45 protein-coding genes and 7 pseudogenes (2 of these 52 cut by a window edge) are annotated in these 56,446 nt (G+C 74.1%); 33 read left to right on the forward strand and 19 right to left on the reverse strand.

Features of this window, described 5'->3' with window-relative positions; translation table 11 throughout:
• Positions 1-105: the 5' end (the start) of a DUF302 domain-containing protein gene (locus tag ACGRHY_RS24555; protein ID WP_394637479.1), read on the reverse strand. 282 nt of this gene lie to the left of the window's left edge; only the first 105 of its 387 coding nucleotides appear in the window; the start codon lies at positions 103-105; its stop codon lies beyond the left edge, outside the window.
• Positions 106-300: 195 nt separating this feature from the next.
• Here ACGRHY_RS24555 and ACGRHY_RS24560 point away from each other — a divergent pair, with 195 nt between their 5' ends.
• Complete coding sequence (locus ACGRHY_RS24560) at positions 301-1,665, forward strand: rhodanese-like domain-containing protein (RefSeq protein WP_394637480.1); 1,365 nt, start codon at positions 301-303, stop codon at positions 1,663-1,665.
• Positions 1,666-1,771: 106 nt separating this feature from the next.
• Entirely contained in the window at positions 1,772-2,131 is a 360-nt protein-coding gene (locus ACGRHY_RS24565) for a rhodanese-like domain-containing protein (RefSeq protein WP_394637481.1), read from the forward strand.
• Between the two features lie 272 nt (positions 2,132-2,403).
• Here the strand turns inward: ACGRHY_RS24565 and ACGRHY_RS24570 are convergent, their stop codons facing one another.
• Positions 2,404-2,694, reverse strand: a complete 291-nt coding sequence (locus ACGRHY_RS24570) for a metal-sensitive transcriptional regulator (protein ID WP_394637482.1) — start codon at positions 2,692-2,694, stop codon at positions 2,404-2,406.
• Between the two features lie 81 nt (positions 2,695-2,775).
• Between ACGRHY_RS24570 and ACGRHY_RS24575 the strand changes: the two genes are divergently transcribed.
• The 4 genes from ACGRHY_RS24575 (at position 2,776) to ACGRHY_RS24590 (ending at position 6,035) form a co-directional block, all read left to right on the forward strand.
• Entirely contained in the window at positions 2,776-3,342 is a 567-nt protein-coding gene (locus ACGRHY_RS24575) for a rhodanese-like domain-containing protein (RefSeq protein ID WP_394637483.1), read from the forward strand.
• Between the two features lie 132 nt (positions 3,343-3,474).
• Positions 3,475-4,527 (forward strand): NAD(P)-dependent alcohol dehydrogenase, encoded by a 1,053-nt coding sequence (locus tag ACGRHY_RS24580; protein ID WP_394638190.1) that lies wholly within the window; start codon positions 3,475-3,477, stop codon positions 4,525-4,527.
• Positions 4,528-4,677: 150 nt separating this feature from the next.
• Positions 4,678-5,343, forward strand: a complete 666-nt coding sequence (locus ACGRHY_RS24585) for a helix-turn-helix domain-containing protein (RefSeq protein WP_394637484.1) — start codon at positions 4,678-4,680, stop codon at positions 5,341-5,343.
• Positions 5,344-5,453: 110 nt separating this feature from the next.
• The gene (locus ACGRHY_RS24590) at positions 5,454-6,035 is read left to right on the forward strand and encodes a tyrosine-type recombinase/integrase (RefSeq protein WP_394637485.1); all 582 of its coding nucleotides are present in this window, start codon (positions 5,454-5,456) and stop codon (positions 6,033-6,035) included.
• Between the two features lie 93 nt (positions 6,036-6,128).
• Here ACGRHY_RS24590 and ACGRHY_RS24595 read toward each other — a convergent pair whose 3' ends face one another.
• The 4 genes from ACGRHY_RS24595 to ACGRHY_RS24610 all read right to left on the reverse strand — a co-directional run bounded on the left by ACGRHY_RS24595 (position 6,129) and on the right by ACGRHY_RS24610 (position 8,946).
• Positions 6,129-7,016: a cytochrome c biogenesis CcdA family protein gene (locus ACGRHY_RS24595; protein ID WP_394637486.1), complete on the reverse strand. Its 888-nt coding sequence runs from the start codon at positions 7,014-7,016 to the stop codon at positions 6,129-6,131.
• Entirely contained in the window at positions 7,013-7,753 is a 741-nt protein-coding gene (locus ACGRHY_RS24600) for a DsbA family protein (RefSeq protein ID WP_394637487.1), read from the reverse strand. Before ACGRHY_RS24600 ends, ACGRHY_RS24595 begins: the two co-directional genes overlap by 4 nt.
• Positions 7,754-7,855: 102 nt before the next feature.
• On the reverse strand, positions 7,856-8,350 hold the full coding sequence (locus tag ACGRHY_RS24605) for a hypothetical protein (protein WP_394637488.1): 495 nt from the start codon (positions 8,348-8,350) through the stop codon (positions 7,856-7,858).
• A gap of 113 nt (positions 8,351-8,463) precedes the next feature.
• Positions 8,464-8,946: a hypothetical protein gene (locus ACGRHY_RS24610; protein WP_394637489.1), complete on the reverse strand. Its 483-nt coding sequence runs from the start codon at positions 8,944-8,946 to the stop codon at positions 8,464-8,466.
• Between the two features lie 138 nt (positions 8,947-9,084).
• On the opposite strand from ACGRHY_RS24610, the gene ACGRHY_RS24615 reads away from it, so the two are divergent.
• Positions 9,085-9,810 (forward strand): class I SAM-dependent methyltransferase, encoded by a 726-nt coding sequence (locus ACGRHY_RS24615; RefSeq protein WP_394637490.1) that lies wholly within the window; start codon positions 9,085-9,087, stop codon positions 9,808-9,810.
• A gap of 36 nt (positions 9,811-9,846) precedes the next feature.
• Here the strand turns inward: ACGRHY_RS24615 and ACGRHY_RS24620 are convergent, their stop codons facing one another.
• Complete coding sequence (locus ACGRHY_RS24620) at positions 9,847-10,323, reverse strand: VOC family protein (RefSeq protein ID WP_394637491.1); 477 nt, start codon at positions 10,321-10,323, stop codon at positions 9,847-9,849.
• A 720-nt stretch (positions 10,324-11,043) separates the two neighbouring features.
• Here ACGRHY_RS24620 and ACGRHY_RS24625 point away from each other — a divergent pair.
• Both ACGRHY_RS24625 and ACGRHY_RS24630 read left to right on the forward strand, forming a co-directional pair.
• Complete coding sequence (locus ACGRHY_RS24625) at positions 11,044-11,499, forward strand: tellurite resistance TerB family protein (RefSeq protein WP_394637492.1); 456 nt, start codon at positions 11,044-11,046, stop codon at positions 11,497-11,499.
• A 170-nt stretch (positions 11,500-11,669) separates the two neighbouring features.
• Positions 11,670-12,647 carry a TIGR03557 family F420-dependent LLM class oxidoreductase gene (locus ACGRHY_RS24630; protein ID WP_394637493.1) on the forward strand — a complete coding sequence of 326 codons (978 nt, stop codon included), beginning with the start codon at positions 11,670-11,672 and terminating at the stop codon, positions 12,645-12,647.
• A 100-nt stretch (positions 12,648-12,747) separates the two neighbouring features.
• On the opposite strand, the gene ACGRHY_RS24635 is transcribed toward ACGRHY_RS24630, so the two are convergent.
• Positions 12,748-14,238 (reverse strand): MFS transporter, encoded by a 1,491-nt coding sequence (locus ACGRHY_RS24635; protein ID WP_394637494.1) that lies wholly within the window; start codon positions 14,236-14,238, stop codon positions 12,748-12,750.
• A gap of 159 nt (positions 14,239-14,397) precedes the next feature.
• Here ACGRHY_RS24635 and tnpA point away from each other — a divergent pair.
• Positions 14,398-14,700: pseudogene (gene tnpA, locus ACGRHY_RS30280) on the forward strand (IS200/IS605 family transposase); the annotation flags it as partial.
• An 18-nt stretch (positions 14,701-14,718) separates the two neighbouring features.
• A pseudogene (locus ACGRHY_RS30285) lies at positions 14,719-14,790 on the forward strand (hypothetical protein); the annotation flags it as partial.
• A 265-nt stretch (positions 14,791-15,055) separates the two neighbouring features.
• On the opposite strand, the gene ACGRHY_RS24645 reads toward ACGRHY_RS30285, so the two are convergent.
• Positions 15,056-15,286, reverse strand: coding sequence for a hypothetical protein (locus tag ACGRHY_RS24645; protein WP_394638222.1), 231 nt, complete (start codon positions 15,284-15,286; stop codon positions 15,056-15,058).
• 177 nt (positions 15,287-15,463) lie between these two features.
• On the opposite strand from ACGRHY_RS24645, the gene ACGRHY_RS24650 reads away from it, so the two are divergent.
• A complete protein-coding gene (locus tag ACGRHY_RS24650; RefSeq protein ID WP_394638191.1) occupies positions 15,464-16,204 on the forward strand; it encodes an SDR family NAD(P)-dependent oxidoreductase in 741 nt (246 codons plus the stop codon).
• Between the two features lie 142 nt (positions 16,205-16,346).
• On the opposite strand, the gene ACGRHY_RS24655 is transcribed toward ACGRHY_RS24650, so the two are convergent.
• From ACGRHY_RS24655 to ACGRHY_RS24665, 3 genes are all read right to left on the reverse strand, one after another.
• Complete coding sequence (locus ACGRHY_RS24655; RefSeq protein WP_394637495.1) at positions 16,347-16,610, reverse strand: Thoeris anti-defense Tad2 family protein; 264 nt, start codon at positions 16,608-16,610, stop codon at positions 16,347-16,349.
• 71 nt (positions 16,611-16,681) lie between these two features.
• Positions 16,682-18,337 (reverse strand): DUF4139 domain-containing protein, encoded by a 1,656-nt coding sequence (locus ACGRHY_RS24660; protein WP_394637496.1) that lies wholly within the window; start codon positions 18,335-18,337, stop codon positions 16,682-16,684.
• Positions 18,334-20,478 carry a DUF4139 domain-containing protein gene (locus ACGRHY_RS24665; RefSeq protein ID WP_394637497.1) on the reverse strand — a complete coding sequence of 715 codons (2,145 nt, stop codon included), beginning with the start codon at positions 20,476-20,478 and terminating at the stop codon, positions 18,334-18,336. The genes ACGRHY_RS24660 and ACGRHY_RS24665 overlap by 4 nt, the downstream gene beginning before the upstream one ends.
• Before the next feature lie 387 nt (positions 20,479-20,865).
• Between ACGRHY_RS24665 and ACGRHY_RS24670 the strand changes: the two genes are divergently transcribed.
• On the forward strand, positions 20,866-21,747 hold the full coding sequence (locus ACGRHY_RS24670) for an extensin family protein (RefSeq protein ID WP_394637498.1): 882 nt from the start codon (positions 20,866-20,868) through the stop codon (positions 21,745-21,747).
• A 150-nt stretch (positions 21,748-21,897) separates the two neighbouring features.
• Here the strand turns inward: ACGRHY_RS24670 and ACGRHY_RS24675 are convergent, their stop codons facing one another.
• Positions 21,898-25,056, reverse strand: a complete 3,159-nt coding sequence (locus ACGRHY_RS24675) for an AfsR/SARP family transcriptional regulator (protein ID WP_394637499.1) — start codon at positions 25,054-25,056, stop codon at positions 21,898-21,900.
• Between the two features lie 316 nt (positions 25,057-25,372).
• Between ACGRHY_RS24675 and ACGRHY_RS24680 the strand changes: the two are divergent.
• Together ACGRHY_RS24680 and ACGRHY_RS24685 are read left to right on the forward strand one after the other, a co-directional pair.
• Positions 25,373-25,765: pseudogene (locus ACGRHY_RS24680) on the forward strand (erythromycin esterase family protein); the annotation flags it as partial.
• 48 nt (positions 25,766-25,813) lie between these two features.
• Positions 25,814-26,758, forward strand: a pseudogene (locus tag ACGRHY_RS24685) (DUF6807 domain-containing protein).
• Between the two features lie 40 nt (positions 26,759-26,798).
• Here ACGRHY_RS24685 and ACGRHY_RS24690 read toward each other — a convergent pair.
• A complete protein-coding gene (locus tag ACGRHY_RS24690) occupies positions 26,799-27,605 on the reverse strand; it encodes a peptidoglycan-binding domain-containing protein (protein ID WP_394637500.1) in 807 nt (268 codons plus the stop codon).
• 245 nt (positions 27,606-27,850) lie between these two features.
• Positions 27,851-28,294 carry a YchJ family protein gene (locus tag ACGRHY_RS24695; RefSeq protein WP_394637501.1) on the reverse strand — a complete coding sequence of 148 codons (444 nt, stop codon included), beginning with the start codon at positions 28,292-28,294 and terminating at the stop codon, positions 27,851-27,853.
• A gap of 167 nt (positions 28,295-28,461) precedes the next feature.
• Here ACGRHY_RS24695 and ppk2 point away from each other — a divergent pair, with 167 nt between their 5' ends.
• The 4 genes from ppk2 (at position 28,462) to ACGRHY_RS24715 (ending at position 33,084) form a co-directional block, all read left to right on the forward strand.
• Positions 28,462-29,331, forward strand: coding sequence for a polyphosphate kinase 2 (gene ppk2 / locus ACGRHY_RS24700; protein WP_394637502.1), 870 nt, complete (start codon positions 28,462-28,464; stop codon positions 29,329-29,331).
• Between the two features lie 258 nt (positions 29,332-29,589).
• A complete protein-coding gene (locus ACGRHY_RS24705; RefSeq protein WP_394637503.1) occupies positions 29,590-30,696 on the forward strand; it encodes a CapA family protein in 1,107 nt (368 codons plus the stop codon).
• A gap of 439 nt (positions 30,697-31,135) precedes the next feature.
• Positions 31,136-32,323: an extracellular catalytic domain type 1 short-chain-length polyhydroxyalkanoate depolymerase gene (locus ACGRHY_RS24710; protein WP_394637504.1), complete on the forward strand. Its 1,188-nt coding sequence runs from the start codon at positions 31,136-31,138 to the stop codon at positions 32,321-32,323.
• A 197-nt stretch (positions 32,324-32,520) separates the two neighbouring features.
• Entirely contained in the window at positions 32,521-33,084 is a 564-nt protein-coding gene (locus tag ACGRHY_RS24715) for a hypothetical protein (RefSeq protein WP_394637505.1), read from the forward strand.
• A gap of 26 nt (positions 33,085-33,110) precedes the next feature.
• Here the strand turns inward: ACGRHY_RS24715 and ACGRHY_RS24720 are convergent.
• Positions 33,111-33,446 (reverse strand): annotated as a pseudogene (locus ACGRHY_RS24720) (helix-turn-helix transcriptional regulator); the annotation flags it as partial.
• A gap of 35 nt (positions 33,447-33,481) precedes the next feature.
• On the opposite strand from ACGRHY_RS24720, the pseudogene ACGRHY_RS24725 reads away from it, so the two are divergent.
• From ACGRHY_RS24725 to ACGRHY_RS24775, 11 genes and pseudogenes are all read left to right on the forward strand, one after another.
• Positions 33,482-33,872 (forward strand): annotated as a pseudogene (locus ACGRHY_RS24725) (nSTAND1 domain-containing NTPase); the annotation flags it as partial.
• A gap of 60 nt (positions 33,873-33,932) precedes the next feature.
• Positions 33,933-34,133, forward strand: coding sequence for a hypothetical protein (locus tag ACGRHY_RS24730; RefSeq protein WP_394638223.1), 201 nt, complete (start codon positions 33,933-33,935; stop codon positions 34,131-34,133).
• Positions 34,134-34,408: 275 nt separating this feature from the next.
• Positions 34,409-37,408 (forward strand): carbohydrate binding domain-containing protein, encoded by a 3,000-nt coding sequence (locus ACGRHY_RS24735; RefSeq protein WP_394637506.1) that lies wholly within the window; start codon positions 34,409-34,411, stop codon positions 37,406-37,408.
• A 153-nt stretch (positions 37,409-37,561) separates the two neighbouring features.
• The gene (locus ACGRHY_RS24740; RefSeq protein WP_394637507.1) at positions 37,562-40,684 is read left to right on the forward strand and encodes an ATP-binding protein; all 3,123 of its coding nucleotides are present in this window, start codon (positions 37,562-37,564) and stop codon (positions 40,682-40,684) included.
• A gap of 59 nt (positions 40,685-40,743) precedes the next feature.
• A complete protein-coding gene (locus ACGRHY_RS24745) occupies positions 40,744-41,877 on the forward strand; it encodes a class I SAM-dependent methyltransferase (RefSeq protein WP_394637508.1) in 1,134 nt (377 codons plus the stop codon).
• A gap of 53 nt (positions 41,878-41,930) precedes the next feature.
• The gene (locus tag ACGRHY_RS24750; protein WP_394637509.1) at positions 41,931-42,740 is read left to right on the forward strand and encodes a hypothetical protein; all 810 of its coding nucleotides are present in this window, start codon (positions 41,931-41,933) and stop codon (positions 42,738-42,740) included.
• A gap of 104 nt (positions 42,741-42,844) precedes the next feature.
• Positions 42,845-45,076, forward strand: coding sequence for an alpha/beta hydrolase (locus tag ACGRHY_RS24755; protein WP_394637510.1), 2,232 nt, complete (start codon positions 42,845-42,847; stop codon positions 45,074-45,076).
• Positions 45,077-45,200: 124 nt separating this feature from the next.
• Positions 45,201-45,452 (forward strand): hypothetical protein, encoded by a 252-nt coding sequence (locus ACGRHY_RS24760; protein ID WP_394637511.1) that lies wholly within the window; start codon positions 45,201-45,203, stop codon positions 45,450-45,452.
• 631 nt (positions 45,453-46,083) lie between these two features.
• Positions 46,084-47,865 carry a group II intron reverse transcriptase/maturase gene (gene ltrA / locus ACGRHY_RS24765; RefSeq protein WP_394637512.1) on the forward strand — a complete coding sequence of 594 codons (1,782 nt, stop codon included), beginning with the start codon at positions 46,084-46,086 and terminating at the stop codon, positions 47,863-47,865.
• 28 nt (positions 47,866-47,893) lie between these two features.
• Positions 47,894-48,439 carry a class I SAM-dependent methyltransferase gene (locus tag ACGRHY_RS24770; RefSeq protein ID WP_394637513.1) on the forward strand — a complete coding sequence of 182 codons (546 nt, stop codon included), beginning with the start codon at positions 47,894-47,896 and terminating at the stop codon, positions 48,437-48,439.
• Between the two features lie 239 nt (positions 48,440-48,678).
• Positions 48,679-49,494 (forward strand): endonuclease I family protein, encoded by an 816-nt coding sequence (locus ACGRHY_RS24775; RefSeq protein WP_394637514.1) that lies wholly within the window; start codon positions 48,679-48,681, stop codon positions 49,492-49,494.
• Positions 49,495-49,577: 83 nt separating this feature from the next.
• Here ACGRHY_RS24775 and ACGRHY_RS24780 read toward each other — a convergent pair whose 3' ends face one another.
• On the reverse strand, positions 49,578-50,108 hold the full coding sequence (locus tag ACGRHY_RS24780) for a VanZ family protein (protein ID WP_394637515.1): 531 nt from the start codon (positions 50,106-50,108) through the stop codon (positions 49,578-49,580).
• 684 nt (positions 50,109-50,792) lie between these two features.
• On the opposite strand from ACGRHY_RS24780, the gene ACGRHY_RS24785 reads away from it, so the two are divergent.
• The gene (locus tag ACGRHY_RS24785; protein ID WP_394637516.1) at positions 50,793-52,022 is read left to right on the forward strand and encodes an NAD(P)/FAD-dependent oxidoreductase; all 1,230 of its coding nucleotides are present in this window, start codon (positions 50,793-50,795) and stop codon (positions 52,020-52,022) included.
• 132 nt (positions 52,023-52,154) lie between these two features.
• Positions 52,155-52,316: pseudogene (locus tag ACGRHY_RS24790) on the forward strand (MBL fold metallo-hydrolase); the annotation flags it as partial.
• Between the two features lie 316 nt (positions 52,317-52,632).
• Here ACGRHY_RS24790 and ACGRHY_RS24795 read toward each other — a convergent pair.
• Both ACGRHY_RS24795 and ACGRHY_RS24800 read right to left on the reverse strand, forming a co-directional pair.
• Positions 52,633-52,962 (reverse strand): hypothetical protein, encoded by a 330-nt coding sequence (locus ACGRHY_RS24795; RefSeq protein ID WP_394637517.1) that lies wholly within the window; start codon positions 52,960-52,962, stop codon positions 52,633-52,635.
• A 125-nt stretch (positions 52,963-53,087) separates the two neighbouring features.
• Positions 53,088-54,290: a globin domain-containing protein gene (locus tag ACGRHY_RS24800; protein WP_394637518.1), complete on the reverse strand. Its 1,203-nt coding sequence runs from the start codon at positions 54,288-54,290 to the stop codon at positions 53,088-53,090.
• Positions 54,291-54,848: 558 nt separating this feature from the next.
• Between ACGRHY_RS24800 and ACGRHY_RS24805 the strand changes: the two genes are divergently transcribed.
• Positions 54,849-56,446, forward strand: partial view of a SpoIIE family protein phosphatase gene (locus tag ACGRHY_RS24805; RefSeq protein ID WP_394637519.1) — the 5' portion only. 58 nt of this gene lie beyond the right edge of the window; the window shows 1,598 of its 1,656 coding nt (coding positions 1-1,598); the start codon lies at positions 54,849-54,851; its stop codon lies off the right edge, out of view.

Raw genomic sequence — 56,446 nt, forward strand, 5'->3', positions numbered from 1 at the left:
GATCTCGGTGAGGACGCCGAAGCCCTGCTCGGCCAGCGCGTCGCGCACGGCGGCCACGGTGGTGTCGAAGTCGGTGCTCACCCGGACGGTGCGGTCGTAGCTCACGTCGTGACTCTCCTGTGCTCGTCGGTGCCCGCCGGTGTCACGGGCCGGTGTGCGGCGTCCGTTTCCGCTCGCCCCGGCGGGTACCCGCCGGAGGAGGGGCTACGCGGCGCCCTGCTTCCCAAAATACCCCCACGGGTATGTGTTACGGTGGTGATCACATCCCCCGGGGCAGAGCGATCCGGAAGGAGCAGCACTGTGTTCTTCGTCGACACCGTGGAGATCCGGGGACTGGGCAATCGCGGCTACCTGGCCGGGGGGCGGTCGGCGGCAGTCGTGGTGGACCCGCCGCGGGACATCGACCGGATTCTCGCGCCGGCGGCGCGGCGGGAGGTGCGGATCGCCCTCGTCGCCGAGACCCACGTGCACAACGACTACGTCACCGGCGGTCTGGAGCTGGCCCGTGTGACGGGCGCGCAGTACCTGGTGCCCGCCGGCGCCCGTGTGTCCTACCCCCGGACGCCGGTGGCCGACGGCGACACCGCCGGCGTCGGGGAGGGGTTGTCGCTGCGCGCGCTGGCCACCCCCGGCCACACCCCGCACCACACCTCCTATGTGCTGGAGGAGGACGGGCGCGCGGTCGCCGTCTTCACCGGCGGCTCGCTGCTGATCGGAGCCGTCGGGCGGCCGGACCTGGTCGAGCCGCGCATGACGCGCGAACTGGCCCGCGCCCAGCACGCCTCCGCCCGCCGGCTGGCCGACGAGCTGGACGACGACGTGCCCGTGATGCCGACCCACGGCTTCGGCAGCTTCTGCTCCTCCACCCAGGCCGAGGGCGGCTCCACCACCATCGGCAAGGAGCGCGCGGCCAACGACGCGCTGGTCAAGGATGTCGAGGAGTTCGTCGCCGACCTGCTCGCCGGCCTGGACGACATCCCCGCGTACTACACCCACATGGGACCGGTGAACTCCGCCGGACCGGAACCGATCGACCTCACCCCGCCCCGGCGCGCGGACGCGGAGGAGATCGCCGCCCGGCTGGCCGCGGGGGAGTGGGTGGTGGACCTGCGCAGCCGCGTGGCGTTCGCCGAGGGGCATGTGGCGGGCGCGTTCAACTTCGAGGCCGACGGCAAGCTCGCCACCTACCTGGCCTGGCTGATCCCCTGGGGCAAGCCGGTCACGCTGCTGGCCGAGAGCTTCGAGCAGCTCGCCGACGCCCAGCGGGAGCTGGCCAGGGTCGGCGTCGACCGCCCCGCCGCGGCCGCCACCGGCGGCCCCGCCGACTGGCTCGGCGACGGTGAGGAGCCGCGGTCCTTCCTCCGGGCGGCCTTCGCCGGGCTGGCCGGCGTCCGCGAGCGCGGCGAGGAGGTGGTGGTGCTCGACGTGCGACGCGACTCCGAGCGCGCGAACGGTTATGTCGAGGGGGCGGTCCACATCCCCGTCCACCTGCTCCACGGGCGCGTCGCGGAGGTGCCCGACGGGACCGTCTGGGTCCACTGCGCCAGCGGGATGCGCGCGGCGATCGCCGCCTCGATGCTGGACGCGGCCGGCCGCGAGGTGGTCGCCGTGGACGATCCCTTCGACGCCGCCGAGGAGGCCGGGCTGACCGTCGTACGGCCCTGAGTCCCGAAGGGCCCAGTGCTCCCCGGCCGGCCGACCACCCCGTCCGCACCGGTCGCACCTTCCACCTCGTCCGCACCAACCGCACCACCCACCGGAGGAGAGCGCCATGTCCCTGTTCCGCCGCGGCCCCGGCCGTGTCGACCCGGCCGAGGCCAACCGGCGTACCGCCGAGGGCGGCGCCGTCCTGCTGGACGTGCGCGAGGACGCCGAGTGGAAGGCCGGCCACGCTCCGCACGCCGTCCATCTGCCGCTGTCCCGCCTGGCCGATGGCGCGGAACTGCCCGGTCACCTGAAGGGCAGGCCCGTGGTGGCCGTCTGCCGTTCCGGCAACCGCTCGCAGAAGGCCGCCAGGCTGCTGGCCGACCGCGGCGTGGACGCGGTGGACGTCACCGGAGGCATGGCCGCCTGGGAGAGGCGGGGTCTGCCCGTGCGCGACGGACGCGGGCGCCCCGGCACCGTCGCATGACCGCCCCCGGCCCCGGCCGCCGGGACCGGGGCCGGCCACCAGGACCCGCCCGTGGAGGCACCGCCGACGGCGTCCGCCGGGCGGCTCTGCCGCCCTTCGCCGGTGACGCGGTCCCGGGCACCCGGGACGGCATGCGGTCGGCGGCCGGGGCCCCGCCCGCGCCCTGCAACGGATCTCCGCGGCCGTAGCGCCGACGGTGGCCGCGGTGATGACCGCCGATGCCCTGGTGCGACCCCCGCGGGTCCCGCGGCCGGGACCCGCGGGACCTGGGATCAGGCCAGGGAGAGGAAGAGCTTCTCCAGCCGGGCCCGCATCTGCTCGCGGTCGAGGGCGGCCGCGGGGTCGCCGTCGGGGCTCTCGGTCAGGCAGTGCTGCAGACCGGTGGCGATGACCGCGAAACCGGCCTTGTCCAGCGCCCGGGAGGCCGCCGCGAGCTGTGTGACGACCTCCTCGCAGTCCCGCCCCTCCTCGATCATCTTGATCACTCCGGCGATCTGGCCCTGCGCCCGGCGCAGCCGGTTGACCACCGTCTTCAGTTCCTCGGCCGCCATCGCCAGTTCCACGGAACCTCCCCTTCCATACCCCGCCGGGTACCCTACCTGCCGGGTCGTCCTCTCCCGCGTTCGGAAGGAAACATCTCACACATGTCCACCGCCCCCGCACTCACCGTCGAACAGAGCAGCTCCCGCATACACGAGCTGACCGTCGTCGACGTGCGCACCCCCGGCGAGTACGCGTCCGGCCACCTGCCCGGCGCCCACAACATCCCCCTGGACCGCCTCCAGCAGGCACTGCCCGCCCTGCGGACCGCCTCCGCCCACAGGGACCTGCTGGTGGTGTGCGCCTCCGGTGCCCGCTCGGCGACCGCCTGCGCCGTCCTGGCCGAGCACGGCATCACCGCCGCCGCCCTCGAGGGCGGCACCGCCGCCTGGACCGAGCGCGGCCACGACCTGCACCGACCCGCCGGTACCCGTACCGCCTGGGCCATGGAGCGGCAGGTCCGGCTCACCGCCGGCTCCCTGGTCCTGCTGGGCCTGATCGCCGGCCGCCGCAGGCCGGCCGCGCGCCTGATCTCCGCGGGCATCGCCGGCGGCCTGGTCTTCTCCGCCCTCACCGACACCTGCGGCATGGCCCGCGTACTGGCCGGACTGCCCCACAACCGTCCCCGGCCCGCCGATCTGGACGCCACCCTGGCCGCCCTGGCCGGCTGACGCGCGCCCCGCCCCCTCCCCCGTACGTCCCAGCCCCTCGCGGTCCGGTGGTGTCGCACAGGCACTCCACGGGTACCGCGGGGCGGGACGGCTTCGAGGCCGTGTACGAATGGGAGGAAGCGGATGTCCGAGATGACCGCGGTGCGGCTCACCGGCTGGCAGAAACCCCCTGAGGTGACCCGGGTCCCGGTGCCGGAGCCCGGCCCGGGAGAGGTCCTGCTGAAGGTGGCGGGGGCGGGTGTGTGCCACTCCGACCTGCACCTCATGGACTGGCCCGCCGGTGCGCTGCCCTACGACCCGCCCTTCACCCTGGGCCACGAGACCTCCGGCTGGGTGCACACCCTGGGGCCGGGTACGCAGAACACCGGGCTGCGCGAGGAGGACGCGGTGCTGGTCTACGGCCCTTGGGGCTGCGGGGTGTGCCCCGCCTGCGCCCGGGGAGCGGAGAACTACTGCCGCCGGGCCGCCGAACTCCGGGCCGCCGGCGGAGGGCTGGGCCTGGACGGCGGCATGGCCGAGTACATGCTCGTCCCCTCCGCCCGGCTGCTCGTACCGCTGGGCGACCTGGACCCGCGCACCGCCGCCCCGCTGACCGACGCCGCGCTGACGCCCTATCACGCCGTCAAGCGTTCCCTGCACAAGCTGGTGCCGGGAACGGCGGCGGTGGTGATCGGCGTGGGCGGGCTGGGACACATGGCCGTGCAGCTGCTCAAGGCGCTGAGCCCGGTCGACGTCATCGCAGTCGACGTCGCGTCGGACAAGCTCGACCTGGCCGCCGGGGCGGGCGCCGACCACTGCGTGCCCGCCGGAGAGGGGGCCGCGGACAGGATCCGCACGCTGACCGGCGGCCTCGGCGCCACCCTGGTGCTGGACTGCGTCGGTGCCGACGCCACGATGGCCACCGCCGCCGCGTGCGCCGCCGTGGAGGCCGACATCACCGTCGTCGGACTGGCCGGCGGCACTCTGCCCGTCACCTTCGGGGCCGTGCCCTTCGAGGCCACGGTGTCGATCCCGTACTGGGGCGCCCGGCCGGAACTGGCCGAGGTCGTCGCCCTCGCACGCGCCGGACGGATCCGCCCCCACGTGGAGGTGCATCCGCTCGGTGAGGCGGGCGAGGTCTACCAGCGGCTGCGCGACGGCCGGGTCGACGGCCGGGCGGTGCTGGTGCCCACCGCCGAGGTCTGACCCGCCACCCGCTGTCCGCCACTCGCCGTCCGCGAGTGCGCCCCTTCGGCCCCCATGGAGCGGGGCGTGATCGGGTACCCGTGCACGGGTACCCGATCGCCACGGCGGAGCCCGCACCAGGCGCGGGGATCGAGGAAGGAGGTGGTGGCCGTGCCCGACAAGGAGCCCCACGGGCTGCCGGACCCCGGGGACATCGGCCGGCGGGTGGCCCTCCAGCGCGAGCGGCTGGGCCTCACCCGGGAGGAGGCCGCCGTACGGGCCGGTATGGCGCCGGGATATCTGCAGTACCTGGAGGAGCACCCCTCGGCCCCGAGCGGGCCGGGGCTGCTCAGGCTGGCCGCCGCCCTGGAGACCTCGGTGGAGTGGCTGCGCGGCGGCGGCACCGGCACCCCGCCCGGGCGGGGGCGGGCCGCGGGCCGCCCCCGGTACCTCGAACTCGACGAGGAGGAGTGCTGGGCCAGGCTCTCCACGCACGGCGTGGGGCGCATCGCGGTCACCACCGCCGACGGGCCCGCCATCATCCCGGTGAACTACCAGGTCGCGGACGGCGCGATCGCCTTCCGCACCAAACCCGGCTCCGCGCCCTCGGCGGCCGTGGGGCACGAGGCGGCGTTCGAGGTCGACTACGTGGACGACGCCTTCCGGCGCGGCTGGAGCGTCCTGGTCGTGGGCCGTGCCCGGGCCGCCGGCGAGGACGAGGCCCGTCACCTGGCCGACCAGGAGCCCAGCGGGCCCTGGGCCGGAGGAGAGGAACGCGACCTGTGGGTGGTCGTCCGCGCCGAACGCGTCACCGGGCGCCGCATCCACACCGACTGACCGCCGGGGCATGACCGTCCCGCCGGAACGGGGCACAGTCGGCAGAAAATAATGTGCCAAGCATACGATAGCTCCGAAGGATCCGAGCAGGCGCGAACGGGACGGAGACCATGGCGGCCAGGCGTGCGGAAGAGGCGAAGGGGCCTGACAGAGCGGCGCAGGCCCGCTATCCCAGGCCTCCGGTGTCGCTGGAGGAGGCCGAGTGGGTGTGGCGGACCCTGGCGTCCCAGGCCGTGGAGGAAGGCGCGAAGCCGGAGACGGTGCGGCTGGCCGTGGTGACCGGGCTGGCCCGGGCCAGCGGCGCACGCTACGGCGACCTGCTGCGGTGCACGGTGCGGTCGCTGGACCTGGGGGCGGGGTGGGTGGACGTCGAGCACGGCAAGCACCGCGTCCCGCGGCGGCACGGCCTGGACGCGGGCACGGTGCTGGTGCTGCGCCGCTGGACGGAGGTCCGCGCCGACCTGTGCGCCGAGCTGGAGGGGGCGGTCCCGGAGGCGCTGCTGCTGACGGTCCACCACACGCACGACAACGGGGTGACGGTCGCGGCCGGGCTGCCCATCACCCGGCAGGGCCTGGTGCTCTCCTGGCGCCGCTTCGTGTACCGCACCAACGCCGCCCACGCCGGCCGGCGTCCCCCGCTGCCCACCCGCTTCGAGCAGCTCCGCCGGGCCTGGACCACCGCCGGGACCTGACGTGCGGGCCCTCGGCGACCCGGGCCCCCGCCCCCCGGCCGTCGCCGTAGGGGCGCGACCGGGGGAGGGGGCGCCGGGGGAGGGGCGTCCGCCTCAGTCGGTCCGGCCGGTGCTCTCCTGCCTCCGCTCCGCGTCGGCCGCTCCGCCGTCACCGTCGCCGCCTTGCCGGGGGGAGCGCCATGCCCAAAACAGCAGGACGGCGGCCGCCAGGGCGGCGACCCCGGCCAGTACCGCCGCGTCGGGGATGCCGCCGCTCCAGTCCGTCACCCATCGCTGCAGTGCGAACTCCTGGTCGACGTCGAGCGGCGAGGGCAGCGCGGAGGAGCCGTCGAAGACCAGGAAGAGGGCGCCCAGCAGGATGAAGAACAGCCCGGACAGCAGCGAGACGCTGTGCGTCTCCAGCCGCCCGACGCGCAGGGGGCGGCCGCGCAGCCACTTCCTGCGCCCCAGTTCGAACCGGTCCCAGAACAGGGCCAGGACGAACAGGGGCACGGCCATGCCCAGTGCGTAGACGGCCAGCAGGGCGCCGCCGTACCAGGGGCTGCCGCCGACGGCGGCGACGGTCAGGACGCTGCCCAGGATGGGCCCGGCGCAGAAACCCGCCAGCCCGTACACCGCGCCCAGGGCCAGGACCGACAGGGGCGAGGAGGGCCGGACGCCGGCCGCGGCCGTCCGCATCCGGCGCGAGGCGAACCCGAGGCCCAGGATCTGGGCGACGCCGAGTGCGATGACCGTCCAGCCCGCGACGGTGACCAGCAGGTCGCGGTTGCCGTAGAACAGCCGGCCGGCGAAGGAACCCGCGGCGCCCAGGGGTACGAGCGTCAGGCACAGGCCGCCGTAGAAGACCGCACTCCTGCCCAGCAGCCGGGCCGGGCTGTTGAAGGAGTAGGCGAAGAAGGCGGGCAGGAGCAGGGCGCTGCAGGGGCTGAGCAGGGCGAGCAGCCCGCCGGCGAACGCGGCGAGATATCCGATGTCGCTCACTTGCCGTGCGCCTCCGCCGCCTTCTTCGCGTCCTCGACCGCGTCGGTGAAGACCTCGGTCGGCTGGGCGCCCAGGATGGGCCGGTCGTTGACGAGGAAGGCGGGAGTGCTGGTGACCCCCAGTTCGTAACCCTCCCGGGAGTCGCGCTCGATCGCCTTGCCGGCGGCGTCGCTCTCCATGTCGGAGCGGAACTTCCCCAGGTCCTCCACCCCGGCCTCGCCGGCCATCTCCACGAGCTCGTCCTCGGCGAAGTGGCCGCTGTTCGTCTTGCGCTCCTCGCCGAAGGCGAGCTTGTGGAACTCCCAGAACCTGCCCTGCCGGCCGGCGGCGTACCCGGCCCGCGCGGCGTTCTCGGACTCCTCGCCGAAGATCGGGAAGTCGCGCCACTCGATGCGCAGCACGCCGGACTCGACGTACTTCTCGATCAGCTCCGGCTCGGTGTCCCGGGCGAACTTCCCGCAGAACGGGCACTGGAAGTCGGCGTACTCGATCAGCACCACGGGGGCGTCGGGGCTGCCGAGGGCTTTCGGATCGCCGTCGTCGCGACGGGCGAGGGCGAGGAGGTCCTCATCGGGGGGTGCGGTGTCGCCGGGGGTCTCCACCCGGGCCGCGGGCTTCCCGTCGCCGGAGCCCGGGGCTCCGCCCAGGGCCGACACCAGGCCCAGGGCGAGTGCGAGGACGAGAACGGCGACGGTGGCCAGAACGCCGCGCCTGCGGCGTGTGGACGTGCTGGACATGGCGGGCATGGCGGAGCTCCAGGAAGAACGGGGAGGAACGGCGGAGAGCAGAGGGAGGGCGAGGGGAAAGAGGTCTGCCCGGAAGCCCTGCGGGGAAGGCGTTCAGGCCGCGGGGGCCGCGTCCTGTACGGGGGTGCGGCAGGCGATCTCACCGGTCAGCCGCTTCACCGCCGCCACGGCCAGCAGAGCGACCGAGGCGAGGGCGAGGAACGGCTGGACGGGGGCCCAGACACTGAGCGCGCCGGAGGTGCCCAGGGCGATGAGGACGAACTTGTTGCACACCGGGCAGCCCACGGCCAGGAAGGACAGCACACCGCCGACGGAGCCCGAGCGCGATGCCCGGGGGGCGGCGGGGGTCTTGACATAGGTGGCGATGACGACGCCGGCCAGCAGGGCGGTGGCGACGAGCGTCGGGTAGTTCCACCACAGCGTCGGAGTCATCCGGGAGAAGAGCGGATTGGGGATGACGGCGGTGGGGAGGCCGACCAGCAGGGCGGTCAGGGCGGCACCGCCCGCCGCGGCGCCCCAGCGCAGCGGGGTCCACGCCGCGAGGGCGGCGGCGGCCGTGCGCAGAGTGCGCGGGATGGAGGAGAGCATGAAGGAGATCCTGTCCTGTCGTGACGCGGAACCGGGGGCCGGGAGGGCCGTGGGCGGGCCGCGTGTGAACGATGGCGACGGCGGGAGCCGCGGAAGGCGGCCCCGGGACAGGTCTAGATCCTCAGGACGGTGAAGGCGTGCGGGGTGTGCGCGACGGGTCCGGCCCGGCCCGCGGGCGCCCGGGCACCGTGGACGTCGGGGTCCGCGGACACCGGGCGTCCGTGGACCCCGGGGGCCGCCACGGGGTCTCCCGCGCCCGTGGCGGGAACGATCGCCGGTGCGCCCTCGTCGCCGGAGCACGAGGGGGAGTCGCTGTCGCCCGCCATGGGCGCGGTCGCCGCAGCCGCCATGGCCCGGTCGGCGTATGCGGGCACCCCGGAGGCCTGGGTCCCCTCCGCGAGGGGTGGGGGCGCGGCGGAGGCGAGCGCGCGGCCCTGGTGGGCCGAAGAGGCCGGCGCCTGGGCGCAGAGCACCGTCAGCAGGGCCGTGAGGGCCAGGCTCAGGGCGCAGACGGCCCATGGGGAGAGGCCGGGGCGGCGGAAGGCGTACACCGCTTCTGCTCTCCCTTCCCGCAGGGCTCGGTCGGCTTGGAACATGCGGTCCACCGGGTAACCGGGGACACTCGGCAGCGTACAGGACGGTGTCGGCCGTGGATCTTCCCTTCCTCCGCCGGGCGGGTGGGGTGGGAGAGGCCGGAACGCGGACGCCACCCCCGTTTCTATACCCTGGGGGGTATGAATGTCCAGGGGGTGCCGTACGCGGTCGGCACGGGACCGGGGGCGGGGGAGGGGCCGGTGCCGGAGGAAGACGGGGAGCAAAGGAGCGGAGAGACGATGGACAGCCGGGCGTGGGACGAGCGGTACGCGGCCGCCGATCTGGTCTGGGGCGGTGAACCCAACCGCTGGGTGGTCCGCGAGGCCGGGGGGCTCGCCCCCGGCCTCGCACTGGACCTGGCGGCCGGAGAGGGGCGCAACGCCCTGTGGCTGGCCGCCCGTGGATGGCGCGTGACCGCCGTCGACTTCTCCGCCGTCGCCCTCGAACGCGGCGCGCGGCTGGCCGGGAACCTGCCGCCGGAGGCCCGCGAACGCCTCGACTGGGTCCGGGCCGATGTGGCCTCCTACCGCCCCGGTGCCGGTGCCTTCGAACTGGTGCTGGTGATCTACCTGCACCTGCCCGCCGACGAACGCCGCGCCGTGCTGCGGCGCGCGGCGGAGGCCGTGGCTCCCGGGGGCGTGCTGCTGGTCGTCGGGCACGACACCGTGAACCTCACCGAGGGAGTGGGCGGACCGCAGGACGCCGCCGTGCTGTTCACACCCGGCGACGTACTCGACGACCTCGCGGGTTCGGGCCTGGAATCCCGGCGCGCCGAACGCGTGCGCCGCCCGGTGGCCGGCCCCGAGGGCGGACAGGCCCACGCGGTCGACGCCTTGGTACGCATGGAGCGCCCCCGCCCGGCCTGAGCCGCCCCGGTCCGGAACGCGCGGGGGCGTCGGGCGTCACTTCCCGGCGGCCTCCCGCAGGGCCCGGACGTCGATCTTCCCCATGCCGAGCATGGCCTTCACGACCTGCTGGGACACCGCCGGGTCGGGGTGGTTCAGCAGCTCGGGCAGCTCCCGCGGCACGATCTGCCACGACAGGCCGTAGCGGTCCTTCAGCCAGCCGCACCGGCTCTCCTCGCCGCCGTCGGTGAGCCCGGCCCACAGCTCGTCCACCTCCGCCTGGTCGGCGCAGTCCACCGAGAGCGAGACTGCCTCGCTGAAGGCGAACTCCGGGCCGCCGTTGAGCGCGATGAACTCACGCCCCGCGAGTTCGAAGGTGACGGTCATGACCGATCCCGGCTCGCGCGGTCCGGCCTCGCCGTAGTACTGGACATCCGTGATCCGGGAGTCGGGGAAGAGCGAGGTGTAGTACCGGGCGGCCTCCTCGGCCCGGTCGTCGAACCACAGACAGGTCGTGATCTTCTGTTTCTGCATGGCGTGCCCTCCTGGCGTGCGGATACCGGACGCTTTCCGACGGGTGGACCGGGCGGGCCGCCGGAACTCATCGCCGCCCGCCCGGTGAATTCGGGCGGGCGGCGGACCGGGCGAGGAGGGGGCAAGCGGGTGCGGCGGTGGTGCGGCGGCCCGAAGGCCGCCGCACCACCGGTTGCGGGGGAGAGGGGCGGGCGGGAGCCGCCGTGACCGGGGGCCGGGGAGGCGGTGCAGGAACCGAGCCCGGGTGTGCCCCGGCCGCCGTCGGCCATCACCGTGAAGCCGGCGCTGGTTGAGGAGCCGGCGGCCAGGGTGCCGTTCCCGCCGGGCCGGTGGGTGTGCCGTTCGCGGCCCCCGGGCCCGCCGCACGGCGCAAGGCCGCGCCGCGACGAGGGGGAGGGGCGTCGCGGGCGCGGCCGTACCGTGCGCATGCCCGGCGATCCGCCGCTCACACCCGGTCGGCCGTGGAAAAGCGATCCGCGTCCGTCTTCCCCGGACCGGCTCCACCGGACAACTCCCGCAGGCACTGTGACGAGGCATCACCCGGTCGGCGTATCCGTCCCTCCGGCCAGGGGCGATGTCACCGGAGCCGGCGCAGCACTTCTATCCTTCCTCCGGAGCCGGACGGCGCGCGGACGGCCGTGGCTCCGCGCCGCCCCCGCCGGGCGGACGGTCCGGACGGCGCGCGGCCCGGATCCCCCAAGCGACGTACGGAGTGTGCCCATGGCCCTGTGGAACCGCCTCAAGGAATCCGCACAGACGATGCAGGCCCAACTGGAGGACAGGAGGAACGAACTCAGAGGCGGCGCGTTCCGCGACGCGTCCATGGCGATGTGCGCGCTGGTCGCCGCGGCGGACGGCACGGTCGAGCCGGCCGAGCGGCGCCGTGTCGCCTATCTGATCGCCAACAACGAGATACTGAGGAACTTCCCCGCCGACGAGCTGCGAAGCCTCTTCGAGGACCGGCTGGACGCGATCGCCGCCGACCGTGAGCGAGGCAGGGCCGACGCCCTCCAGGAGGTCGCCAGGGTCAGGAGGAAACCGCCGGAGGCCCGCGCCGTCGTCCAGATCGGCATCGTCATCGGCGGCGCCGACGGCCGCTTCGACCTCGCCGAAAGGGCCGTGGTCCGCGAGGTCTGCCAGGCGCTGGACCTGCCCCCGCACGAGTTCGACCTCTGACCCGCGGGCCTCCGGGGCCCCATCACCACGTCACCCTCGCCGTCCTCGCCGTCCTCCCTCGTCCACATGGCCCACCACGCCGTTTCGTATCGCGCGCCGCGGGAACTCACCGCGAGCGGCAACCGAACGGCACCACGTGCGGCGACGTACGGCGAGGGACAGAGGGACAGATGCAGATCGGCTACAAACTGGCGGCGGAGGCGTTCGGGCCCGCCGAACTCGTCCGGCAGGCGGTCCGTGCGGAGCAGGCCGGTTTCGACTTCGTAGAGATCAGCGACCACTACCATCCATGGCTGGACAACCAGGGCCACTCGCCCTTCGCCTGGACGGTCCTGGGCACCATCGCGGCGAGGACCGAGCGCATCGGACTGGCCACCGGCGTGACCTGCCCGACCGTGCGGTACCACCCGGCGATCATCGCCCAGGCCGCCGCGACGCTCGCCCTGCTCTCGGAGGGCCGGTTCGTCCTCGGCGTCGGTGCCGGCGAGCGGCTCAACGAGCACGTCGTCGGACGGGGCTTCCCCGCCGTCACCGCGCGCCACGAGATGCTCCGCGAGGCACTGGAGATCATCCGGCTGCTGTGGCGCGGCGGATACCGGTCCTACGAGGGCAAGCACCTGCACCTGGAGGACGCGCGGATCTTCGACCTCCCCGAGGAGCTTCCGCTGATCGCGGTGGCCGCCAGCGGCCGCCCGTCGGCGCGGATCGCCGCCGAGCTCGGTGACGGGCTGTTCGCCACCGAGGCCAAGCCGGAGATCCTGCGCCGGTACCACGACGCCGGCGGTTCCGGTCCCGCCTACGCCGAGGTGCCCGTGGCCTGGGCGCTCGACGAGCACACCGCGGCCCGGGCCGTCCTGGAGACCACACGGTGGGCCGTGACCGGCTGGAAGGTGATGAGCGAGCTGCCCAACCCGGTCAACTTCGCGGCCGCCACCGCCACCGTCCGCGAGGAGGACATGCTGGCCAACTTCGCCTGCGGTCCGGACCCGGCCAGGTTCGCGGAGATGGCGCAGCGGTACGTGGACGCGGGTTTCGACCGGCTGGTGCTGATGAACGCAGGCCCCGACCCGGACGGCTTTCTGGAGTTCTACAGCGGCGAGCTGGACCAGCGCATCCGCGCACTGTCGCCGCGCCGGGCCGGGTCCTGAGCCGGGTCCTGAACGGCGGGCGCACCTTCCCTCCGCACGGTGAAGGGGCGCTCCGGCTGTGTCGCCGGAGCGCCCCTTTCGACCCGTTCCGGGGCCGAGGTCACTCGCGCTTGCCCGGGGCTGGCGTCACCTGGGCCGACAGCGGCACCGCGATGTCCTCCAGCGCGCGCCGCTCGGCCGGCACCGCCAGGAGGACGGCCACCAGCCCGGCCAGGGTCATCAGGCCGGCGCCGGTCTGGAAGGCGAGCACGGTGTCCGCGACGACGCCGGACTCGGTGAGCCTGGCGAAGATCAGCGGACCGCTGATGCCGCCCGCGGCCGTACCGATGGCATAGAAGAAGGCGATCGCCATCGCCCGCGTCTCCGTCGGGAAGACCTCGCTGACCGTCAGATAGGCCGAACTGGCCCCGGCCGAGGCGAAGAAAAGCACCACGCACCAGCAGGCCGTCAGTGTGGTGGCGCTCAGATGGCCGCCGTCGAACAGCCGGGCGGTCACGAAGAGCAGCAGGCCGGAGAGGATGTAGGTGCCGGAGATCATCACGCGGCGGCCGACGGTGTCGAAGAACCTGCCCAGCAGCAGCGGGCCGAAGAAGTTGCCGACGGCGATGACGGCGAAGTAGTAGCCGGTCGAACCGGTGCCCACGTCGAAGAACGTGGTCAGGATCGCGCCGAAGCCGAAGGTGATGGCGTTGTAGAGGAACGCCTGGCCGATGAAGAGCGACAGCCCCAGCACCGCCCGCCTGCGGTAGTGGGAGAAGACCGTGCGGGCGATCGTCCCGAAGCCGATGCCGCGGCGCGTGTGGATGGTGATCTCACCGGCAGGCGGCGGCAGTTCGGTGCCCTTCTCGGCGCGGATGCCCTCCTCGACCCCGCTCACCAGCTTCTCGGCCCTGTCGCCCTGCCCGTGGATGAACTGCCACCGCGGGCTCTCGGGCACATGGCGGCGCACCAGCAGGATGGCCAGACCGAAGACGACGCCCAGGGCGAAGGTCAGCCGCCAGCCGACGTCGGGGGCGAAGACGTCGGTGTCCAGCATCACGATGGACAGCAGCGAGCCGCCCACCGCGCCCAGCCAGAAGCTGCCGTTGATGACCAGGTCGATGCGGCCGCGGTACTTGGAGGGGATCAGCTCGTCGATCGCGGAGTTGATGGCCGCGTACTCGCCGCCGATGCCGAAGCCCGTCATGAAGCGGCAGGCGAAGAACCACCAGCTGGAGAAGGACAGCGCGGTCAGCGCGGTGGCGCCCAGATAGACGGCCAGTGTGATGACGAAGAGCTTCTTGCGGCCGTAACGGTCGGTCAGCCAGCCGAAGAACAGTGCCCCCGAACAGGCGCCGGCCACGTACAGGGCCGCGGCGACGCCGGTCACCTCGGTGGAGGTGATGGGCAGTCCGCTGCCCTCCTCCGCCAGCCGCCCGGCGATGTTGCCGACGACCGTGACCTCCAGGCCGTCGAGGATCCACACCGTGCCCAGCCCGATCACGATCATCCAGTGCCAGCGCGACCACGGCAGGCGGTCGAGCCGGGCCGGTACGGACGTCGTGACCGTGCCCGTACCGGCCGACGATTCCACGGGACTGCCAGTCGCCATCAATCCTCCTGGTAAGGGAACCGCCGGCTTCGGCCGGCGGGGGGATTGCTTCTTCGAACCGCTCTGACCTCAGCGGTGTGCGCGGGTCCGCACTGTTCCCTCGGCCACGGCGCGCCGCTCCCGTTGGACGGGCACCGCACGCATGGTCGACGTGTGACCCTGACCAGCAGGGTTCGCCGGTTCTCCGGCGGCGTGTACGACCCCGGGCTCCACGTCGTGTGGTGCCCGAAGTACCGCCGCCCGGTCCTGGAGGGCCGGGTCGCGGCACGCCTGGACGAACTGGTCCGCCAAAAAGCGGACGAACGGGGGTGGGGCGTCGTGGCGCTCGACGTCATGCCCGATCACGTGCACCTGTTCGTCCAGCACGACCCGAAGTCCTCGGCCTCGTATGTGGCGAACCGGTTCAAGGGCTTCACCTCCCGGGTGCCGCGCACGGAGTTCCCGCACCTGAGGCCACGGCTGGACCCCCGCAACACCTCGATCACGTGTCCGCCGCGCCTCGGCGGCTGCGGGCACGTCACGAAGGAGAACCGCGTCACCCGGGCGGCGTTCCGGTGCACGGCGTGCGGCTTCACCGCCGACGCGGACCGCGCCGGCGCGGCGGACATCCTCGGCAGGGCCGGGCCGGCCTTCTGCGGCGTGGCCCAGCCACCGGCGCGGGAAGCCCGCACGGTCACGCGCGGGCGGAGTCACCACCACTCCCTCCGGTGCCGGGCCGAGGGGATGCGCCCCGGCGCGCTCCTCACGGTTTCCCTGCGGCGGGTGGCCCACACGCAGCCGTACGGGGGGCGCACGGGGAGGGCCGGGCTGCGCGGCCTCAGCCGTCGAGCAGGGCGGCCGGCCGGATCCGCTCGCGCCGCCCGGTGTACTCGGCGTCGCGCCGCCACGACTCCCCGTGGCCCTCGTCCACGGCTGGACGCCGCGTGCGGCCCGGTCCCGCAGGAAGCCGCGCACGGCGCGGGTACGGCACACCGGCAGGGGCACCAGGCGGCGGCTCGTCCTCGCCCAGCCCGCAGGCGCCGAAGAAGTCCTGCGCGGCGCGTTCCACGCCGCCCGGTCTCACCCGCCCGCGCACCCGGATTAGGGTGTGGGCGCCCGACGGCCCGACGGCCACACCCGCGACCCACCGAGGAGCCCCGCCGTGCAGTACCCCGACAGATCCGAGGCACCCGCCGCCGGTGAGACACCCGCCGGCGGGACCGGATTCCCCGGCAGCGGCCGGCGCGTGCTGGTCAGCGGCGCGTCCCGGGGGCTGGGCCGGGCGGTGGCGCGGGCGTTCGCCGCCAACGGGGACACGGTGGCCGTGCACCACGGCAGCCGCCGGCGCGACGCCGAGGACACCTTGGCCTCCCTGTCCGGTGACGGCCACGTCCTGCTCGGCGCGGACCTGGCCGACCCGCGGCAGACCGCGGACCTCGCGGACGCGGCGGCCCGGGCACTGGGCGGCCTGGACGTCCTGGTGAACAACGCGGCCGTCAACACCCCGCACCCGCCCGCGGCAACGGACTACGACGACTGGTGCGCGGCCTGGCGGCGGCATGTGGACGTCAACCTGCTCGGCACGGCGAACCTCAGCCACGCCGCCGCCCGCCACATGATCGGCCAGGGCACCGGCGGACGGATCGTCAACATCGGCTCGCGCGGGGCGTTCCGCGGCGAACCCGACCACCCCGCCTACGGCGCCACCAAGGCGGCCGTCCACGCGCTGGGCCAGTCCCTGGCCGTCGCCCTCGCCCCGTACGGCGTCGCGGTCACCTCGGTGGCGCCGGGCTTCATCGACACCGAGCGCGTCACCCACCGGCTGACCGGCCCCGAGGGGGACGCCGTACGCGCGCAGAGCCCGTACGGGCGGGTGGCCTCGCCCGGAGAGGTGGCCGCGGCGGTGCTGTGGCTGGCGTCCCCGCAGGCACAGTGGAGCGCGGGCGCCGTGCTGGACCTGAACGGGGCCTCCTACCTGCGGACCTGAGCGGGGCCGGCCCGTCCGCCCGGACGGGTGGAGCCGGCCGGGCGGCCCGGTCCGGTCGGGCGGCGCCCGCCTTCCACGGCAGGTCCGTCCACCGGCCGCCGCCCCCGGTGCGGCGGCGCGGCCGCTCAGCCCCGCCGCCGGCTCAGCCCCCGCCGGCCTCCTCCGGCGCCTCGACGTCGTACCAGTCGTCGGCCAGCAGTCCGGCGTGCGAGGGCTGCACCCCGGTCTGCACGGTGCCGTCGGCGGTGACGAACCGCAGATGGGCGGCGAGCGGCCGGCTCCGCCCGTCGGGGCAGAGGCAGACCGACTCCGGTTCCAGATAGACGTACTTGCCCGGCTGGATCCAGCTGCGGCGCGCCATGCGGCGGCCGTCCCTCAGAAGTTCCAGGGCTGCGGAGAAGTCCATGCGGCGAACGTAGCGGACCACCGGGAGGGTCTTGAGAACCGCATGCCGGATGCGGTAGGGAAGGCCGCCCTTCAGAGCCCCACGACGCCGTCGGCGGCCGTGAGTTCGTACTCCAGCGTGATCTCGCGCCTCTCGCCCGGAGCCAGGCGGAGCGTGTAGCGCACCATGCCCTCCGCGTCGACGGCCTCGTCGGGCTCCGGCACGCACGCCCCCCTGCGCAGCCGCACCTCGACGGCGGAGACCTCCGAGACCGGGATGCGCTCGCGGACCACCACGACCGCCGTCTCCCCCCGCGGGGAGGAGTCCAGCCGGGAGACGAACAGCCGCACCGTACGCGTGATCACCGTGCGGTGGTTGACGCCGGCCAGGCCCGCGGTGCCGCGGCTCTCCTCGATATGGCGCACCACCCGGTGGGTGTCCTCGCTGCCGAAGGCCAGCGAGACCTCCTCGCCCCGCCCGGTGAAAGGCAGTTCGCCGCGCCCGGTGAACCCGCCGCCGCGCACCAGGTCCACCGGCCCGGCCAGCAGCACGTGCCCGGCCGCGTTGGCCGTCCGGGCCACCCTGGTCACCAGCGGCGACAGTTCGGGGGCGCACTCCAGCCCGGTGCGGCACGGCGCGGTGAACGCCGACAGGCGCACCCGGTGGGGGAGCCCGTCACAGGCCACGTCGACGGGCGCCGCTGCGGTCATCACCCGCACCTCGCCGCCGTCCGACAGCCCGGGAAGCTCCGCGTCCGCCCCGGCGGGACCGTCCGCGGGCGACCCGTCCCCGACCGTGTGCACCTCCTCCTCGCGCAGATCCACCTCCACCGTGCGCCGCTCCCCGGCCGAGCGCTCCCGCAGCACCAGTTCGTCCTCGTGCAGCGACGGGGGGCCGGCGGCGAGGGTGGGCCTGGCGGTGGACAGCGACAGCCGCACCCCCTTCCAGTCCTCGCCGGTGCGCTGCCACACCACCGCGTCGGTCTCCAGGCGCACCGACCGCTCGTCCCCGGCCAGCGCCGCCCGGTACGCGGGCCGCCACAGGGCACAGGGCACCAGATGGGTCAGGCGCAGCAGGGCGGGCCCGGCGCGGTCGGCCTCGACGACCACCTCGACGGCGGCCGTCAGCTCCCCCGGCTCCTCCTCGGTGCGCCGCAGAGCCCGGCGTGCGTCCTCCAGTTCCCCCTCCGCACGGAGCAGCCGGCGCCGCAGCGCGTGCAGCTCCCCGGTGCGCGCCTCGTCCTCCTCGTCGACCCGCTCCAGACGGTCCGCCCAGCGCTCCGGGTCGGCCGCGCCGGCCCCGGCGCCCTCGGTGATGTCGCGGTACAGGTCCGCCCCGGCCTGGGCGACGACCGCGAGGCGGCTCTCCAGCCGCTGCCGCAGCCACCGGGCGCCGCGCAGTTCCTCCTCCAGGTCGTGGACCCTGCGGCGCAGCTCCGACGCGTCGTCGCCGGGGCGCCCGGGGCGCGGGGGCGCGTACGTGCGCACCACGCGGGCGTCGACGACCCGGACGCCGCCCGCGCCGCCGTCCCCGGCCGTTACCTCCGCGCGCAGAGAGTGGTCCACGACCAGCGGCGTCACCGGGCCGACGAGCAGCCGCTGCGCGCCCGCGGCCAGTTCGGCACTCCCGTGCCGCTCGACCTGGGCGCGGTCCTCCATGCACGTCACGGCGGTGACCGGCAGGGGGACCGGTTCCCGGCCGGAGGCCGGCGCGCCGTGGCCGGCCGTGTCCCGCGGTGCTTCCGTCATGGTGTGGACCAGCCCCTCCGGTCTCCGCCGACCAGTGCCTTCCCCGCAGGGATCCGCACCTCGTACCCGCCCCTGAGGGCGGTGGTCCGGCCCGGCTCCAGCTCCACCCGCCAGATCCGTGCCCCGCGCACATGGCGGCCGTCGCCGCCGTCCGGGTCGTCGAGCGGCCCGCCGGGAGCCGTCCAGGGCGGCTCGGCCGGGCGCTCCTCGATCCGCACCTCCTTGTCGGTGCTGACGGGCACGCGTTCGCGCACCTCCACCGTGATCCGGTGCCCGAGGCGGTTGGCGAGCTCGACCTCGACGGTGTGGTCGAGCACCGTGGTCCCGCCGCGCAGCCCGGCGGCGGACTCGCGCAGACGCGTACGCCGCGCCGCCTTCACGCTCTCGACGGCACCGATCCCGACCCTGCGGCGCTCTCCGGGCGCGAGGGTGGGCAGAGGCGCGGTGAGGACGAAGCCGCCGTCCACGACGACATCGGCCGGCCCGGCCGGCAGCGGGTGGCGCGAGGCGTTGGTCAGCAGCACCGTGCCGTACACGGTCGGGTCCACCGACGGCACGCACACGTACTCCGGCACCGTCTCCACCGGGATCTCGCGGACGGGGACGGTGTGCCACGCCCCGTCCGCGGCCACGTCCACCGGGGCGGCCGTGTCGTAGCGGTGGTGGAAGGAGCCGGCGGACCACCGTACGCCGACCGCGTGGGAGGGCCGCGCCAGCCGTGCCACGGACTCGGCCCGCCGCCGGTGCTCGGCGACGGCCGTGCCCCGCCCTTCCGGCGCGGGCCGCAGCCTGCCGCGCCGGCCGGGCTCGTCCGGGCCGGCCAGCGTCAGGCCCGCGTAGTCGAGCATGCCCTCGGCCGGGCCCGGCGGCTGGGGGACGGACGCAGCCCCGGGGGCGGCCGGGGCGAGCGGCGCGGAGGCCGCGGCCGGGGCGCCGTACGCGGCGAACCCGCGGCCCGCCTCACGGCGCGTCCGGCTCGTGTCCGCCTCCGCCGCGGCGCCCGGTGCCGGAGCCGCCCCGGCCAGGAGCGGCGGGGCCGCGGAGGCGGCGGGCGGCATCCCGCCGGGCCGGGCCGGGGCGGGCCCCGGTGGCGGCCCGGGCGGGACGGCCGCGTCGTACCCGGCGAACAACTCATCCAGCCCGGGCGGGGGTTCGCGCCACCCCCGCGCGGCGGGCTCCTCCTGGCGCCGCCCGATTCGCAGCGACCGCAGCCGGGGGACGTCCGCGGGCCGCAGCAGGTCGGCGGTGGACAGGCCCAGCCGTACGCCCGTCCAGTCCTCGCCGGTGCGCTGGGCCACGCAGGCCCGCAGGACCAGCGTCCCGCCGGAGGCGTAGTCCGTGCCGTCCAGCCGCAACTGGTACACCGGCGACCAGGTGGCCCCGGGCACGTGGTACTCGACCTCCAACTCCGCCTCGGCGGGCCCCTGTTCTTCCCCGCCGCCGCTGTGCGGCGCGCCGTCTCCGGCCCGCTCCAGCGTCAGGACGGCGGCGGCCGACTCGCCCGCCCGCCCGGCGGGCAGCGCGCTGGAGGCCGTCTCCAGACGGTGGACGAGCACACCGACATCGTGCTCGGCGCCGCTCAGTTCGGCCTCCACCGCCCGCAGCCGCTCATGGAGCAGCGCCAGCCGGCCGTCCACGAAGTTCGCCAGCGCCAGCAGGGACTCCACCGGAGCCCAGCGGGGCGGGTCACCGCGGCGGGGCTGCGGCGGCACGGCCCGCAGCTCGGCCACCCTCCCGATCTCCGCGGTGAGCCGGTCGTGCCGCTCGCGCAGCCGGTCCAGCCGGTTCTCGGCCTCCTCCAGCTCCAGGCGCAGCGCGGGGAGTTCGCGGTCATGCCGGGGAGCGGCGGCCCGTACCGGCCGTGCGTCGGTCACCCGCAGCCCGGACGGGCCGGAGACGACCCGGCCGCGCAGCGAGTGGTCGTCCAGGGCGATCGGCAGCCCCTCCACCCGGACGCGCACGGCCGTGTCCGGGGCCGCCGGGAGACCGGGCGGCAGGGCGCAGCGGGCGCGCCGGAGGCACACGGCCCCGACGGTGTGCACCACCACGGACTCCAGGACCGACTCCAGTACGGCTTCCGGTGCCGACTCCGCGTCAGGCCCCGTCCACGCGCCGCCGTCCGCGACCGCCTCGCCCGCCATACCGCCCCCTCGCGACCCTCGCCCTACCGGTGACCGCACCATAGCCGCTGGACGGGGCGGCGCAGGAGGCGTTGCGGCGGATCCGGGACGTTCTCCCGCACCTGCCTCCACCGCTCCCCGCCGCCCCCACTCGTCTTCTGCCGCAGTGCCGTGGCCGCGGCGGGGCGAGTGAGACGGAAATGAGACCGGCAGTAGGCGTGCCGCGGACCATCACGGGGACCGGCGGCCCCCCACCCCCTTCCGTGTCCTTCCCGGCCCCGCGCTCCGCCGCCCTTCCGGGACAGCGGGCACGTCCGGAGCCGGTCCCGGCCGGAGGCCGGGGCTTCGTGCCCCTCCCGCCACCGGGCGCCCGGAACAGGACCGACGAGTACAGCAGAGGAGCACACCATGCAGGAACCAGTGGACAGACCCGCCTCCGAGCACACCGCCGAGCCGTCCGCCCCCGCCGACCTCTTCCCGCGCATCGACCGGCGGCTGTTCCTCGGCGGGGTCGGCGCGGCGGCCACGGCGCTCGCGGTCGGTTCGGCGGGCGCGGCGGCGCAGGCCGCCGAGGGCCCGGCGACGGCCGCGCTGCCCCGGGAGATGCAGGCGCCCTCGGTCCTGGCGATGAGGACGTTCAGCAGGATCGACGGCACCCCCGTCTACTACTGGCGCGGCGACCGGGGCAACAACACCCTGCGCAACTGGCAGTGCACCGAGGCGTTCTACGACCGGCTGGTGCTGTGGATACGCGATCTGCGCAGCCTCTCCGCCGACGGCGGCTTCGGCAAGGTCGACTTCCTGGTGTCCGCCGGGTTCTACGTCAACCGGAGCGGCCAGCACGGCGCCGGCACCGCGATGGACCTGGACATGGTGCGCTGGGCCGGCGGCAGGCGCTGCTCGCCGCTCGACCGCCACCACGCCGAGGGCCGCACCCTGCGCCGCCGCTACCTGGCGGTGGACGCGGTGTGCCGCAGGCGGTTCCGCTACGTCCTCGACGGCTGGTACAACTCCGCCCACCACGACCACATCCACGCCGACTTCGGCGGCCTGCCCACGACGTGCGAGAAGGGCTCCCGGAGCGACACCGTGTTCGTCCAGGCCATGTGCAACAACTTCATGGGCGCCGGTCTGGCCGTGGACGGCATCTGGGGTCCGAACACCCAGACCTGGTTCAACCGCGCGAAGAACCGGCTCGGTATCAGCGGGGATCCGCACTCCGAGGTCGCCGCATGGCGGAACATGCTGGCGCGCATGGCCCGGCACGGCTTCAGCGACACGGCGATCTGAGCCGTACGGCGACCAGGACCGTGTGCTGGTCCGAACCGAACCGAACCGTACGGCGGTTCGGCCGGCGGCCCGGGCGGCTGGGACACCGCCCGGGCCGCCGCGTGCCCGCCCGCCCGGCCGGCCCGCGCCCGGGTCCTGTGCCGGAATGACTCATTCCGCGGTAGGCAGCAGCCCCCGTACGTGCGGGGGGAGACGCAGACAGGCCGGCGGCAGGCCGTACCGGTCGAGTGCGTTCCGGAAGGCCGCCGCGTGCCCGTCGGCCGCCGGCGGCTCCCCGGCCAGCACGAGTGCCGCGCTCAGCCGGGCCTCGGTACGGGCGATCTCGACGGGCGCCCGCATCCCGCGGTACAGCGACAGCGCCTCGCGCAGCGCCCCGCACGCCTCCTGCGCCCGCCCGGCCCCGATCTCGGCGTCCCCCAGGCTCCGCAGCGCCTGTGCGGTGCCCGACGCCTCGCGGTGCGCCCGCAGAACCTCCAGGGCGGAGGCCAGCGCGGAGCGTGCGCGCGGCCAGTCGTGCCGCAGGACGGCGACCAGGGCGCGCACCCGCTCCACATGGGCCGCACCGACCTCGTCGCCGATCCCGGCGGCGATGCGCCCGGCCTCCGTCAGCAGATCCAGGGCCTCCGGCCCGTCCCCGCGGTCGGCGACGGCCTCCGCGCAGCGCAGGAGCATCACCACCCGGGTGCGGTCGGCCGCACGGTGCCGCTCCAGGGCCCGCCGGTAGTGGTCCACGGCCCCGGTGGCGTCGCCCAGGTCGGCGAGGGTGTTGGCGAGCCCGGTCAGGGAGTACACCCGGGCGCGGTCGGACAGGCCGAGCCGCTCGCACTCGCGCACCGAGCGCACGTAGTGCTCGGCGGCCTCCGGCAGCCGCCCCCTCAGCGCGGTCGCCTTGGCCACCTGCCAGGTCGCGTCCGCGACGATCTCCGGATCGCCCAGACCGAGGGCGGCGGCCAGGGCGCGCTCGGCGGTCCGGAGGAGTTCGTCGTAGCGGTCCTGCTGGTACAGCGCCCAGCACAGCGCGAAGTACAGTCTGCAGAGCCTGCGGTCGCCGGCCGAGACGTCGTTCCAGCAGCCGATCGCGGTGCGGATGACATCCTCGCGCTCCTTCTCGTAGAAGCGCAGCAGCAGATGGCCGTTGATCTGGAGGGCCAGGTCGCAGGCCAGCTCCGGACGGTGCAGCCGGGCGGCCAGGGAGACGGCGGAGACCAGGTTCGCCTGCTCGGCGGAGAACCAGTCGGCGGGCCGTCTCAGCGCGGCCTCCGCCGCGTCGGCCGGCAACTCGCCCGCGTCCTCGACGGGGTCGAGGGCGCCGCCGTGGCCCAGTCGCCCCGCCGCCCGGGAGGCCAGTGCCGCCCAGGTCCGCAGCACCCGCAGGACGGCGGCGTCGCGTTCGTCGGGGGAGTCCTCGGCCAGGGCCCGTTCGGCGGCGAAGTCATGGACGAGGACGTGGAGCTGGAAGCGCGGCTGACCCGACCGGTCCGCCCCGACGGCTTCCAGCAGGTGGCGCTCGACCAGCTGGTCGGTGAGCCGGTCGGCCGCGCCGCCCGGCCACCCGGCCAGCGCGCCGAGGACCCAGCCGGGCACGCTGCGCGCGTCCAGCAGCCCCAGCCTGCGCAGGGCGGTACGCAGCTCGGGGGCGAGGGACCGGTATCCGAGGGCGATGCCGGCACGTACGTCCAGATCACCGACGGCGAGCTGGTCCAGCCGCCGCCGGTGCCGCGCCAGACGGTCGCGGAAGCCGCCGATCGTCCAGTCGGGCCGGGCCGCCAGCCGGGCGCCCGCGATACACAGGGCCAGTGGCAGGTGGCCGCACAACTGCGCCACCTCCGCGGTGGCGGTGGGTTCGGCCGCGGTGCGCCCGGCGCCCACCAGACGGGCCAGGAGAAGGACGGCGTCCCGGGGGGCGAGGGTGGACACGGTGAACGCACGGGCGCCGGCGAGGGCTGCCAGGCGCCGGCGGGAGGTGGCCAGTACGGCGCAGTCGGCGGTGCCGGGCAGCAGCGGACGCAGTTGGGCTTCGTCGCGTACATCGTCCAGCACGAGGAGCACCCGGCGCCCGGCGAGCCGGCTGCGCAGCTCGGCGGTCCGCTCCTCGGGGTCGGCGGGGATGTCCTGGCCGTCCGCGCCCAAGCCGCGCAGAAGCCGGGCGGCCGTGTCGTACGGGTCGGCGGGCGTCTCCCGGGAGCCGCGCAGATCGGCGTGGAGCTGGCCGCCGGGGAACTCGCCCGCCAGCGCGTGCCCGGCGTGCAGGGCGGCCGCGGTCTTCCCCGCGCCGCCCGGTCCGGTCAGCACCACCACGGGCACGGCTACCCCGCCGCCGCGCAGGGCCGCCCGTACGCCGCTCAGCAGCCGGTCGCGCCCGTACAGGTTTCCCGTCACCGCGGGCAGCTGGCGGGGGACCGGCGAGGGCTGTGCGGGCGGCGCGGACCGCGACGCCGCCGTTCCCGCCGCTGTCCCCGGTGCCGCACTCGCCGGGGTGTCCGCCGGCTCCCCCGGCTTCCCGGACCGTCCCCGCCGGACGGCCCCCGCGCCGCCCGTACCGTCCGTTCCGTCCTGCGCGCCGAACGCCGCTCCCCGGAGGATCCGCCGGTGCAGCTCGCGCAACTGCGCCCCCGGCGCGACGCCCAGGTCGTCGCCCAGCCTGCGGTACGCCTCGCGGTAGCAGGCCAGCGCGTCCGCGCGCCGTCCTTGCCCCGCGAGCGCGAGCATCCGTCTTCGGTACAGGTCCTCGCGGTGGGGCTGCCGGACGAGGAGCGGATCGACCTCCTCGAGCACCCGTTCGTACTCGCCCAGGGCCAGCCGCGCGTCCAGCAGGGCCTCCACGGTCCGCCACCGCTCCTCCTCCAGCCCCTGGCGCGCGGCTGGGACGAAGGGCTCCGAGCAGCCGCTGAGCGCCGTGCCGCGCCAGCAGCCGAGGGCGGCGGAGAGCAGCTCCGCCGCCCGGCCGAACCGGCCCGCCTCCGCTTCGCCACGGCCCCGGGAGACGTGGTCGCGGAAGACGGCGAGGTCGATGGTGTGTGCTCCGGACCTGAGCAGATAGCCGCCGTCGGTGGTCACCAGAGCCTCGCGCTCCGCGCCGCCCGCGTCCGCCCGCAGCCGCCGCCGCAACCCGCTGACCAGGTTGTACACCTGGGCGCGGGCACTGCCGGGAGGCTCCTCCCACAGCAGGTCGACGATGCGGTCGTGGGGGAGCACGTATCCGGTGTTGAGTACGAGAAGCGCCAGCAGGGACCTCTCGCGGCCCGCGCGCGGGCCCAGCCGTGCGCCGTCGTGCCGTATCTCCACCGGCCCCAGGATTCCCAACTGCACTCGCACGAGCCCCTTCCGCGTACCGGACGGCCGCGGTCGGCCGCCGAGACCGGTGGGCCATACCTTCCCCGGCGGTCATGGCATGTACACGAAAGCGAGGTGTCGGCTCGTCGGGGCCCGGGAACACCCGTGCCGGACCGTGCGCCGGGCCTTCCCCGGACCGGCCGGCCTCCGGCCGGCGGAGTCTCATCCGCGTTCGCGCAGGGTGCACCTCCGGTTCGGCGGCCCGGAGGGTCCGCCGGTCGTCGAGGAGCCGGGCGTGACTCTCGTCGACGCGGCGAACGCCACCTCGCCCGCGCCCCCGTTCACCGCCCGTGTGATCGCCCTGGCCGACCGTGGCCCGGCGCTCGTCCACGCCCGCAACTCCCCTCTCCGGCGGAACAGGAGCACGATGCGGATGGGCGGGGACGCCACTGGGGTGGTGGAGTGCCGGCGCGCTGGTGGGTGCCCGGCTCGGCCGGGCGTACGCCCTCGTGGCCGCGGCCCCGGGCGCGATCCGGCGCCGGGGCGTGGACACCCGCCGCCAAACACCCTCGAAGGGCTCCTGTACGCGCTGCCCCGGTACCGCTGCCTCGTCGATGCCCGGCGGCCGGCCGCCGCCCTCGGCGACGCCCCTCCCGTGCCCCGCACATCGCCCTGGTTCGGCCACGCCCCGCTCGCCCCGGCCCACCTGGCCGGCGGCGACGGCGCCGTCTTCGGCAAGGACATGAGGCCACCCCGACTGGGCGCCGGGCGCCCCTGCGCAGGAGGCGACCCGATGAGCGCGCCGCTGACCGTCACCCACACCCACGGTGAGCGGATCTCCGTCGCCTGCGGCGGAGTGGAGCTGATGGCTTATGTGCACCGGCCCGACCCGGACGCCTTCGAGTCCCGCAAACCGTACGCCCACCCGCTGCGCACCCTGGCCGGCCGCACCGTCACCGGTCACCGGCCCAGCGATCACCGCTGGCACAAGGGGCTGCAGATGACCGCCAGCCATCTGTCCGGGCGGAACTTCCGGGGCGGCGATTCCTGCGTCCACGGCCGCGGTTACCCGCCGCTGCGCGACAGGGTGGGGTGGATGCGGCACGACGGCTTCGACGCGGTGGAGGTCCTCGGCCCGGAGGGGGACCGGGTGCGCACGGCCGAACGGCTGACGTGGATCGAGAACGGCGGGCGGGAGCGGGCCCGCGAGACGCACACCGTCGAGGTGCACTCCGCCGAGCCCGAGGAAGGCGCCTGGGCGCTGGACTGGTCGGTCCACCTCACCAACATCCGCGCCGAGCCGCTGGTGTTCGGATCCCCGACCACCGCCGGACGCGAGATGGCCGGCTGCACGGGTCTCCACTGGCGCGGGCCGCGCGACTTCACCGGCGGCGACGTCCTCGGCCCCGGCGGCCGGGGCGGGAAGGGGTAGGCCGGCGCCGCGGCCATGATGGGTACCCGGGCCTCCTGGCTGGCCTTCACCGCCGAACGCGACGCGGCGGACGCGCACAGCACCCTGGTCTTCGCCCACGCGCCCGGGAACGCCGACGCGATCCACGCCTCCCACTGGTTCGTGCGCTCCGAGCCGACCCCGGTGGTGGCCTTCTCCTGGGCCTTCTTCGAGGAGTTCGAGCTGCCGCCGGGCGAGAGCTTCGCCTACCGCTACCGCGTGGTCGTCGCGGACGGCGCGTGGGACGGCGACCGGGTGGAGTCCTGGCTCAGGGCGCACGGGCGGTGAGCGAGTGGCGCGTCCGCGAGACGGCGCGCCGGTGCGTCCGTCAGGTGCGCGACTCCAGGTCGCGCCGGGTGTCGTCGCCGTACACGCCCTCCTCGTCGCCCCGGACGCCGTACCACTGCTGATAGCGGGCCACGGCCTCGGTGACCTCGGCGTCGTAGCGGCCGTCGACCTCGCCGCCGGGGTAGATGCCCTGGATCTGCCGCAGCCGCCGCTGGAGTTCCTCCACCTCCGGACCGCTGTCGCCCTCCCGCAGCATGCCGGGGACGGGGCGCCGAGACTGCTGGGAGGCGGGGTTGGGCGGCGGCGTGGCGGACGCCGACGGTGTGCGGACAGGCCGTGCGGGCCCGGACGGCGTCCCGTCCGGGGCGGACGGGACGGACGGGGACGCGGAGGGAGCGGACGGCCCGGGGGCCGGCGCGCCGGACGCGGAGGGCGGGCCGTCCGCCGCGGAGACCGTCCGCTGCGGAGAGGGCGGCGGGCCGCCGGACAGCGGTGGGCGGGGGTCGGTGGGCGTCAGGACACCGGAGGCCACCAGCAGGGTCGCCAGAGCGGAGCCGATCGCGCCGGTGGTCAGGACCAGGGCGGTGGTGCGCGGGCCGCGGCGCCCTGTCAGGAAGCCCGTGCGCGGCTCGGGGGGTGCGACGGAGCAGGCCGGACCGTCCGGGCCGCCCCGGTGGGAGCCGCCGGCCTCCGCGTCCCGGATCCCGGCCGTGTCGCCGCCCCCGGCCGCGCCGCCACCGGACCGCTGTGGTGCGCCTTGCGCCGGACGGTCCCACGGGCCCAGGGACCGCGGCTCCCCGGCAGCCGGACGGCGCGACCGCGGCCTCGGGTCGGGACCCAACGCCATCTCCCCCTCCTGTTCCTCCTCCGCGCCCGCACGGCGGGGCGCGGAGGGGACCGCCGTGCGGGCGCGCGAACGCCTTGCGGCGGACGCGCACTCCACCGCGCCGCAGAGTACGCGATCGCTCACGGATGGTCCCCGGAGGGGACCTTACTCGGTCGCGGCCGCGCCGGAGCCGGTCGTGCGCGGGCGGCACACGGCTTCTTCACGTCTCCTCACGCCCCGGGACGTCCTCGGACGGGAGGAGGCGGTCAGGGGGCGCCGGAGGCGTCGAGGTAGACCCATGCGCCGGCGTGGCGGACGAAGCGGCTGTGCTCCTCCATGACCCCCTCGCGCCCCCGCTCGGTGAAGTGGGCGCGGAAGGAGACGGTCCCCTCGGTGTGGAAGGGGCTGCCGCCGGCGGAGCCGAGGATCTCCAGACGCCGCCACCGGGTACGCGGGTCCGGCTCCAGCCGCTCCGGCGCGGTGCCCGGATGCCAGGTCCGCAGCAGATACGCCCGGTCGCGGACGGCGAAGGCGCTGTAGCGGGAACGCATCAGGGCCTCGGCGGTGGGGGCGGCGGCCGGCCCCCGGTGGAACCGGCCGCAGCAGCCGGCGTAGGAGGAGGGCAGCCCGCACGGGCAGGGCGCGCCGGGGGAGAGGGCGGGGGAGGCGGATGGAGCCTTCTGGCGCGGACGGGATCGGCGTCGGGACATGCCTCAATGGTGACCGCCGCGCCGGCTCCGGCGCGCTCGGGGGCGCCGGTGCGGGGTACGCCGGGCCGGTCCTCCGTGTTTTCCGGCGGGGTACCGGGGAGACGGTCCCTGCTGTCGGCACACGGCAGGGACCCGGAAGGTCCCGGAAGGCATGGAAAGGGGCGCGTATGCCGCGACAGGACGGCGGGAAGCGGCCGCCGAAGAGGCCCGGAGGGCGGCGTGCCCGGCTGCCCCGCCCGGTGTACGAGAGGGAACTGCTCCGGCTCCAGGAACAGTTGGTGATGATGCAGGAGTGGGTGCGCTCCACCGGCGCCCGGCTGGTCGTCGTCTTCGAGGGGCGTGACGCGGCGGGCAAGGGGGGAGCCATCAAGCGCGTCACCGAGTACCTCAACCCGCGCGTGGCCCGTATCGCCGCCCTGCCCGCGCCCACCGAACGCCAGCGCACCCAGTGGTACTTCCAGCGCTACGCCGAGCAGCTTCCGGCGGCCGGCGAGATCGTGCTGTTCGACCGCAGCTGGTACAACCGCGCGGGCGTCGAGCGCGTCATGGGGTTCTGCACGGAGGAGGAGCACGCGCGCTTCCTGCGCCAGTGCCCCGTCTTCGAGCGGCTGCTGATCGAGGACGGCGTCCTGCTGCGCAAGTACTGGTTCTCCGTGAGTGACGAGGAGCAGGAGAGGCGGTTCCGGTCGAGGCTGGAGGACCCCATGCGGCGCTGGAAGCTGTCCCCGATGGACCTGGAGTCCCGGGTCCGCTGGGAGGCGTACTCGCGGGCCAAGGACGAGATGTTCGCCCACACCGACACCCCCGAGTCCCCCTGGTACGTCGTCGACGCGGACGACAAGCGGCGGGCGCGGATCAACATGATCGCCCATCTGCTGTCCGGCGTTCCGTATCACGAGGTCGAGCCGCCCCGGCTGAGCCTGCCGCCCCGGCCGCCGTCCACCGGCTACCGGCGGCCGCCGAGGGAGACGCAGACCCTGGTGCCCGACCACGCCGCGACCCTGGAGGGGGCCGGGCGGGAACGGGACGGCGCGTAGCGGCGCCCACGCCGTGTGCCCGGCGTACGGGGGTTCCGCCGGGCACACGGGGCCTGCCGGAGGCCACCCGCCTCTCGCGGGCTCCGATTGCGCGGTGCGCGGTGCGCGGTCTCGCTCCGCTTCTCCGCGTCCGGTGGCCGCCTCCGACGGCCACCACCAGGACACCGGGCACGGGGCCGGGGCGGCAGGGCCGAGGGTCCCCCGCTCCGGGGCCGGCCGGCCCCGGAGCGGGGGCGGGGAGGTCCTACCCTTGGAGACATGAGCGGGGCCGCGGTCACCCTGTTCCTCTGCGGTGACGTGATGCTCGGCCGGGGCGTCGACCAGATCCTCCCGCACCCCGGTGATCCGGCGCTGCGCGAGGCGTACGTCCGTGACGCCCGCACCTACGTCGAGCTGGCGGAGGCGGTCAACGGCCCGGTTCCCCGGCCGGCCGGCTTCGAGTGGCCTTGGGGCGATGCGCTCGCGGCGATCGACGGGGCCGCCCCCGACGCCCGGATCGTCAACCTGGAGACCGCCGTCACACGCAGCGGCGCGTTCGCCCCGGGCAAGGGCGTCCACTACCGGATGAGTCCCGCCAACATCCCCTGCCTGCCGCCCGCCCGCCCCGATGTCTGCGGCCTGGCCAACAACCACGTCCTGGACTTCGGCCGCCCCGGCCTGGAGGAGACGCTCGACGCCCTGGCGGGCGCGGGAACCGCCGCGGCGGGGGCGGGGCGGGACCTCACCGCCGCGCGGCGGCCCGTGCCCGTACCCCTGGAAGGCGGGCGGCGGGTGGTGGTCCTGGCCTTCGGCATGCCCTCCAGCGGCATACCGCCGTCCTGGTCCGCCGGCCCCGGCCGGCCCGGCGTGGACGTCGTGGACGAGCCCTCGCCGGCCGCCGCTGCCGCCGTGACCGAGCGCATCCGCCGGATCAGGCGGCCGGGGGACGTCGTGGTCGTCTCGGTCCACTGGGGACCGAACTGGGGCTACGAGGTCTCCCGCGAGGAGACCGGCTTCGCGCACGCCCTGATCGACGGCGGCGCGGACGTCGTCCACGGTCACTCCTCGCACCATCCCCGTCCCCTGGAGGTGTACCGGGACAGGCTCGTGCTGTACGGCTGCGGCGACCTCGTGAACGACTACGAGGGCATCACCGGATACGAGCGGTACCGGGACGACCTGCGGCTGCTGTACTTCGTCCGGCTGGAGCCGGACGGCCGGACGGCCGGAGTGCGGATGGTGCCCCTCCAGGCGCGGCGGATACGGCTGTGCCACGCCTCGCCGGAGGACGCCGGGTGGCTGCGGGCGGTCCTGGACCGCGCCGGCCGCGGCCTGGGCTCGCGCGTCGACCGGGAGCCGGACGGGGCGCTCGCCCTGCGGTGGTGACGGGAAAGGCGGCCCGGGAGCGCTTCCGTGCTCCCGCGTGCCGGTCGAAGCGCGGGAGCGTACGTGCGGCGCGGGCGCGAAGCCTCGTGACCGGGGCCGGTCGCGGCCCGGTACGGCATCGCGGTCACCCCGTCGGCGGCTTTCGCCGCCGACGGGCTCCGGGCCCCCAAGCCGTACGTCTCGCCCCCGTCCGCCCGGGGCCGGAGGAGGCGTCCGCCGCGCGGCCCCGCTGACGGAGGCGCCGGCAGCCCCTCGCGGGCCCGGCCGGTGCCGCCGGGTCCGGCCGGAGGGGCCGTCCGCGGGTTCCCGGGGGCAATGTGGGCGGCGGCCACCGGCGCGGCGGCGACCCTGTGGCTCCGGCATGTTCGAGTGACCTGCGTCACGCCCTACGGTACCGGCATTGATTGTCAGGTCCCTTTCAGGCGTAAGGACCCCCCTCATGAGAGCCATGAACCTCCTGCGCCGCGCGGGTGTGCTGCTGGGCACGCTCGCGCTGGCGTTCACCGGACTGTCCGCCGCCCCGGCGGCGGCCGCAGACCTCGAACGCGTCACCGGCTTCGGTTCCAATCCGGGCGCGCTGACCATGTACCGCTACGTCCCCGACGACCTGCCGGCCGACGCCCCGGTCGTCCTCGTCCTGCACGGCTGCACCCAGGACGCGCCCGGCTTCGTGACGACCTACGGCTGGCGCACGTACGCCGACAGCCGCGGCTTCGCGCTCGTCGCCGCCCAGCAGGAGACGGGCAACAACAGTTCCCGCTGCTTCAACTGGTTCCAGAGCGGCGACACCTCGCGCGGGCGCGGCGAGGCCCTGTCGCTGCGCCAGATGGTCGGCCATACCGTGAGTGCGGTGGGCGCCGACCCCTCCCGGGTGTACGTAGCCGGGTTCTCCGGCGGCGGCGCGATGGCCGCGAGCGTGCTCGCCGCCTACCCGGACGTGTTCGCGGGTGGCGCGGTGCTGGCCGGTGTGCCGCACGGCTGCGCCACCAGCATGGTCGGGGCGTTCGGCTGCATGAACCCCGGTGTGTCGAAGACCGCCGCCCAGTGGGGCGACCTGGTCCGCGTCCAGAATCCGGGGTACGGCGGCCCGTGGCCGTCGGTCGCCGTCTGGCACGGCACCTCCGACACCACGGTCGCCCCGGCGAACGCGGACGAGCTGGTGAAGCAGTGGACGAACGTGCACGGCACGGACGCCACCGCGGACGGCTCGGCCTCGCTGCCCGGAGGGGTGACGCGGAAGGACTACGGTTCCTCCGCCGGCACCGTCGTGCGGGACTACCGGGTCTCCGGCATGGGGCACGCCGTCCCGGTGCGCCCGTCCGAGGGCTGCGGCACGACGGGCTCGTACACCGCGGACCTGATGTGCTCGACGGCGTACGTCACCGCCGACTGGGGCCTGGGCGACGCCGACCCGGGAGACCCGGGAGACCCCGGCGACCCGGGGACGCCCGCCTGCTTCACGGCGAGCAACTACACCCATGTGCAGCAGGGCCGCGCCACCGTCCGCTACGGGTACACCTACGCGGTCGGTTCCGGTGACGCGCTGGGGCTGTGGAACATCTACACCGTCACCTCCCTCACCGAGACCGAGCCCGGCTGGTACGAGCGGACGGCCTCCTGCAGCTGAGAGGCCCGCCGCGAGCCCGCCGTACGCCCACCGGCCCGCCCGGGGGCGTACGGCGCTCCGGGCGCGGGCGTGAGTGCGGCCCGGCCGCACGGCTCCGGGCGGCGCCCCCCGGGAACCTCTGGTATGCCTTTAATGCCGCGAACTTCTCGAATTTCGCGGGTGCCGCTTTAACGGGACAAGGCGAACTGGAGATCATCGTGTCCGAACGCAACACGCTCGCCCGCAGCCTGCACGATCTGGGCATGGGCGCATGGTTCGGCGGCTCCCTGATGGGCGCCGTGGGGCTGAACGGCGTCGCCAGGGAGTGGGAGGACGCCGCGACCGGCGACAGGATCGCGAGCATCGGATGGGCGAAGTGGACGCCGGTCAACGGACTGGCCATCGCCGCCCACCTCGCGGGCGCCGTCTCCCTGCTGGCGTCCAACATGTACCGCGTGGAGCACCAGCGGGGAGTGGGGGCCTCCTCGGCGATCAAGACCATCCTGACCGGCGCGGCCCTGGCGGCCACCGCCTATGGCCGCGTCATGGGCAAGAAGCTGGAGATGGCCACCTCCACCGACCCGGACAAGGCGGCCGGGGCCCAGCACCACCCGGCCTCCATGGAGGACGCCGAGCGGCAGCTGCGCTGGGCCCAGTGGAGCATCCCCGTACTGACCGGCGCGCTCACCGTCGTCAGCGCTCTCCAGGGCGAGCAGCAGAAGCCGGTCGAGCAGAAGGCGGGGATGCTGCGCAAGGTCGCCGCCCGGCTGGACATGGGCTGATACCGGTCGGTGGGCCGCACGGTGTGTCAGTGGCCGGCGGCGTTCGCCACGAGGCCGCCCCGCGCGGCCGCCGGCGTACCGCCGCGGGCCAGCGCGCGCTGCCGGTGGTCGCTGGGCGAGATGCCGTAGGCGATGCGGAAGGCGCGGCTGAAGGCGGAGGGGTCGGTCAGACCCCACCGGGCGGCGACGGTGTGGACGGGCGTGCGGCGCAGGGCGGGGTCGGACAGGTCCTGCCGGATGCGCCGCAGCCGCTGGTCGCGCAGGAACGCCGAGACGGTGGAGCCCTCGTCCCGGAACAGCCGGTGCAGGTGGCTCAGTGAGATGTGGTGCGCCGCCGCGATCGCGGGCGGGGACAGACGCGGGCCTGATCGTCGAACGCGCCCTCACCGCGAGACTGGTGGACGAGGCGACCGGCGAGCCCGGAGGGCTGCCGCTGATGTCCCACGTCCTGCTGGAGACCTGGCGCCGGTGCCGCGGACGCGCGCTGACCCTGGCGGCCTACGAGGCCGCCGGCGGCATACGCGGCGCCATCGCCCAGGCCACCGAGGACCTCTACACCCGGCTGGACCCCGGCCAGGCCGCCGCCGCCCGCGCGATCCTGCTGCGGCTGGTCAACCCCGGCGAGGGAGTGCCCGACACCCGGCGGCCCACCGGCCGCGGCGAGTTGGGCGCGGACGGCGCGGGCCCGTCTGGTCACCCTCGACGGCTCGACGGTCACCCTGGCGCACGAGGCGCTGATCGCGGCGTGGCCCCGGCTGCGCGGCTGGACCGAGGCGGACCGGCGGCGGCTGCTCGTCCACCGGCAGCTGACGGAGGCCGCGCAGGCCTGGCACTCCCTGGACCGCGACGTGGGAGCCCTCCACCGGGGCGCCCGGCTCGCGGCCGCCCGGGACCGGCTCGGCGGCGCGGGGGCCGGCCTCACCGCGCTGGAGCGGGATTTCCTGCTGGCCAGCGAGGCCGCCGAGGTGGCGGCCGAGGTCTGCCGGGCGAGGCGGACCCACCGATGGTCCGAACTGGTCTCGGACCTGCCCGCCGCCCCCTGCCCGTGAGGCGTCACGGGCAGGAGGGCCGTGCGGCCCTTTACGTGGATGTCATGTACGGATAAATTCTTCACTGCAACAACTTGCGGAAAGATTCCGGCAGTTGCTTCAACCCTGCCGTTTCGGTACCGCCGTTTCAACTCTGTCGTTTCACCGCACTGCCCGGCCGGATCCCGAGGCGCGTCAGGGTCCGGTCCTCACGGGGGCCGCGCGGATACGCCGGTATCCGCGCAGCCGACGACCGCCGCGGCTTCGGGAGCCGCGGCCCTGCTCTGGAGACGCGCTTGAAGATCAGTAAACCCCCACCACTGCGGCACTCGCTGACGGCGGCCGTCCTGGCGAGCGGCCTGCTGGCCCTGCCGGCGGTGGCACCGCCGGGCGAGACCGGTCCCGAGGCCGTGCCCGTCGCGGCGGAGGCCGGGAACACCGCGACGGTCTTCTATCACACCGGGACCAGGGACTGGCCCGAGTACAACCTGCACTGGGCGCCGGACGGCGGGCAGTGGACGACCGTGCCGGGGACGGCGATGGAGGCGGCCTGCACGGACTGGGTGAAGAAGACCGTCGAACTGGGCGCCGCGTCCGGGCTGCAGGCCACCTTCAACGACGGCTCGGGGACCTGGGACAACAACGGCGGGCAGAACTACGACCTGGGCACCGGGAACATCACCGTCAGGGACGGCGTGGTCGCCCACTCCGACCCCTGCGCGGGCGCCGGTCCCGACCCGGGCGAGGGGGACGGCGAGGGGAGCACCGCCACGGTCTACTACTCGACGGCCGCCCTGGGCTGGTCCACCGCCAACATCCATTACCGGCCGGACGGCGGCGTGTGGACCGAACCGCCAGGCGCCGGCATGGAGGCCGCCTGCACCGGATGGTGGAGACACACCGCGGACCTGGGCGGCGCCACCTCGATGAAGGCCGCCTTCAACAACGGCAACGGGGTCTGGGACAACAACAACGGGGCCGACTACACCATCTCCGCGGGAGTCGCCACCGTCGAGAACCGGACCGTCACCGAGGACGCCGCGGACCCGTGCGCCGACGAGGAGCCCGACACACGGGCCCCCACCGCGCCCGAGGGGGTGACCGCGAGCGCCGACGGCACCTCGGTGGTGGTCACCTGGGAACCGTCCACCGACGACCGGGGAGTCACCGGCTACCAGGTGACCCGCACCGGCGGCGCCGAGGGCACGGTCGTCACCGACGTCGGCTCCACCGTCCTCTCCGACACGGATCTGGAGGAGAGGACCGCCTACGCCTACACCGTCAGGGCCGTGGACGCGGCGGGCAACCTCTCGGCCCCCTCCACCGAGGCCGGGGCCACCACCGGCGAGAAGCCGCCCGCGCCCGCCCGGGGGAGGCCGCTGGGCACCGACCCGCGCAAGGATCCGATCTACTTCGTCCTCACCGCCCGCTTCAACGACGGCGACGCCTCCAACAACCGCGGCGGGAACCAGCACGAGGAGTCCGGCAACGCCGCCAACGACGACCCCATGTTCCGCGGCGACTTCAAAGGGCTGATCGACCGGCTCGACTACATCAAGGGGCTCGGCTTCTCCGCCGTGTGGATCACCCCCGTGGTCCTCAACCGCTCCGACTACGACTACCACGGCTACCACGGCTGGGACTTCTACCGGGTGGACCCCCGCCTGGAGTCCGCCGGCGCCTCCTACCAGGATCTGATCAACGCCGCCCACGCCAAGGGCATGAAGATCTACCAGGACGTGGTCTACAACCACTCCTCCCGCTGGGGCGCCAAGGGACTGTTCACCCCGACCGTCTACGGGGTGCGCGACAGCCAGTGGAGCTGGTACTACGACGAGCCGAACGAAGGGTTCGAGTACGACGGTCTGACGGTGGACCCGAAGTCCGGCAGGGCCCACTACAACGGGGACCTGTGGTCGACCGCGGAGCCCGCCGGCAACACCTGCCTGAACTGGGGCGAGCCGACCGGCGCCAGGAGCCCGGAGGGGTACACGATCTACAACTGTCAGTGGCCCAGCCCCACGTCAGGCATGTTCCCCCGGGCCCTGTACCACGACTGCTGGATCGGCAACTGGGAGGGCGAGGACTCCCGTTCCTGCTGGATCCACGAGGACCTGGCCGACTTCGACACCGAGAGCGCGGCCGTGCAGAACCACTTGATCGGCGCCTACAACAAGTACATCGACATGGGCGTGGACGGCTTCCGCGTCGACACGGCCGTCCACATTCCGCGCACCACCTGGAACCGCCGCTTCCTGCCGGCCATCCAGGAGCGCGTCACGCAGCGGTTCGGCGCGGAGGCCGCGAAGAACTTCTTCGTCTTCGGCGAGGTCGCCGCGTTCGTCAACGACAAGTGGAACCGCGGATCGGTCAACCACTCGGCGCAGTTCTACACCTGGAAGGAACGCGAGGAGTACAGCCCCGACGACGCCGAGGCCGCGCTGGAGATGTACGAGTGGGAGCAGGCGCAGGGCCCGGCCGGCCAGCCCACATCGGACAACGCATTCCTGCACGGCAACGCCCACCACGCCCCGGACCACAGCCGGTTCTCGGGCATGAACGTCATCGACATGCGCATGCACATGAACTTCGGCGACGCCCGGAACGCCTTCCACAACGGCAAGGACTCCGACGACAGTTACAACGACGCCACGTACAACGTCGTCTACGTCGACAGCCACGACTACGGGCCCAACAAGAGCGGCGAGCGCTACACCGGCGGCACCGACGCCTGGGCGGAGAACATGTCGCTGATGTGGACCTTCCGCGGCATCCCCACCCTGTACTACGGCTCGGAGATCGAGTTCCGCAAGGGGGCGGAGATCGACTGCGGGCCCAGCTGCCCGCTGGACACCACCGGCCGCGCCTACTACGGCGACCACCTCGCCGGAAGCATCACGGCCTCGGACTTCTCCGAGGTGGAGTCGGCCACCGGGGCGGTCGCCGAAACCCTGGACAAGCCGCTGGTCAGACATGTGCAGCGGCTCAACCGGATCCGGCGCGCGGTGCCGGCGCTGCAGACGGGCCAGTACTCCACCGAGGGGGTCAGCGGCGAGATGGCCTTCAAGCGCCGCTACACCAGCGGCTCCACGGACAGCTTCGCGCTGGTCACCGTCACCCACGGCGCCACCTACACCGGCATTCCCGACGGCACCTACACCGACGCCGTCACCGGGGACACCCGGCAGGTCACCGACGGCAGGCTGGCCGTGGACGCCCCGGGCAAGGGCAATCTGCGCGTCTACGTCCTGAACGGCACCGGGAGGATCGGAACGGACGGTCCCTATCTGAAGTAGCGCCGCCGGAAGGAACGCCTTCGGGCCGGACAGGGTGCCGCACCCCGCCCGGCCCGAAGGCGTTTGTCCCGGCCACCGGCTTGGCCGAGGATGGGAGCGGACGGCCGTCCCGGCACGGGGCGGTACCGCGAACGGCGCACCCCGGGGAGAGGCATGCACATCCGTGTCCTGGGAACCGTGGCCCTGGCTCCCGGTCCCCTCACCGCCGGCTCCGAGCCGCCCGGGGCGCTGGTCGCCCCCCGGGTACGCCGTCTGCTCGCGGCCCTCGTCGTACGGTCGGGCGCGGTGGCCTCGTCCGACTGGCTGGCCGACGCGGTCTGGGGCGACCGGCAGCCGGTCCACGCGGAGGCCGCGCTGCACAACCTGGTGAACCGCCTGAGGACGGCCCTCGGCAACCGCGGGGCCCGCGACGTCCTGCTCACCCGCCCGCCCGGCTACGTGCTGAACCCGGCCCCCGGGGAACTCGACGCCCTGCTCTTCACCGAACTGGCCGAGTCCGGGCGGCGTCGCCTCGCCGACTCCCCGGCGGCGTCCGCCGAGGACCTGGACGCGGCCCTGGCCCTGTGGCACGGCCGCGCCTACGGAGAACTCGGCGACGAGCCGTTCGCCATGGCCGAGGCCGCCCGGCTGGAGGAACTGCGGGTGGCGGCGGCCGAGGACCGCGCGGAGGCGGCGCTCGCCCTCGGCGACACCGCCGGGGCCGTCGCCCTGCTGGAACCCCTGGTCGCAGGCTTCCCCCTGCGGGAGCGCCCCCGTGCCCAGCTCATGGTCGCGCTCTACCGCGCCGGAAGGCAGTCCGACGCGCTCGACGTCTACCGCGCCCACCGGCGGACGGTGCGGGAGGAGACCGGGCTGGACCCCTCGCCGCCGCTGAGGAGCCTGGAGGCCGCGGTCCTGCGGCAGGACCCGTCCCTGGACCGCTGGACGAACCTCGCCGCGAACGGCGCCTCCCCGGCGCCGCCTCCCGCCACCGCATCCCCTCCCGCCAGAACCGCCGCGCCCGGCGGCCCGGCGGCAGGCCACCGCGGCGCCGTCCCCGGCGGCGCGATCGAGCTGATAGGCCGCGACCGCGCCGTGGACGAGCTCGGCTCGCTGCTGCGCACCGACCGGGTGCTCACCCTGTTCGGCCCCGGCGGCGTGGGCAAGACACAGCTCGCCCTGGCGGTCGCCAGGCGCGCGGAGGCGGAGAACCGGTACCCGGACGGGGTCCGGATGGTGGAGCTGGCGTCCGTACCGTCCTCGGCGCCGGTCGCCGACGTGGTGGGCACCGCCCTGTCCCTGCGCCCCCGCGCGGGCGCCGATCCCCTGGACCGCCTCACGGAGTACCTCCAGGAACAGCGGGCCCTGCTCGTCCTGGACAACTGCGAGCACGTCGTGGAGCAGACGGCGTACCTGGTGGAGGCGCTGGTCTCCGGATGCCCCGGCCTCACCGTGCTCGCCACCTCCCGGGAACCACTGGCCATCACCGGCGAGCGCGTCTACCCGGTGCCGCCGCTTCCGGTCCCGGAACCCGGCGACCGCCCGGGAGGGGGGCCGCTCTCCCCGGCCGAGCGGCTCTTCCACGTCCGTGCGCGCGCCGCCTCACCGGGCTTCGCGGTGGACGACCCGGAGACGGCCGCGGCGGTGGCCGCACTGTGCCGCAGGCTCGACGGCGTTCCGCTGGCCATCGAGCTCGCGGCGGGGCGGGTGCGGTCCATGACGCCGTCCGAGCTGCTGGCCGGGCTGTCGGCCAGGTTCGACCTGCTGCGCGGCACCTACCGGCGGACGGCGGAGCGGCACCGCACCCTGCTGGCCACCGTGGACTGGTCGTACGCCCTGCTGACCGAAGAGGAGCAGGAGCTGTTCGCCCGGCTGTCCGTCTTCAGCGGGGGGTTCCGCCTCGCCGACGCGCAGGCGGTCTCGGGGCTGGACCGGGCGGAACTGGCGGACGGCCTGGCCGCCCTGGTGGACAAGGCCGTGATCCAGGCGTCCGCCGGCCCCGGCACCACCGCGACGACCTACACCATGCTGGAGACGCTGCGCTCCTACGGCCAGGACCGGCTCAGGGAGCGCGGGGACGCCGATGTCACCCTCCGCGCGCACGCCGGCTACCTGATGGGGCTGCTGGACGAGAGCCGCCCCCGGATGGCGGGGGCCGAGTGCGGCCACTGGGTCCGTGAGGTGGCCCGGCACCTGGACGACCTGCGCGCGGCCCACGAATGGGCCCTGGAGCACGACCCGGGCGTCGCGGCGGAACTCGTGTGGAGGCTGCGGGACTGGGCGGAGCTGCAGAGTCTCGGCGAGGTCTTCTCCTGGGCCGGCAAGACGATACGGCGCTGCGCCGGGGCACCGCCCGCGGACGGGGCCCTGCTGGGGCGGGTGGCGTCCGTCGCGGCCAGGGGGGCGATCCTCAAGGGTGCGCTGGAGGAGGGGGCCGCCCTGGCCGAACGGGCCCGGGCCCTGCTGCCGCCGGACGACCCGGCCCAGATCGGCCTGGCGGAGACCCTGGGCGACGCGGCGTTCTTCAGCGGCCGGCTGGCCGAGGCGCGGGAGACCGCCGGCCGGGCCAGGATCCTCGCGGAGCGGCTCGGGGAGGAGTTCCGGGTCTACACCACCTGGAGCGTGGAAGCCCTGGCGCTGGCCTACGGCGGGGACCGGGAACGGGCGGTGGAGCAGGCGGAGGAGATGGTCCGGCGGGCGTCCTGCCCGCTGATGCTCGCCTGGTCCCACTACGTCCTCGCCGAGGCGCTGCCCGAGGACGAGTGGGACAGGGCGGGCCCGCTGCTGGAGGACGTGGTCCGCAGGGCCCGCGAGCTGGGGGACCGCTTCCTGGCGGGGGTGGCCCTGGTGTCCGCCGCCTCGATGCGGGCGCGCACCGGGCACGCGGCCGAGGCCGTACCGCTCTTCCGCGAGGTGCTGGACCACTGGCACCGCTCCGGCAACTGGACGCAGCAGTGGACCTCGGTCCGGGGGGTGGTCGACGTCCTGGTGCGGCTCGGCCGCGACGAGGACGCGGCCCTGCTGCTGGGTGCGCTGCGGAACCGGACGAGCGCGGCGCCGGTGTACGGCTCGGACGCGGAGCGGCTGGGCGGGGCGGAGCGGCTGCTCGCCGGCCGTCTCGGCGAGGTCCGCTTCGCGGAGCTGACCACCAGGGGTATGGCCACCACGGACGCGGGCGCGCTGCGCGCCGCGCAGGAGGCGCTCGCCCGTGTGGAGGAGGACACCGCCTCCCGGAGACGCGGCATCCCGACCACCACCTTCCGGGGGACGGCTGACAGCGAGGTGAAAGCGGGCTGACAGGCGCTCCCGCGACGGTGGAACCGACAGCGTGTTCCGCACCGCACGAGGAGAGGGCCGTGAGCACCACCGAGTTCCCCGCCCCCGCCGACACCGTCACCACCGGTGACGACGACCGCCGGCAGGCCGACGCCGCCGCACTGGCGGAGACCCTGTTCGACGGCGTCAAGGCGAGCATGGACGTCCTGACGGTGTACCTGGGTGTCCGGCTGGGGTTGTACGAGGCACTGGCCGACGGCGAGGCCAGGACGCCCGGCCAGGTCGCCGAGCGGGCCGCCGTCCACCCCCGGTACGCCCGCGAGTGGCTCGAGCAGCAGGCCGCCGCCGGCGTGCTCGCCGTCGGCCGGGATCACGACGACCCCCGTCTGCGCTCCTTCCGCCTCCCGGCCGGGCACCGCGACGTCCTGCTGGACGAGGAGCACCCGGCCTACCTCGGCTCCGCCCCGCAGTTCCTCACCGGGATCGCCGACGTGCTCCCGAAGCTGCTGCGCTGCTACCGCACCGGGGACGGCGTCCCCTACGGGGCCTACGGCACGGCCGTCCGGCAGGGCATCGCGGGGATGAACCGCCCCGGGTACAGTTCGGCGCTGGCCTCCGACTGGCTCCCCGCCCTCCCCGATGTCCACGCCAGGCTGGCGGCCGGGGAGCGGGTGGACGTACTGGACCTGGGGTGCGGGTCCGGCTGGTCGGCCATCTCCCTGGCGCAGGCGTTCCCGAACGCGCGGATCACCGGGGTGGACCTCGACGAGCCGTCGATCGCCGACGCCCGGTCCCACGCCGCCCGGCAGGGCGTCGCCGACCGGGTCGCCTTCCACGTGGGCGACGCGGCGCGGTCCGGCCACGGCGGCTTCGACCTCGTGTGCGTCTTCGAGGCGCTCCACGACATGGCGGACCCGGTCGGAGTGCTGGCCTCGGTGCGCGAGAGCCTGCGCGAGGGAGGGGTGCTGCTCGTCGCGGACGAGAAGGTGAACGAGCGGTTCGAGGCCCCGGCCCCGGTGATGGAGCAGTTCGCCTACGCGGCGAGCGTCCTGCACTGCCTGCCCGCCACCAGGGCCGAGGGGGCGGTCGAGGACGCCGGTACGGTCCTGCGCCCGCCGACCGTGCGCGAGTACGGCCGGCGCGCGGGCTACCGCACGGTCGAACCGCTCGGCGTGGAGCACGGGATGTGGAACTTCTACCGGTTCGACGCGTGACCGCCGCGACGGCCCGGACAGCACCCCCGCAGGACACCGGAGAGGAGAGGACCGTGGACGCCGAAAGCGCCGCACTGGAGACCGGCTGGAAGCCCACGACCCCCGTCGGCGACACCCTGACCCGCCGCTACGTGTACAACCACGCCGACTGCGTCGACGCGATCGTCAGGGCCGCCGGAGGCCGCACGCTGCGCACCGACGCGTTCGCGGCGGCCGACCTGGGCAGGCCCAGCGGGCTGTACAACTCGGCCACCCTGCTCCAGCCCCTCGCCGGCCGGGACACCGCACGGGCGCTGGCCCCGATCGAGGAGTTCTTCGGGCAGGGCACCGGGCAGGTACTGCTGTGGAGCCCATGGCCCACGCCCGACCTGACCGAGTACGGCTGGAAGCTGTCCGGTCACCCCCCGCTGCTCCTCCGCCCGCCGGGAGAGCCGCCCTCGTTCCCGGACCGCGGGACGCGCGTGGTGCCGGTCGAGGACGCGGAGGGGGTGCGCGCCTGGGAGCGCACCGTCGTCGAGGGCTTCCCCTTCGACGACGTCCTCCCGCTGCTCCCCGGCGCCCTCCTGGACCCGGCGATCCTCGGCGACGAGCGGTTCCGGATGTGGCTCGCCCTGAAGGACGGCGTCCCCGCGTCGGCCGCCGCGCTGTTCACCGCGCACGGGATCGCGCAGTTCGTCTTCGGTGTCACACTCCCGCGGGCCCGCCGCGAGGGCCACTGGTACGCGCTGGTGAGGGAGCGGCTGAAGGCGGCCGGTCCGCTGCCGTCGGCGGCGCTGTTCAGCGACGACAGCCGGCCGGGTGCGGAACGGGCGGGCTTCCTGCCCCTGTCCCGGTTCACGCTCTGGTACCGGGACCGGCCGTGACGGGCGGCGTGGCCGGGGGCGCGGCGGGGCCGGGCGGACACGGACCGGAGAGATCCGGGAGAACAGGGAAGACCGAGAGATCCGACGGACGGAGGAGAGCGCCGATGCGCGCCCGACAGCCCGATGCCGAGGGCACCGCCGACCACGACGGTGTCGCCATCCACTACGAGGTCCACGGGGACGGGGACACCACGGTGCTGCTGCTCCCGGCCTGGGCCATCGTCCACAGCCGTCTGTGGAAGGCACAGGTCCCCTATCTGGCCCAGCACTACCGGGTCGTGGTCTACGACCCGCGCGGCAACGGCGCCTCCGGCCGTCCGGCCGACCCCGCCGCGTACGACGTGCGCGTCCAGGCCGGGGACGCGGTGGCCGTGCTCGACGCCGTCGGCGCGGACCGGGTGGTGCTGGTCGGCAACTCCTTCGGGACCGCCCTCGCCTACTTCCTGGCGGCCCTCCACCCGGAGCGGGTGCGCGGCGCCGTGATGATCGGCACCACCCTCAACGTCGAGGGCCGCGACGACTACCCGCTCGCCCGGGCGCTGCTGAGCTTCGACGAGGACCGGGGCACGGACGAGGGCTGGGACCGCTACAACCGGCACTCGTTCCACCGCGACTTCGCCGGTTTCGTCGAGTTCTTCGTCGGCCGGGCGTTCAACGACCCGCACTCGACCAAGCACATCGAGGACGGGGTCTCCTGGGGGCTGGAGACGACTCCGGAGACGCTCGCCGCGACGCTCTCCCCGCGGGTCGCGGTGCCGCCCGCCAGGACCGCGGAGGTGCTGCGCGCCATGGCGCCGCTGGTCCGCTGCCCGGTGCTGGTCGTGCACGGGGACCGGGACGAGATCACACCCGTGGAACTGGGCCGCTCCCTCGCCTCGCTGCTGGGCGCCGAACTGGTCGAGCTGCCCGGGGCCGGGCACTGCCCGCAGGCACGCCACCCGGTGCGGGTCAACCGGCTGCTGCGCCGGTTCGTCGACCGCACCGTGCCCGCCGCCGAGCGCGGTGCCGGGACCGGGACCGGCATCGCCGCGGACCGTCCGGCCGCCGGGGGACGGCAGGCGGGGGGCGAGGCGCTCCCGGCCGCCGGGACCGGACCGTCCGGGGCGCGGAACGCTTCCCGCGGCCCGTCGCGCCCGCCCCGCGTGCTGTACCTCTCCTCCCCGATCGGCCTCGGCCACGCCCGGCGCGACCTGGCCATCGCGGACGAGCTGCGCGCCGTGGTGCCGGACGCACACGTCGAGTGGCTCGCCCAGGACCCGGTCACCCGCGTACTGGCGGCCCGCGGGGAGCGCGTACATCCGGCGAGCGCCCTGCTGGCCAGCGAGTCGCGGCACATCGAGGCGGAGTCCTGCGGTCATGACCTCCACGTCTTCCAGGCGATGCGGCGCATGGACGAGATCCTCGTCGCCAACTTCATGACGTTCCTCGACGTCCTGGAGAACGACCGCTACGACCTGGTGGTCGGTGACGAGGCGTGGGAGGTGGACCACTTCCTCCACGAGGACCCGGCGGTCAAGCGCGCCCGCTTCGCCTGGCTCACCGACTTCGTCGGCTACCTCCCGATGCCCGGCGGGGGCGAGCGCGAGCGCCTGCTGACCGCCGACTACAACGCGGAGATGATCGGCCACATCGAGAACCGCCCCCGGGTGCGCGACGCCTCGCTGTTCGTCGGCGATCCCGAGGACGTCGTGTCCATGCCGTTCGGGCCCGGCCTGCCCGACATCCGGTCCTGGACCGAGGAGCACTACCGGTTCACCGGCTACATCACCGGGTTCGATCCGGTGGACGTCGGCGACCGGGAGGAGTTGCGCGCGGAGCTGGGCTACGCCCCCGGTGAGACCGTGGTGGTCGCCGCGGTCGGCGGCTCGGGGGTCGGCGCCTCCCTGCTGAGGCGCGTCATCGCCGCGCACCCGCTCGCCGCGGCGGACATCCCCGGTCTGCGCACCGTGGTCGTCACCGGTCCGCGGCTCGACCCGGACGCGCTGCCCGACGCGCCCGGCGTGGACAAGCGGGCGTATGTGCCGGACCTGCACCGCCACCTGGCCGCCTGCGACCTCGCCGTGGTGCAGGGCGGTCTCACCACCACCATGGAGCTCACCGCCTGCCGGCGGCCCTTCCTGTACTTCCCGCTCGGAAACCACTTCGAGCAGCAGTTCCACGTGCGGCACCGGCTCCGGCGGCACCGGGCGGGGCGCCCGATGGACTACGCCACGGCGACCCCGGAGGCCCTCGCCGCCGCCATGGCGGAGGAACTCACCCGCACCACGGCGGACTACCGGTCCGTCGGCGGCGAGGGGGCGCGCCGCGCCGCGGCCGCCCTCGCCGGTCTCCTGTGACGGACCCCCGCCCCCGGCCGGTGCCGGGCCGCCGGGGAGACGCGGCCCTCGCCGCGACGGGTGATGGAACACGGCGACGAAGACGCCGGAAAGAACAGAGCAGAGACAACGAGGAGCCACGACCATGAGCAGCACCCGTCCCCGGCCCGACGGCACCCCCGAACGACCCGCCCCGCCGACGACCGCGATACGCACCGACCTCGCCTTCGACCACGGAGCGGTCAGCCGCTTCAACGCCTGGTTCTTCTCCGCGTTCCGGGGTTATCTCAACCATGCCGCCCGGCACCACAAACAGTCCGCCTTCGGCGGCATCGGGGCCGACACGGTCCTGGAGATCGGTGCGGGCGTGCGACACGAGGTCGCACATTGCAAGTAGGACACGATAAGGAGGTTGGCTCTCTGAATTAGCCAATATCGCTGTCTCAGGTCAGTGCTCAAGACCTGTCCCCACCTCGGCGTGCGTCGTGAGTAATCGCGGGGTGCGAAGCCCGAGACAACAGGCCCAAGGGCTGCTGTTCCATCCAGGAGCCACAGGCCGGGGAAGGCCGAGCGGGTGAACGGAAGTGAACCCTCGTTGATGCCTCGTTACGATCAAGGCTCGTGGATGGGATGCGTAATGGGCCGTACAGGGCTGGCCGTTGAAAAGCGGCGAGTGCCGACCGATGAGCCAGTGTCGGTCGGGGGAGCACCACTGCTCCGGGGTATAGAGGGCACCCAAACCGGCCGCATCTTGCATGTGCGGAACGTGGAAACCCCGTTGGAGTCCAGACGTGCACACACCTGGTAAGCCGACCGCAAGGGAGGCCCAACTCTCCAGCGGGAATAGGAAGGCCCGAGAAGCGAAGGCCGGCAGCCGAAAGGAAACGGGAAACCGGATGAGGCGATGCGGCACCTCCGCCGATTGTCCGGATAACCGGCCGGATACAGGCTCCATGCCTGGCCCGAAAGGGAGCCCATGCGGGCCTGGTGAGTCTGCGAAGCAGACGATGACGACGACTCCGGAACCGATGGACAAGTTGGACGCTCCCGGGAACCGGGAAGCGAACGGACCTGACGACGAACTCTTCGATTGGCAGTCGGTTGACTGGAACACGGTCGAGGACGACGTACGGCGTCTGCGTCAGCGAATCTTCGCGGCATCGAGGAAAGGGGACCTGAAGAAGGTCCGCAACTTGCAGAAGCTGATGCTCCGCTCACGGTCGAACGCTCTGGTAGCGGTGAGACGTGTAACGGAGATCGATGCAGGGCGCAAGACCCCTGGAGTGGACGGGTACACCGTTCTGCGGGACAGGTCCAAGGCGGCTCTGGCCGAGTGGACACAGTCCCGGGTGGGAACCTGGAAGCCGATAGCGGTCAGGCGCGTGTATATCGCGAAGAGCAATGGGAAACAGCGCCCACTGGGCATTCCGGCGATCCGGGACCGGGCTATGCAAGCTCTGGTCCTGAACGCGCTGGAACCCGAATGGGAGGCGCGGTTCGAGCCGAGGTCCTACGGATTCCGGCCCGGCCGTGGCTGCCACGACGCGATCGAAGCCATCTTCCGCGTGACGAGGGGGCCCCTCTCCAAGCGCAGATGGGTGCTCGATGCTGACCTGGCAGCAGCGTTCGACCGCATCGATCACCAGCGCCTTGTCGCCTCGCTCGACACCTTCCCGGCCAGGGAACTTGTACAAGCATGGCTCAAGGCCGGAGTGATCGAGAACGGTAAGTTCGCTCCCACAGCGGAAGGAACCCCACAAGGGGGAGTCATCAGTCCGCTGCTGTTGAACATCGCTCTCCATGGAATGGAAGAGGCCGCAGGCGTCAGGTATCGCACAGATGGTGTCCACGCCGGAAAGACGGCACCTGGCAGCCCGGTGCTGATCAGGTACGCCGACGATTACGTCGCCCTGTGTCATTCCTATGGCCAGGCGCGAGAAGTCAAGGCGCGGCTTGCTGAATGGTTGATGCCGAGAGGGTTGACCTTCAATGAGGAGAAGACACGCATCGTCCACCTCAACGAAGGATTTGACTTCCTCGGGTGCAACATCCGCCAATATAAAGGAAGCAAGCTACTGATCAAGCCGAGTCCTGCGGCAGTGGCCCGGTTCCGCAACAGGTTGCGCACTGAACTGCGCATTCTTCGTGGAGCCAACGCACTCGAAGTGATCACTAAACTTAACCCGATCCTTCGAGGGTGGGCTGCTTACTACCGGAACGGAGTATCCAAGCGGGTCTTCAGCGATATTGACGACTACCTCTGGTGGGCCGTGTTTCGCTGGGCAGCCCGCAGCCATCCGAACAAATCGAAGCAGTGGGTCAGCGACCGCTACTTTGGTGCGTTCAACTCCGCCAGTCAAGCGCGGTGGATATTCGGCGACCGAGTCACGGGCCGATATCTCACCAAGCTTGCCTGGACACCGATCGTCCGGCACGTGATGGTCAATGGGAGCGCCTCTCCGGATGACCCAGATCTTGCCGAATATTGGGCGCAGCGACGGAAGAAGTACAAGCCGCCGCTCAGTGATGGACGCATCCGGATGATGCAACGCCAAAACGGAAAGTGCCCGCTCTGCGGCGAATACCTGCTCTACGCCGACACTGAACCACAACACCCGGAGGACTGGGCGACGTGGCTCACGGGAATCCGTAAAGCGATCCGCTTTCAAGCGGTCACCTTGCTGACGGAATCCACCAGGGCAAACGATCGAAAGGTTCCACGCGAACAACTCGTCCATGCACACTGCGGAAAACGGCTGGAGCGGCAGCCTCCCGCACACCTGCGAGCATCGTCTTTCCCGGGCCAATAGGACTCGCTTGAGCCGTGTGCCGCGACGAGTGGCACGCACGGTTCTGAGGGGGGACCGCCGTAGCAATGCGGCGGTCCTACCCGACACCGGGGCCAACCTGGGGTACCTGCGCCCCGGCACCCGCCTGTACGCGGTGGAGCCGAGCCTGCGCATGCACCGGCGCCTGGAGCGGGCGTGCCGGGCGGCCGGGGTCGAGGCCGTCGTCCTGCCCACCGGAGCCGAGGCGATCCCGCTTCCCGACGCCAGCGTGGACGAGGTCATCTGCTCCCTGGTGCTGTGCACCGTCGCCGATCCCGGGAAGGTCCTGGCGGAGATCCGCCGGGTGCTGAGGCCCGGCGGCAGGTTCAGGTTCGTCGAACATGTGGCGGCCCCCGGACAGGGGGTCAGGTACGCGGTCCAGCGCCTCGTCCGCCGGCCGTGGGGCTATGTCTTCGAGGGCTGCGACCCGGGCCGCCGCACGGTGGAGACCGTGGCCCGGGCGGGCTTCTCCGAGGTACGCACCGAGCGGCGCAAACTGCGCAACTCGCTGTTCTGGCCCGTCAACACGGCCGTGTGGGGTGTCGCCGTCCGCTGACCGGTACGGGCTCCGCGGGCCGTGCCGCCGCCCTGCGCGAACGCCCGGGCCGGCCGCGGAGCCCGGGGCGGGGAAGCCGGTGCGTGCGGAACGGGCGCTCCGGGCGTCGTCGGTCATCCGTTCAGCCGGATGTCGCCGGTGCGTAGTTGGCAGGGGCATGACGGTTATGGAAGGCTCCGGTCCGACCGACGCCCGCCGACAGCCCCTGGCCAGGGGCATACCGGAAAGGACTTCCCCACATGTCCCGTTCCCGTGGTTCCACCGCCGGAGGCATAGCCCTGGCCGCGGCCACCCTGCTGGCCGTGGCCGCCCCCACCTCCGTCTCGGCCGCTCCCGCTCCCCTCTCGTCCGCCGCGCTCCCGTCCTCCTCGGCGGACACCTACTACGCCTCCGCCGAGGGGAAGACCGGCACCGCCCTCAAGGCGGCACTCAACGACATCATCAGCGAGCAGACCAGACTCTCCTACAGCCGGCTCTGGGACGCGCTGGGAGACACCGACGAGGATCCCTCCGACCCGGACAACGTGATCCTGCTGTACAGCGGCCGCTCCCAGGCGAAGACCGAGCACGGCGGCAATCTGGGCGACTGGAACCGCGAGCACGTGTGGGCCAAGTCCCACGGTGACTTCGGCACCAGCATCGGGCCCGGTACCGACCTGCACCATCTGCGCCCCACGGACGTGCGGGTCAACAGCATCCGGGGGAACAAGGACTTCGACAACGGCGGCAGCGCGGTCTCCGGGGCCCCCGGCAACTACACCGACGGTGACAGCTTCGAGCCCCGCGACGCGGTCAAGGGCGACGTGGCCCGCATGATCCTCTACATGGCCGTGCGCTACGAGGGCGAGGACGGTTTCGCCGATCTGGAGCCCAACGACCGGGTGGGCAACGGCTCGGCGCCCTACCACGGGCGTATCAGCGTCCTGAAGCAGTGGCACCTGGAGGACCCGCCCGACTCCTTCGAGCGGAACCGCAACGAAGTCATCTACAACGAGCACCAGCACAACCGGAACCCGTTCATCGACCGCCCCGAGTGGGTCGAGGCCATCTGGTGAGATCGGACCTCCCGCCGGACCGGCGGTGAGGGAGGAGCGGAGCGCCGCGGCACCGGTCCAGCCGGTGCCGCGGCGCCGGCGCCTCAGGCCTTCCCGGACCCGGCGGCCGCGGTGCGTTCCCGTCTCGCGCTCCGCTGCCACCGGCGGCGGCGTGGCGGATGGACGGCGCGGCCGATGCGGCGGCCGAGCAGCAGATAACCCAGCAGCGCGCCGGTGGTGTTGAGGATGACGTCGTCGATGTCGAACGCCCGGCCCGGCACGACGGCCCCCTGTACCAGCTCCACCGTCACCATCACCACCGTGGTCAGCAGGACCACCCGCAGCAGTCCGCGGGCACGCGGCCAGGCAACCGGCAGCAGCACCCCGAACGGCACCCCCAGCGCGATGTTGCCGCCGAGCTGTTTGACGGTGTCGCGGAACGCGGGCTGGTTCAGGTAGTTGCGGATGGAGTCGCCCGGCCGCAGGTTGCTGTGCGTCAGCGCCTCCGAGGCGTACGACGGTGTCAGGGTCAGTTTGGCGAGGACCACGGCGAACAGCACCGTCGCAGCCACGGCCACCGCCATCACCAGCGCCCGCGCCAGGGGCGAGCGGGGCGGGGCGGGACCCTCGCGCACCGCTGTGTCCGTGCCCGCGCTCGTACTCCTCGGCGGAAGGCCGCGCCTCATCCGTCGCACCCCCGGTTCGTGGTCGGCCGTCGGCTGTGCGGCACGCGGAGCGCGCCGTGCATGCCGGGTACCCGGAGTAACGGTCCGCATGCGGTGCAACACGGCCTCCGGGCAGCCTTTCTGATGCGTGGTCGGCTCGCGGGGTGGCGCCGCGCCACCACGCGAGCCGATCCTGCCGGGCAGGCTCGCGGGGCCCGTCGGCCGGGTGGGGAGGGACGTTGGTCCCCGGGGTGTTCCCTTTTCGGCCCTGTGGCCGCCGGGCCCGGGGGAGGCAGGCTCGTCGTGCGGCTGTGGGGAGCCGGATTGGGGGCGCGAGAGCGGTCCGGGAGGAGCGGCCCGGGCCGCTCTCGCCTTGCCCGGGGGTTTTCCGGCCCCGTCCGGCCGGTGCGGCGACACTGTCCATAGATACCCCCAGGGGTATTTGCCATCTCTCCGGCCGATGCTCTATTCTCGGCTCTGCAATACCCCCCGGGGTATGTCAGGAAGTGCTCGGCGTGTCCGGAGAAGCCCGGGGACGCCCGCCGCGGACCCGGCCCGGGCGGCTCCCACCCGAGCCGTCGGCCTCCTCGTCCCGACGACGCGAGCCCCCGGGCTCGCCGGCACATCCGCACCCATCGCAGACGGGAGCACCCCATGTCCCCCAGAACCAACCCCGGCGCCGGGCCCGGCGCCCAGGACCAGCGCGTGCTGATCGTCGGCGGCGGCAGCGCCGGCATCAGCACCGCCGCACGCCTGCGGCGCGCGGGAGTCCGCGACATCACCGTGCTCGACCCCTCCGAAATCCACTGGTACCAGCCGCTGTGGACGCTCGTCGGCGGCGGCCAGGCGCCCCTGCGCGTCACCGGCCGGCCCGAGGCGTCCGTCATCCCCCGGGGAGTGCGCTGGATCCGGAAGGCGGCCGAGGCGGTCGACCCCGACGCCCGCACCGTCACCCTCTCCGACGGCACCGAGGCAGGCTACGACTTCCTCGTGACGGCCCCCGGGATCCAGCTCGACTGGAACGGCGTCCCGGGCCTGGCCGAGGCGGTCGGCCACGACCGTGTCAGCAGCAACTACGCGCCGGAGTACGCCCCCCGCACCTGGGAGCTCATCAAGGACATGCGCTCGGGCACCGCCGTCTTCACCCATCCCGCCACCCCCCTCAAGTGCGGTGGCGCGCCCCAGAAGATCGCCTACCTGGCGGCCGACCACTGGCGCAGGCGGGGTGTCCTGGACCGGATCAGGGTGGTGCTGGTGGTACCGGACCCGGCCCTGTTCAAGGTGCCGGTGTGGAACCGGGAACTGGAGCGGGTCGCCGGGCGGTACGGCATCGAGGTCAGGCTGAACACCGAGATGACCGCCGTCGACGGCGGCCGGCGCACGGTGACCCTCACCGACCGCGCCGCCGGGACCGAGGAGACGCTCGGCTACGACATGCTGCACGCGGTGCCGCCGCAGAGCGCCCCCGACTGGGTCAAGAAGAGTCCGCTGGCCGACCCGGCCAGTCCCCACGGTTTCGTCGAGGCGGACAAGCACACCCTGCGCCACCCCCGCCATCCGGAGGTCTTCGCCATCGGCGACGTCGCGAACCTGCCCACCTCCAAGACCGGCGCGGCCGTCCGCAAGCAGGCGCCCGTCGTCGCCGGCAACCTGCTCGACGCCATGCGGGGGGCCGAGCCGTCGCACCGGTACGACGGCTACACCTCCTGCCCCCTGGTGACCGCGCGGGACAGGATGCTGCTCGCCGAGTTCGACTACGATCTGAAGCCCGCGCCGAGCTTCCCGCTGATCGACACCACCAGGGAACGCCGCGACATGTGGCTGTTCAAGCGGTACGGCCTGCCGCCCGTGTACTGGCGCGGCATGCTCACCGGCCGGCTGTGACCGGCCGCCCGGGCGTCCCCCTCGGCCCGGGCGGCCGCCCCACCGCCGCGGGGGACCGGCCGTCCCCTCCCGCACACCGGACACCCCGGCACCCGGGACACCGGGTTCCGGTCACCCTCGACGGAGGCTTCCGTGTTCTTCGCCCAGTACTACCTCGACTGCCTCTCCCAGGCCTCGTACATGATCGCCGACGAGAGGACCGGCAGGGCCGTGGTGGTCGACCCGCGCCGGGACGTGTCGGAGTGCCTCGCCGACGCGCACGGCTTCACCGTCGAGGCCGTGATCGACACCCACTGTGTACGAGCACGCCGACGATGAGGTCGCGTACGGCGTACTGACCGGTGACGCCCTGTTCACCGGCCCCGCGGGACCGGCCCCTGGCCGTGCACTGCGCGGGCGGCCACCGCTCTTCCGCCGCCGCCAGCCTGCTCCGCAACGCCGGCCGCGACGACGTCTTCGGTCTGCTCGGCGATTACGGGGCCTGGCTGCTGCTGCCCGAGACGGCCCGGCCGCCCCGTCCCTCACCGGGGACGGCCCGGCCGCCCCGTCCCTCACCGGGGACGGGGCGGCCGGGCCGTGCCGACCGCGCCGGGCGCCGGGGAGGACCGGGTCAGAAGGAGGGGAGGCCGGGCGACGCGGGCCCGAAGGACGCCGAGGAGGGCGGGGACGGAAGGGCACCGGGCGCCGTGGGAGCCTCACGCTCGGCCAGAGCCGCCTGGTCCAGGAGCCGACGTGCCAGTTCGCGGGCCTCCCGGGGGGTGAGCGCGGCCCAGGTGCCCGGCGCGCTGCCGCGGCCCGGACCCAGGTCCAGGGTGACCCGGCTGATCGGCCGGCCCGGTGTGGCCAGATGCAGACACTTCACGTCGATCCGCCGGTCGCAGGAGGTCACCATCGGCTCCTCGCCCGCCGGGTGGGACTGAGCCCGTCCTGTCTCCGCCACTGTTCCCACACCTTTCCGCTCATACCACTCATACCGCAAGGGCATAGGGAGCAGCGCTGCCCGGGCTCCGGTTGTTCCCGGACCCGGCGTCCGTACGGCCGCGGGGAGTAAGGACCGGGCGTGGCTCAGGCCGCCGCGTCGGCCAGCCACAGGTCGGGGCCGAAGACCTCGTACCGGATCTCCCGGGCCGGCACCCCCGCGCGCAGCAACTGCTCGCGCGCGGAGCGCATGAAGGGCAGCGGACCGCACAGGTACACGCTCGCGTCGGTGTCCACCTCCAGCTCGTCGAGGTCCATCGTGCCCCGGCGGGCGTAGGGCTCCTCGGTGCCGGGCCGCTCGTACCAGAACACCGAGCGCGCTCCCGGCAGCCGCTCGACCAGCCGCTCGGTGTCGGCGCGCAGCGCGTGGTCGCCGGGGGAGCGGTCGGCGTGCAGCACCGTCACCGGACGGGTGGAGCCGGTGACGGCGAGGTGCTCGAGCATGCCGACCATGGGGGTGCAGCCGATTCCGGCGGAGACCAGCGTCAGCGGCCGGTCGGACCGGTCCAGCACCACGTCCCCGAAGGGGGCGGACAGGGTGAGTTCGTCGCCCGCCCGCACGGTGCGGTGCAGCAGCCCGGAGACCTCGCCCTCCGGGGCGCCGTCGCCGTGCACCCGCTTGACCGTGATCCGGCGCGTCCGGTCCCCGGGGGCGGAGGAGAGGCTGTACTGGCGCAGCTGGTGGACGCCGTCGGGCATCCGCACCCGCACGCTCACGTACTGGCCCGCCCGGGCGGCGGGCGCGGGCGCCCCGTCGGAGGGACGCAGCAGGAAGGACACCGTGTCGGGGGTCTCCTCGCGCCGCTCGACGACCGTCCACTGCCGCCAGGGGTGTCCCGGCCTGACCTGCGCCATGAGGTAGAGGCGGGCCTCCTGTGCGATCAGGGCCCCGGCCATCAGCCAGTACACCTCGTCCCAGGCCGCCGCCACCTCGGGGGTGGCCGCGTCGCCGAGCACATCGGCTATGGCGGCGAAGAGGTACTTGTGCACGATCGTGTACTGGTCCTCGGTGACGCCGACGGCGGCATGCTTGTGGGCGATGCGGGCCAGCAGCGTGTCCGGCCGGGTGCCGGGCTCGGTGACCAGGGCGCCGGCGAAGGCGGCGATGGAACCCGCCAGGGCCTGCCGCTGCGCGCCACTGGCCTGGTTGCCGCGGTTGAACATGCCGTCGAGCAGCTCGGGGCGGTCGGCGAACATGGTCGTGTAGAAGCGGGTGGTGATCTCGTCCAGCGCCCCGCCAACGACGGGCAGGGTGGCACGGATCACCGAGGCCGATTCGGCGGAAAGCATGACGCTCCTAGGAGGAGGGGGCACGGGGTCGTCGGCCGCTGACGTGCGGCCATGACCTGTCTAGCAGCGGCGGGCCGCGCTTTCGGGCGCCGGTAGGCGATCAGGGCCGAAAGGCCCCGCCGCCCGGGACGTACGGCCTCGGCCGCCGCTCCGGGGCGGGGACGTGCGGCCCCAGGGCGGCCCGCGGTCGCTGCCCCGTACGGACCCGCCGCCCGCCCCGCCGCACCGCCGGAATCCGGCGGTGCGGCGGGGGCGGTGAGGTTGCTCACATTATCTGCTAAAACCTCGTTTTCCACCCGGAACCCACCCCCGCCGGTTGTTGTCATGGGGCAGGTGGGAGCCGTGCACGAGGCACTCTCCCGTCGGCGCCCCGCTTCCCCGGGCGGCTCCCGGCCCGACCGGGAAAGCGGGGCGCCCCCGGGCGTCGCGGTTGCCCTGATTGCGGCATCCGGGGGAAGGTTGCCGGACGGCAGTTCCCTGTTCGGCGTCCCACCAGGCGTTCCGTCCAGTTCATCCAGCAGGAAGGTGGTGGGGTCCGCGGCGTGCGGACCCCCGGTCGTGACGATCTCCGAGGATTCATCCACCCGGCCACACGGCACCGGCACCGGCTCCGCGTGGGACGACGCGCCCTGCGCAGTGGTGGTGGACCCGTCCGGCGCGCTGACGGGGGCCAACGCGGTTGCCGCCGGACTCCTCCCGAAGGCGGTGCCCGGCGCACCGCTGGAGGAGGCGGTACCGCACTGGCTGGCCGACGCCCACCGGCGCCTCATCGCGTCCTCCGCCCCGGACTCCGGGCCGGGCGAGGCGCCCAGGGGCGAGGCGGGCGGGCGGGTCCTGCGGGGGCACCCGGCCCGCGGCGGGGACGGCGACGTGGTGTGGTGGCTGGTCGACGACACCGAGCTGCGCCTGGCCGAGGAGGCACTGCGCAGCGAGCGGGAACGCACCGCCTTTCTCGCGGAGGTGTCCGAGACCCTGTCGGCCACCCTGAACGTCGAGCGGTGCATGGAGGCGACCGCGCGCCTGGCCGTGCAGCACCTGGCGGACGCGGCCGTGCTGATCGCCCCGGCGGCCGGCCGCAGGCTCCCGGTCACCTACAGCACCCCCGAAGGCCCGGTGCACGGCACGGTCGAGGCGGATCCGGAGACGGTGCCGGGGCTGAGCGAGGCGCTCCAGGGGTTTCCGCCGGTGCCCTCGCGCTGGATCGCCCCCGCGCTGCTGCCCGACTGGGTCGTACCGCCTCAGTTCGACGGGCCGGCGGGTTCGGTGGTGGTCACCCCGCTGCCCGGCCACGGCGTCCCGGTCGGGGCGCCGGTCCTGCTGCGGCGCACCGATCACGCCGCGTTCAGCCAGAGCGAGGAGACCTTCGCGAGGCTGTTCGCCGCCCGGGCCGGGGCCGCGCTGCCGGCCGCGCGCCTGTACGCCGAGCAGGCCGCCATCACCGCCACGCTGATGCGTGAGCTGTTCCCGCCGGAGCTGCGCCAGGTGCACGGGGTCGAGTTCGCCGGCGGCTACCGCGCGTCGGAGCTCAAGGAGTGGGTCGGCGGCGACTTCTACGGCCTCCACCCCGCGGCCGGGCCGGACGAGGAGTCCCTGATCGTCCTGGGGGACGTGTGCGGCAAGGGGCTGGAGGCGGCCGTCCTGACCGGGAAGATCCGCAACACGCTGCACGCGCTGCTGCCGATGGCCGGCGACCATCCGCGCGTGCTCGGCCTGCTCAACGGCGCACTGGTGAACTCGCACCACACCCGCTTCGCCACCCTCGTACTGGCCTCCGCCGTCCGCGTGGGCAACCACGTCAGGCTCCGGCTGACCAGCGCCGGCCACCCCCCTCCGCCGATCGTGCGCGCCGACGGGGGCGTGGAGGAGGCCGACACCCGGGGGTCGCTGATCGGCGTGCTGCCGAAGATCAGGGCGCGCACGGCCACGGTCGGGCTCGCGCCCGGCGAGACGTGCCTGCTGTACACCGACGGCGTCACCGAGGCCCGCGGCGGGCCCCTGGGCGGCGACATGTTCGGGGAGCGACGGCTGAAGGACGCGCTGGCGGAGTGCGCGGCCATGCCGGCGGAGGCGGTGCTCGAACGCGTCCAGATGCTCGCGGGCCAGTGGGTCGCCGGGAGAAGCCACGACGACATGGCCGTCGTCGCCATCACCGCGCC

The sequence above is a fragment of the Streptomyces shinuiensis genome (assembly GCF_043660855.1).
In the GTDB taxonomy this organism is placed as follows: Bacteria; Actinomycetota; Actinomycetes; order Streptomycetales; family Streptomycetaceae; genus Streptomyces.

Excerpts from the sequence above, each read along its gene's own strand:
- ACGRHY_RS24785 (WP_394637516.1), top strand. The coding sequence starts at position 50,793 with ATGTCCCCCAGAACCAACCCCGGCGCCGGGCCCGGCGCCCAGGACCAG.
- ppk2 (WP_394637502.1), top strand. The coding sequence starts at position 28,462 with ATGCCGCGACAGGACGGCGGGAAGCGGCCGCCGAAGAGGCCCGGAGGG.
- ACGRHY_RS24710 (WP_394637504.1), top strand. The coding sequence starts at position 31,136 with ATGAGAGCCATGAACCTCCTGCGCCGCGCGGGTGTGCTGCTGGGCACG.
- ACGRHY_RS24740 (WP_394637507.1), top strand. The coding sequence starts at position 37,562 with ATGCACATCCGTGTCCTGGGAACCGTGGCCCTGGCTCCCGGTCCCCTC.
- ACGRHY_RS24630 (WP_394637493.1), top strand. The coding sequence starts at position 11,670 with ATGCAGATCGGCTACAAACTGGCGGCGGAGGCGTTCGGGCCCGCCGAA.
- ACGRHY_RS24610 (WP_394637489.1), bottom strand. The coding sequence starts at position 8,946 with ATGTTCCAAGCCGACCGAGCCCTGCGGGAAGGGAGAGCAGAAGCGGTG.
- ACGRHY_RS24625 (WP_394637492.1), top strand. The coding sequence starts at position 11,044 with ATGGCCCTGTGGAACCGCCTCAAGGAATCCGCACAGACGATGCAGGCC.
- ACGRHY_RS24695 (WP_394637501.1), bottom strand. The coding sequence starts at position 28,294 with ATGTCCCGACGCCGATCCCGTCCGCGCCAGAAGGCTCCATCCGCCTCC.
- ltrA (WP_394637512.1), top strand. The coding sequence starts at position 46,084 with ATGGACAAGTTGGACGCTCCCGGGAACCGGGAAGCGAACGGACCTGAC.
- ACGRHY_RS24660 (WP_394637496.1), bottom strand. The coding sequence starts at position 18,337 with ATGACGGAAGCACCGCGGGACACGGCCGGCCACGGCGCGCCGGCCTCC.
- ACGRHY_RS24775 (WP_394637514.1), top strand. The coding sequence starts at position 48,679 with ATGTCCCGTTCCCGTGGTTCCACCGCCGGAGGCATAGCCCTGGCCGCG.
- ACGRHY_RS24590 (WP_394637485.1), top strand. The coding sequence starts at position 5,454 with ATGGCGGCCAGGCGTGCGGAAGAGGCGAAGGGGCCTGACAGAGCGGCG.
- ACGRHY_RS24615 (WP_394637490.1), top strand. The coding sequence starts at position 9,085 with ATGAATGTCCAGGGGGTGCCGTACGCGGTCGGCACGGGACCGGGGGCG.
- ACGRHY_RS24565 (WP_394637481.1), top strand. The coding sequence starts at position 1,772 with ATGTCCCTGTTCCGCCGCGGCCCCGGCCGTGTCGACCCGGCCGAGGCC.
- ACGRHY_RS24620 (WP_394637491.1), bottom strand. The coding sequence starts at position 10,323 with ATGCAGAAACAGAAGATCACGACCTGTCTGTGGTTCGACGACCGGGCC.
- ACGRHY_RS24760 (WP_394637511.1), top strand. The coding sequence starts at position 45,201 with ATGAGCAGCACCCGTCCCCGGCCCGACGGCACCCCCGAACGACCCGCC.
- ACGRHY_RS24605 (WP_394637488.1), bottom strand. The coding sequence starts at position 8,350 with ATGCTCTCCTCCATCCCGCGCACTCTGCGCACGGCCGCCGCCGCCCTC.
- ACGRHY_RS24665 (WP_394637497.1), bottom strand. The coding sequence starts at position 20,478 with ATGGCGGGCGAGGCGGTCGCGGACGGCGGCGCGTGGACGGGGCCTGAC.
- ACGRHY_RS24600 (WP_394637487.1), bottom strand. The coding sequence starts at position 7,753 with ATGTCCAGCACGTCCACACGCCGCAGGCGCGGCGTTCTGGCCACCGTC.
- ACGRHY_RS24705 (WP_394637503.1), top strand. The coding sequence starts at position 29,590 with ATGAGCGGGGCCGCGGTCACCCTGTTCCTCTGCGGTGACGTGATGCTC.
- ACGRHY_RS24670 (WP_394637498.1), top strand. The coding sequence starts at position 20,866 with ATGCAGGAACCAGTGGACAGACCCGCCTCCGAGCACACCGCCGAGCCG.
- ACGRHY_RS24690 (WP_394637500.1), bottom strand. The coding sequence starts at position 27,605 with ATGGCGTTGGGTCCCGACCCGAGGCCGCGGTCGCGCCGTCCGGCTGCC.
- ACGRHY_RS24655 (WP_394637495.1), bottom strand. The coding sequence starts at position 16,610 with ATGGACTTCTCCGCAGCCCTGGAACTTCTGAGGGACGGCCGCCGCATG.
- ACGRHY_RS24635 (WP_394637494.1), bottom strand. The coding sequence starts at position 14,238 with ATGGCGACTGGCAGTCCCGTGGAATCGTCGGCCGGTACGGGCACGGTC.
- ACGRHY_RS24575 (WP_394637483.1), top strand. The coding sequence starts at position 2,776 with ATGTCCACCGCCCCCGCACTCACCGTCGAACAGAGCAGCTCCCGCATA.
- ACGRHY_RS24800 (WP_394637518.1), bottom strand. The coding sequence starts at position 54,290 with ATGCTTTCCGCCGAATCGGCCTCGGTGATCCGTGCCACCCTGCCCGTC.
- ACGRHY_RS24580 (WP_394638190.1), top strand. The coding sequence starts at position 3,475 with ATGACCGCGGTGCGGCTCACCGGCTGGCAGAAACCCCCTGAGGTGACC.
- ACGRHY_RS24755 (WP_394637510.1), top strand. The coding sequence starts at position 42,845 with ATGCGCGCCCGACAGCCCGATGCCGAGGGCACCGCCGACCACGACGGT.